Origin of the sequence: Pseudomonas sp. B3G-3 (genome assembly GCF_028640915.1) — a bacterium.
Lineage (GTDB): Bacteria > Pseudomonadota > Gammaproteobacteria > Pseudomonadales > Pseudomonadaceae > Aquipseudomonas > Aquipseudomonas chlororaphis_I.
On sequence record NZ_JAQZAB010000108.1, the window covers coordinates 1 to 55,940 of the forward strand.

The 55,940-nt window shown below is 59.1% G+C and carries 55 protein-coding genes (1 of these 55 running past the window's edge); 19 read left to right on the plus strand and 36 right to left on the minus strand.

The window, feature by feature from the left end; all coding sequences use genetic code 11:
* Positions 1-316 precede the first annotated feature (316 nt).
* The gene (locus PVZ80_RS17240) at positions 317-835 is read right to left on the minus strand and encodes an Hcp family type VI secretion system effector (protein ID WP_273864241.1); all 519 of its coding nucleotides are present in this window, start codon (positions 833-835) and stop codon (positions 317-319) included.
* 879 nt (positions 836-1,714) lie between these two features.
* On the opposite strand from PVZ80_RS17240, the gene fabI reads away from it, so the two are divergent.
* The 8 genes from fabI (at position 1,715) to PVZ80_RS17280 (ending at position 6,617) form a co-directional block, all read left to right on the plus strand.
* Positions 1,715-2,509 carry an enoyl-ACP reductase FabI gene (gene fabI / locus PVZ80_RS17245; protein WP_273864242.1) on the plus strand — a complete coding sequence of 265 codons (795 nt, stop codon included), beginning with the start codon at positions 1,715-1,717 and terminating at the stop codon, positions 2,507-2,509.
* A gap of 73 nt (positions 2,510-2,582) precedes the next feature.
* On the plus strand, positions 2,583-3,095 hold the full coding sequence (locus tag PVZ80_RS17250) for a hypothetical protein (protein ID WP_273864243.1): 513 nt from the start codon (positions 2,583-2,585) through the stop codon (positions 3,093-3,095).
* A 906-nt stretch (positions 3,096-4,001) separates the two neighbouring features.
* Entirely contained in the window at positions 4,002-4,421 is a 420-nt protein-coding gene (locus PVZ80_RS17255) for a response regulator (RefSeq protein ID WP_273864244.1), read from the plus strand.
* Positions 4,422-4,654: 233 nt separating this feature from the next.
* Positions 4,655-4,906: an AbrB/MazE/SpoVT family DNA-binding domain-containing protein gene (locus PVZ80_RS17260; RefSeq protein ID WP_273864245.1), complete on the plus strand. Its 252-nt coding sequence runs from the start codon at positions 4,655-4,657 to the stop codon at positions 4,904-4,906.
* Entirely contained in the window at positions 4,893-5,309 is a 417-nt protein-coding gene (locus PVZ80_RS17265) for a PIN domain-containing protein (protein ID WP_273828441.1), read from the plus strand. Before PVZ80_RS17260 ends, PVZ80_RS17265 begins: the two co-directional genes overlap by 14 nt.
* A 107-nt stretch (positions 5,310-5,416) precedes the next feature.
* Entirely contained in the window at positions 5,417-5,734 is a 318-nt protein-coding gene (locus PVZ80_RS17270; protein ID WP_273864246.1) for a type II toxin-antitoxin system PrlF family antitoxin, read from the plus strand.
* On the plus strand, positions 5,734-6,195 hold the full coding sequence (locus tag PVZ80_RS17275; RefSeq protein WP_273864247.1) for a type II toxin-antitoxin system YhaV family toxin: 462 nt from the start codon (positions 5,734-5,736) through the stop codon (positions 6,193-6,195). The genes PVZ80_RS17270 and PVZ80_RS17275 overlap by 1 nt, the downstream gene beginning before the upstream one ends.
* 29 nt (positions 6,196-6,224) lie before the next feature.
* Positions 6,225-6,617 (plus strand): DUF3742 family protein, encoded by a 393-nt coding sequence (locus PVZ80_RS17280; protein ID WP_273864248.1) that lies wholly within the window; start codon positions 6,225-6,227, stop codon positions 6,615-6,617.
* A 47-nt stretch (positions 6,618-6,664) separates the two neighbouring features.
* Here PVZ80_RS17280 and PVZ80_RS17285 read toward each other — a convergent pair whose 3' ends face one another.
* Positions 6,665-8,245 (minus strand): conjugal transfer protein TraG N-terminal domain-containing protein, encoded by a 1,581-nt coding sequence (locus PVZ80_RS17285; protein ID WP_273864249.1) that lies wholly within the window; start codon positions 8,243-8,245, stop codon positions 6,665-6,667.
* Positions 8,246-8,255: 10 nt separating this feature from the next.
* Positions 8,256-8,600 carry a hypothetical protein gene (locus tag PVZ80_RS17290; protein ID WP_273864250.1) on the minus strand — a complete coding sequence of 115 codons (345 nt, stop codon included), beginning with the start codon at positions 8,598-8,600 and terminating at the stop codon, positions 8,256-8,258.
* 141 nt (positions 8,601-8,741) lie between these two features.
* Here PVZ80_RS17290 and PVZ80_RS17295 point away from each other — a divergent pair, with 141 nt between their 5' ends.
* Positions 8,742-8,972, plus strand: a complete 231-nt coding sequence (locus PVZ80_RS17295; protein WP_273864251.1) for a hypothetical protein — start codon at positions 8,742-8,744, stop codon at positions 8,970-8,972.
* A gap of 148 nt (positions 8,973-9,120) precedes the next feature.
* Here the strand turns inward: PVZ80_RS17295 and PVZ80_RS17300 are convergent, their stop codons facing one another.
* The 15 genes from PVZ80_RS17300 to PVZ80_RS17365 form a co-directional block, all read right to left on the minus strand.
* The gene (locus tag PVZ80_RS17300) at positions 9,121-10,275 is read right to left on the minus strand and encodes a hypothetical protein (RefSeq protein ID WP_273864252.1); all 1,155 of its coding nucleotides are present in this window, start codon (positions 10,273-10,275) and stop codon (positions 9,121-9,123) included.
* 295 nt (positions 10,276-10,570) lie between these two features.
* The gene (locus PVZ80_RS17305) at positions 10,571-11,986 is read right to left on the minus strand and encodes an integrating conjugative element protein (protein ID WP_273864253.1); all 1,416 of its coding nucleotides are present in this window, start codon (positions 11,984-11,986) and stop codon (positions 10,571-10,573) included.
* 9 nt (positions 11,987-11,995) lie between these two features.
* The gene (locus PVZ80_RS17310; protein ID WP_273828446.1) at positions 11,996-12,928 is read right to left on the minus strand and encodes a TIGR03756 family integrating conjugative element protein; all 933 of its coding nucleotides are present in this window, start codon (positions 12,926-12,928) and stop codon (positions 11,996-11,998) included.
* Entirely contained in the window at positions 12,925-13,335 is a 411-nt protein-coding gene (locus tag PVZ80_RS17315; RefSeq protein WP_273828447.1) for a TIGR03757 family integrating conjugative element protein, read from the minus strand. The genes PVZ80_RS17310 and PVZ80_RS17315 overlap by 4 nt, the downstream gene beginning before the upstream one ends.
* Before the next feature lie 250 nt (positions 13,336-13,585).
* The gene (locus tag PVZ80_RS34020; RefSeq protein ID WP_353857161.1) at positions 13,586-14,212 is read right to left on the minus strand and encodes a YiiX/YebB-like N1pC/P60 family cysteine hydrolase; all 627 of its coding nucleotides are present in this window, start codon (positions 14,210-14,212) and stop codon (positions 13,586-13,588) included.
* Complete coding sequence (locus tag PVZ80_RS17320; protein WP_273864254.1) at positions 14,212-14,613, minus strand: DUF4878 domain-containing protein; 402 nt, start codon at positions 14,611-14,613, stop codon at positions 14,212-14,214. Before PVZ80_RS17320 ends, PVZ80_RS34020 begins: the two co-directional genes overlap by 1 nt.
* Positions 14,614-14,999: 386 nt before the next feature.
* Positions 15,000-15,575 carry a hypothetical protein gene (locus tag PVZ80_RS17325; protein ID WP_273864255.1) on the minus strand — a complete coding sequence of 192 codons (576 nt, stop codon included), beginning with the start codon at positions 15,573-15,575 and terminating at the stop codon, positions 15,000-15,002.
* A 23-nt stretch (positions 15,576-15,598) separates the two neighbouring features.
* Complete coding sequence (locus PVZ80_RS17330; protein ID WP_273864256.1) at positions 15,599-17,995, minus strand: fimbria/pilus outer membrane usher protein; 2,397 nt, start codon at positions 17,993-17,995, stop codon at positions 15,599-15,601.
* A gap of 167 nt (positions 17,996-18,162) precedes the next feature.
* The gene (locus tag PVZ80_RS17335) at positions 18,163-18,906 is read right to left on the minus strand and encodes a fimbria/pilus chaperone family protein (RefSeq protein WP_273828451.1); all 744 of its coding nucleotides are present in this window, start codon (positions 18,904-18,906) and stop codon (positions 18,163-18,165) included.
* 212 nt (positions 18,907-19,118) lie between these two features.
* Complete coding sequence (locus PVZ80_RS17340) at positions 19,119-19,766, minus strand: DUF1120 domain-containing protein (protein ID WP_273864257.1); 648 nt, start codon at positions 19,764-19,766, stop codon at positions 19,119-19,121.
* A 24-nt stretch (positions 19,767-19,790) separates the two neighbouring features.
* Complete coding sequence (locus PVZ80_RS17345; protein WP_273864258.1) at positions 19,791-20,423, minus strand: DUF1120 domain-containing protein; 633 nt, start codon at positions 20,421-20,423, stop codon at positions 19,791-19,793.
* Positions 20,424-20,474: 51 nt separating this feature from the next.
* Complete coding sequence (locus PVZ80_RS17350) at positions 20,475-21,074, minus strand: DUF1120 domain-containing protein (protein ID WP_273864259.1); 600 nt, start codon at positions 21,072-21,074, stop codon at positions 20,475-20,477.
* Between the two features lie 51 nt (positions 21,075-21,125).
* Positions 21,126-21,746, minus strand: a complete 621-nt coding sequence (locus PVZ80_RS17355; RefSeq protein WP_273864260.1) for a DUF1120 domain-containing protein — start codon at positions 21,744-21,746, stop codon at positions 21,126-21,128.
* 127 nt (positions 21,747-21,873) lie between these two features.
* Positions 21,874-22,512 (minus strand): DUF1120 domain-containing protein, encoded by a 639-nt coding sequence (locus PVZ80_RS17360; RefSeq protein WP_273864261.1) that lies wholly within the window; start codon positions 22,510-22,512, stop codon positions 21,874-21,876.
* Positions 22,513-23,483: 971 nt separating this feature from the next.
* Positions 23,484-25,109 carry a methyl-accepting chemotaxis protein gene (locus tag PVZ80_RS17365; RefSeq protein WP_273864262.1) on the minus strand — a complete coding sequence of 542 codons (1,626 nt, stop codon included), beginning with the start codon at positions 25,107-25,109 and terminating at the stop codon, positions 23,484-23,486.
* A 453-nt stretch (positions 25,110-25,562) separates the two neighbouring features.
* Between PVZ80_RS17365 and PVZ80_RS17370 the strand changes: the two genes are divergently transcribed.
* From PVZ80_RS17370 to PVZ80_RS17390, 5 genes are all read left to right on the plus strand, one after another.
* Positions 25,563-26,348, plus strand: a complete 786-nt coding sequence (locus PVZ80_RS17370) for a response regulator transcription factor (protein WP_273864263.1) — start codon at positions 25,563-25,565, stop codon at positions 26,346-26,348.
* A gap of 314 nt (positions 26,349-26,662) precedes the next feature.
* Complete coding sequence (locus PVZ80_RS17375) at positions 26,663-28,126, plus strand: aldehyde dehydrogenase family protein (protein WP_273828496.1); 1,464 nt, start codon at positions 26,663-26,665, stop codon at positions 28,124-28,126.
* Between the two features lie 517 nt (positions 28,127-28,643).
* The gene (locus PVZ80_RS17380; RefSeq protein ID WP_273864264.1) at positions 28,644-29,423 is read left to right on the plus strand and encodes a hypothetical protein; all 780 of its coding nucleotides are present in this window, start codon (positions 28,644-28,646) and stop codon (positions 29,421-29,423) included.
* 210 nt (positions 29,424-29,633) lie between these two features.
* Positions 29,634-29,822 (plus strand): DUF7740 domain-containing protein, encoded by a 189-nt coding sequence (locus PVZ80_RS17385; RefSeq protein ID WP_273828460.1) that lies wholly within the window; start codon positions 29,634-29,636, stop codon positions 29,820-29,822.
* Positions 29,823-30,175: 353 nt separating this feature from the next.
* A complete protein-coding gene (locus PVZ80_RS17390; protein ID WP_273828461.1) occupies positions 30,176-30,541 on the plus strand; it encodes a DUF1801 domain-containing protein in 366 nt (121 codons plus the stop codon).
* Positions 30,542-30,822: 281 nt separating this feature from the next.
* On the opposite strand, the gene PVZ80_RS17395 is transcribed toward PVZ80_RS17390, so the two are convergent.
* The 4 genes from PVZ80_RS17395 to PVZ80_RS17410 all read right to left on the minus strand — a co-directional run bounded on the left by PVZ80_RS17395 (position 30,823) and on the right by PVZ80_RS17410 (position 36,750).
* The gene (locus tag PVZ80_RS17395; RefSeq protein WP_273864265.1) at positions 30,823-31,455 is read right to left on the minus strand and encodes a LysE family translocator; all 633 of its coding nucleotides are present in this window, start codon (positions 31,453-31,455) and stop codon (positions 30,823-30,825) included.
* Between the two features lie 621 nt (positions 31,456-32,076).
* On the minus strand, positions 32,077-32,814 hold the full coding sequence (locus PVZ80_RS17400) for a DsbA family protein (protein WP_273864266.1): 738 nt from the start codon (positions 32,812-32,814) through the stop codon (positions 32,077-32,079).
* Between the two features lie 15 nt (positions 32,815-32,829).
* Complete coding sequence (locus PVZ80_RS17405; protein ID WP_273864297.1) at positions 32,830-35,694, minus strand: conjugative transfer ATPase; 2,865 nt, start codon at positions 35,692-35,694, stop codon at positions 32,830-32,832.
* A gap of 342 nt (positions 35,695-36,036) precedes the next feature.
* Positions 36,037-36,750, minus strand: coding sequence for an acid phosphatase (locus PVZ80_RS17410; protein ID WP_273864267.1), 714 nt, complete (start codon positions 36,748-36,750; stop codon positions 36,037-36,039).
* Positions 36,751-36,979: 229 nt separating this feature from the next.
* Here PVZ80_RS17410 and PVZ80_RS17415 point away from each other — a divergent pair, with 229 nt between their 5' ends.
* Positions 36,980-38,338, plus strand: coding sequence for an OprD family outer membrane porin (locus PVZ80_RS17415; RefSeq protein ID WP_273864268.1), 1,359 nt, complete (start codon positions 36,980-36,982; stop codon positions 38,336-38,338).
* 178 nt (positions 38,339-38,516) lie between these two features.
* On the opposite strand, the gene PVZ80_RS17420 is transcribed toward PVZ80_RS17415, so the two are convergent.
* The 3 genes from PVZ80_RS17420 to PVZ80_RS17430 all read right to left on the minus strand — a co-directional run bounded on the left by PVZ80_RS17420 (position 38,517) and on the right by PVZ80_RS17430 (position 42,866).
* The gene (locus PVZ80_RS17420; protein ID WP_273864269.1) at positions 38,517-39,701 is read right to left on the minus strand and encodes an MFS transporter; all 1,185 of its coding nucleotides are present in this window, start codon (positions 39,699-39,701) and stop codon (positions 38,517-38,519) included.
* Between the two features lie 194 nt (positions 39,702-39,895).
* The gene (locus PVZ80_RS17425; protein ID WP_273828471.1) at positions 39,896-40,801 is read right to left on the minus strand and encodes a LysR family transcriptional regulator; all 906 of its coding nucleotides are present in this window, start codon (positions 40,799-40,801) and stop codon (positions 39,896-39,898) included.
* A 169-nt stretch (positions 40,802-40,970) separates the two neighbouring features.
* The gene (locus PVZ80_RS17430) at positions 40,971-42,866 is read right to left on the minus strand and encodes an ATP-binding protein (protein ID WP_337960729.1); all 1,896 of its coding nucleotides are present in this window, start codon (positions 42,864-42,866) and stop codon (positions 40,971-40,973) included.
* A 603-nt stretch (positions 42,867-43,469) separates the two neighbouring features.
* On the opposite strand from PVZ80_RS17430, the gene PVZ80_RS17435 reads away from it, so the two are divergent.
* Positions 43,470-43,787, plus strand: coding sequence for a helix-turn-helix domain-containing protein (locus PVZ80_RS17435; protein WP_273864270.1), 318 nt, complete (start codon positions 43,470-43,472; stop codon positions 43,785-43,787).
* Positions 43,780-45,066 (plus strand): type II toxin-antitoxin system HipA family toxin, encoded by a 1,287-nt coding sequence (locus tag PVZ80_RS17440; protein WP_273864271.1) that lies wholly within the window; start codon positions 43,780-43,782, stop codon positions 45,064-45,066. Before PVZ80_RS17435 ends, PVZ80_RS17440 begins: the two co-directional genes overlap by 8 nt.
* Positions 45,067-45,085: 19 nt before the next feature.
* Here PVZ80_RS17440 and PVZ80_RS17445 read toward each other — a convergent pair whose 3' ends face one another.
* From PVZ80_RS17445 to PVZ80_RS17490, 10 genes are all read right to left on the minus strand, one after another.
* Entirely contained in the window at positions 45,086-45,526 is a 441-nt protein-coding gene (locus PVZ80_RS17445) for a TIGR03751 family conjugal transfer lipoprotein (RefSeq protein ID WP_273864272.1), read from the minus strand.
* Complete coding sequence (locus PVZ80_RS17450) at positions 45,507-46,961, minus strand: TIGR03752 family integrating conjugative element protein (RefSeq protein WP_273864273.1); 1,455 nt, start codon at positions 46,959-46,961, stop codon at positions 45,507-45,509. The genes PVZ80_RS17445 and PVZ80_RS17450 overlap by 20 nt, the downstream gene beginning before the upstream one ends.
* The gene (locus PVZ80_RS17455; RefSeq protein WP_273864274.1) at positions 46,951-47,832 is read right to left on the minus strand and encodes a TIGR03749 family integrating conjugative element protein; all 882 of its coding nucleotides are present in this window, start codon (positions 47,830-47,832) and stop codon (positions 46,951-46,953) included. The genes PVZ80_RS17450 and PVZ80_RS17455 overlap by 11 nt, the downstream gene beginning before the upstream one ends.
* Positions 47,829-48,512, minus strand: coding sequence for a PFL_4703 family integrating conjugative element protein (locus tag PVZ80_RS17460; RefSeq protein WP_273828477.1), 684 nt, complete (start codon positions 48,510-48,512; stop codon positions 47,829-47,831). The genes PVZ80_RS17455 and PVZ80_RS17460 overlap by 4 nt, the downstream gene beginning before the upstream one ends.
* Entirely contained in the window at positions 48,509-48,898 is a 390-nt protein-coding gene (locus tag PVZ80_RS17465) for a TIGR03750 family conjugal transfer protein (protein WP_273828478.1), read from the minus strand. The genes PVZ80_RS17460 and PVZ80_RS17465 overlap by 4 nt, the downstream gene beginning before the upstream one ends.
* Complete coding sequence (locus tag PVZ80_RS17470) at positions 48,898-49,260, minus strand: TIGR03745 family integrating conjugative element membrane protein (protein WP_273864275.1); 363 nt, start codon at positions 49,258-49,260, stop codon at positions 48,898-48,900. The genes PVZ80_RS17465 and PVZ80_RS17470 overlap by 1 nt, the downstream gene beginning before the upstream one ends.
* 19 nt (positions 49,261-49,279) lie before the next feature.
* Positions 49,280-49,513, minus strand: a complete 234-nt coding sequence (locus PVZ80_RS17475) for a TIGR03758 family integrating conjugative element protein (protein WP_273828499.1) — start codon at positions 49,511-49,513, stop codon at positions 49,280-49,282.
* Positions 49,513-49,857 (minus strand): integrative conjugative element protein, RAQPRD family, encoded by a 345-nt coding sequence (locus PVZ80_RS17480; RefSeq protein WP_273864276.1) that lies wholly within the window; start codon positions 49,855-49,857, stop codon positions 49,513-49,515. Before PVZ80_RS17480 ends, PVZ80_RS17475 begins: the two co-directional genes overlap by 1 nt.
* A 402-nt stretch (positions 49,858-50,259) precedes the next feature.
* The gene (locus tag PVZ80_RS17485) at positions 50,260-50,697 is read right to left on the minus strand and encodes a hypothetical protein (RefSeq protein ID WP_273864277.1); all 438 of its coding nucleotides are present in this window, start codon (positions 50,695-50,697) and stop codon (positions 50,260-50,262) included.
* A gap of 267 nt (positions 50,698-50,964) precedes the next feature.
* Positions 50,965-51,792 carry an alpha/beta hydrolase gene (locus tag PVZ80_RS17490; RefSeq protein ID WP_273864278.1) on the minus strand — a complete coding sequence of 276 codons (828 nt, stop codon included), beginning with the start codon at positions 51,790-51,792 and terminating at the stop codon, positions 50,965-50,967.
* Between the two features lie 315 nt (positions 51,793-52,107).
* Here PVZ80_RS17490 and PVZ80_RS17495 point away from each other — a divergent pair, with 315 nt between their 5' ends.
* Together PVZ80_RS17495 and estP are read left to right on the plus strand one after the other, a co-directional pair.
* Positions 52,108-53,118: a helix-turn-helix transcriptional regulator gene (locus PVZ80_RS17495; protein ID WP_273864279.1), complete on the plus strand. Its 1,011-nt coding sequence runs from the start codon at positions 52,108-52,110 to the stop codon at positions 53,116-53,118.
* 450 nt (positions 53,119-53,568) lie between these two features.
* On the plus strand, positions 53,569-55,479 hold the full coding sequence (gene estP, locus PVZ80_RS17500; protein ID WP_273864280.1) for an esterase EstP: 1,911 nt from the start codon (positions 53,569-53,571) through the stop codon (positions 55,477-55,479).
* 61 nt (positions 55,480-55,540) lie between these two features.
* On the opposite strand, the gene PVZ80_RS17505 is transcribed toward estP, so the two are convergent.
* On the minus strand, positions 55,541-55,940 hold the 3' portion of the coding sequence (locus PVZ80_RS17505; RefSeq protein WP_273828485.1) for a LysR family transcriptional regulator. Its footprint extends 518 nt past the window's final position; the window shows 400 of its 918 coding nt (coding positions 519-918); its start codon lies beyond the right edge, outside the window; its stop codon occupies positions 55,541-55,543.

Sequence of the window (55,940 nt, forward strand, 5' to 3'; positions counted from 1 at the left end):
TTGCCGACGGCGAAGGTAAAGCGCAGATCGGATTGGGCCGGCATGGCGTGCTCCCTGCAGCACCGGATTCGCTCCGGTACGCCTGTTCTTCGATTAAGGGGCGGTGTGCTGCAGCCTTCAGTATGAATTCGACGACCTGCAGGAAGCGCCTAAGGAATCCTCCATCGTGCATGGAGGGGTGGTAGAAAAGAAATCAGAAGAATCCCAAAATTCCCAAGAAATCCCGATATTGTGATAGGTCGCTGTCGGACAGCACCTCAGTCACATTGGACTTGGGAAAGTAGCCACCGCCGCAATGCGGCGGTGGCTCGGAAGCTTAGGCTTCCTGCGGCTTGCGCCAGTCGTCGGAGGCTTCGGTACCAGCGATGACATGGGTCCAGGTAATCTTGCGGTATGCCATGGCCACCTTGACCGACTGGGTGTACTCAGCCTTGCTCGGGTCCTGAGCGTGAGGCAGAGCAGTGTTGATGTTGACGATGGTGGCGTCTTCGAGCTTGGTGGTGAAGAAGTGTTCCTGCTTGCCTTCGGTGGAGGTGCGGTACCACTTCACTTCCACTTCCGGCAGCATTTCGCCTGTAGCGAGGGCTTGGTACAACAACGGAGTAGCCTTGTTCAGCGCGGCAGTGAAGATGAACGCCTTGTGCACGCGCTGGCCGGACGGCTGGCCGCTCTGCGGGTCGGTAGGAGTGGCGATCAGGTGTTCGATTTCCTGGACCAGGATCTGGTCCTCATGACCTTCTTGATAGACGTTGCCGACCGAGTCGGCGCTGAAGGCGCCTTGGGTGATATTGCCCTGAGTCTTACCCTTGATGCTGATATAAGCCGGAGTAGGCATGGATGACTTCCTTCATTGCGTTGGCGAAGAGGTCCTCTTGACCTCATGGATGTGTCATCGGTGATGACTACCGCCATATCGCAAGTGCTGTGCCAGATTTTCCTAGTATCAATAAAATTCAATTAAAACAAATGCTTGTGCTTAATTTTCCATCCCTGCTCTCGAAAAGAGGAGGCAAAAGCCCCGCGTATTGATTTTTTTGTGAGGCCATCGGGCCAGTTTTGGCTCGATGGCTAATAACTAGCTGAAATCTATATCTAATTTTCGAGTCATCGTTGTCTTGGTCGAGTCAATGTTGGCTCGCTACGGGCTGCACTGCAGTTGGCACTTCCCCTTTTTGGACCGCACCCAATTGCGGTGGGCAGGGGCCTCTGCACACTAGCTCCGTGGAAGTGCTTGATCTTTCAAGATGCAGCACTATGGGTCGCGCGCCTCGCCGCGCAAGCTGGTGTCCTTCGGTCCAGTCATCGTCACACTGCATGATGTCTGTCGAAGTTCGAAAACAGCAGATGATGGCTGGAAGATATTCAACTTCCAAAGCCACGCTGGTTGATCGAGAGCTGGTCTCGGCGTTCAGTAGCACGAGTACGATTCTTCGCCAGGGAAGAGTTAGTTCCGATCTCCACCCTCCGAGCTTCCGTAGTAGCGACGCTACCTAGTTTCTCTTCGACAAGAGTCGGATCCGTATTTAAGGAGGAATCCGGCCGTCAATCGGATAGATCTCGTGTACTGGGCGCCTTTCCGCAGGCAGTCTCTCTGAATCGCAAGCGATGAGCCGCCAGTTGATCAAGCACGGCCCGGTGGTGGAGCGGGGTGTTGCTGGAAGCCGTCTTCTGGCTCCGGCAAGCGCCGAGTAACCTGAATCAGGAGTAGCAACAGATGGGCTTTCTCGCTGGGAAACGTGTTCTGATCGTCGGTGTCGCCAGCAAGCTGTCGATCGCCTCCGGTATCGCCGCCGCCATGCACCGTGAAGGCGCCGAGCTGGCCTTCACGTATCAGAATGAAAAACTCAAGGGCCGGGTCGAGGAGTTCGCCGCCGGCTGGGGTTCCAGCGCCGAGCTGTGTTTCCCCTGCGACGTGGCCAGTGACAAGCAGATCGCTCAGGTGTTCAGCGAGCTAGGCAAGAAATGGGATGGCCTGGACTGCATCGTCCACTCCGTGGGGTTCGCCCCCGGCGACCAGCTCGAAGGCGACTTCACCGACGCCACCACCCGCGAGGGCTTTCGCATTGCCCACGACATCAGCGTCTACAGCCTCGTGGCCCTGGCCAAGGCTGGCCGGGAGATGATGAAGGGCCGCAACGGCAGCCTGCTGACCCTGTCCTACCTGGGCGCCGAGCGCACCATGCCCAACTACAACGTGATGGGCATGGCCAAGGCCTCGCTGGAAGCCGGCGTGCGCTACCTGGCCAGCTCCCTGGGCCCGGAGGGCACCCGGGTCAACGCCGTTTCCGCCGGCCCGATCCGCACCCTGGCGGCCTCGGGGATCAAGAACTTCCGCAAGATGCTGGCGGCCAACGAGGCGCAAACCCCGCTGCGGCGCAATGTCACCATCGAAGAAGTCGGCAATGCCGGCGCCTTCCTCTGCTCGGACCTGGCCTCGGGAATCAGTGGCGAGATCATGTACGTCGACGGCGGCTTCAACACCACCGCCATGGGCAATCTCGACGAATGACGGCTGGTTGTGGCGAGGGTCCGCACGCCCTCGTCATAGCGGCGCTAAGAGATGCCACATAGGGAGAGCCGAAATGGAACATAACGAGCCGATGTCTTCGGGGAAGGCACAACGTCCGCGGGATGAACGTCTCCAAGTCGAGGCGATTCTGCCGGACGGGACACCTAGCGAGATCCCCGACAGCGGTATCGTTTGTACGTGGCCGAACGGAGATAGCGTCCTCATATCAAAGTCCTTCTCACCGGATGAGGCCGGGGCTGAAAGTTTCGATGGCGGCGTCATTTGCGAGTGGCCGAACGGCGTGCAAGTCGCCCTTTCGAATTCGGGCGAGGTCAGCGCACAGTTCTGGCTCCGGCAGGTGCAAATTGCTAACTTGGGCAATGTCGTGTCCCATATCATTGAGCAGAAGCTCAACATGATCTCGCATACCGTGCGTTTCATCGGTGGCGGGATTCTGGAGTACACGCATTTATCTGATGGGAGCGGCCTGTCGCTCATCGGCACACGTATCTCGCTTCGCTATGGAGTCGAAGGTGTCGTCACCGTGCTCGGCACTCTTTCAGATGCGGACTTGCCATCCGACTAACTCTTCATTGCTTCAACGACCGGTGCCCGAACGTCAGCACAGCGCTTCGGTATGTACCCGCATTCGCCGACGCTATAGCGGCCAGGCACGGTCAACTCACAAGGAACCGAAATGCAAGAGATTGTCCGCCAGGGTGACATGACAGACCACGGTGGAGTGGTCACGTAGGGCCTCAGCAATCAGACCTAAACAGTCGAAGTATTGCGGGCGTCGGCCACATGGTTGCCTGCCCTAAATGCAAGGATCAGTTGGCGCCTGCCGCAAAGCGAGGCGAAGTTCCCCCACATTGGCGTGCGCCCTATTTCAAGATGCAGCACTATGGGCCCCGTGCCTCGCTGCGCAAGCTGGTGTTCTTCGGTCCGGCCATCGTCAGGGCTGACCGTTTAGGAGAATGATGGGGCGTGCTCCCTGGCCTTGCGCGATTTCACATGATCGAAGCCAGGCTAGACGACATAACGCAGAATGGCCGCTTCTGGGCCAGTACAGGCCCTGGCGTCACCGCGGCTCAAGTGCGTCGCGTGCCGAGTGCACATCTCTTACGCCATGGCTCTACTGCCAGTCTGGGCGCCAGGCAATCCAGGCAAGAAGCCCTACGTAAGCCGGGTGCTTGGTGCGCGGATGTATCTGGCGGATCGTAGAGACACATCCAGGCATGTATTGGGATGCATCTTATGGCTGCATGGGCACAGAGAGGCGCAGCATCTGCAGTGGAAATATACAGGCCATTTCTCCTGCCGCCCTGGAGACTTCAGGTGGTGCCGTAGCCCAAGAAAGCGTTGGCCCAGCCGGGGCTTTCAGTATGCCAAAAGGCGTTGCGAGGCACTGGAGACCTCCGTAGCGGTAGCAACGCGCCTTGTCGAGATGGCGGCGCGATCGGGTTCTGGCTCTATTGCAGGAGCGCTAGACATGCAAAATAAAGCACTGAGGATCTTGGTTGCCGACGAGCAGCACTTTCATAGCATGAAGATCGAAAGGGACCTGAACCTTCTCGGCTACTACAGGGTGGCTCCGGTTCAGAGCCTGCGGGACCTATTGCAACTTGTTGAATACGGCGATGTTCCCATCGACGTGCTCATCGTCAATGCCGCCCTTGGCATACAAGATCACTTCGATCTGATTTCGCTTTGCCGGTATGCCACGCAAATCAGGCACGCTTTGGTCTACGGTCAGGACCTGCCTGCAGGGTTCTCCTGTTCAGCGCCAGCAGGAAGAAAGGTGCGGGCCAATCCGACCTGTCTACCCGATGCCGCATCCCTTCGTGCGCTGATGGCCCAGGTTGATCCATGGAACCGGCATCTAAGGCGTGAGACGGCATCCGTACATTGAGTTTGAGGAGCGCCGCACACCTCTCCGACCACCAGACCTCGCTCCGAGAGGGCCCGGTATTGCACTGATTGCAAATGAATGGGCGGAGCGGGGCATTTGGCCCGTCCGTGAGACAGGATTGATCTGAAAGTTGCTGCGATCATTCTCTTGGAGCTCTTCGGGCGTCAGCCTCGGTTGCTACCGAAGTTCAAAAACATACACTTCGCTTGCGTGTATCCAGAACGGGAATTGCCGTGCAAGTAGAAAAGTTAGGGAAGCGTCTTGCGGTTCGACTGCCAACGAACGTTGTAGAGGCACTTGAGCTGCACGAGGGCGACGACATCGAAATCGTCGTCGATACGCCGCGTAAGTCGGCAGTGCGCAAGAAGCCTAAAGCTGTCGAACTCCGCGATCGTCTACTCCGCTTCGAGCGTCTACGCCGCTTCCGCGGCAAGCTGCCTGCCGATTTCAAATTCAACCGGGACCAGGCCAATGGGCGGGGATAAGGCAGGCCAACCCAAGATCTTTGTCGACAGCAATGTCGTACTCAATCTGCTGTCCGCAGATGACGCGAAGGCGGATCGCTCTGAAGCGCTCTTGGGCAAACGGCCCACGATCAGCGTGCAGGTGCTCAACGAAGTGGCCAGCGTCTGCCAACACCAGTTGAAGATGAGCTGGCGCGAAGTGGGACAGTTTCTTGATGACGTGACAGCCCTCTGCCACGTCACCTCGATGACCTTGGAAGCGCACTCGCTGGCGCAGAAGTTCGCCGAGCGTTACGGTCTGGCGTTTCGCGACGCCTGCATCGTTGCAACGGCTACGATCGAGGGGTGTGGGTCTCTGTACACCCAGGATATGAACGGGTACATCCAGGACGTCAGCCTGGCCCTGAAGGACCCGTTCGTGTGAGGCTCTCCGGCGATTTGAGCGCCAGGCAGAGTGATGTATGGGGTCATCTTGACGAGGTAAGGAATATTCCTTACCATTCTCTATGAGCTAAGTAGAGGAGAACCGCCATGCACGACATTCACGAAGTCGCCACCCTGACCGCCAAGGGACAGCTGACCCTGCCGAAGCCGATTCGACAGGCACTGGGCGTCAGCGTGGGGGGCAAAGTGGCGTTCGACCTACGTGATGGAGAAGTCGTCGTCACCCGAGCTGATGCTGCGCATGAAGACCCGGCCATTGGCGCCTTCCTGCGCTTGCTGGAGATGGACATTCGCGCTGGGCGGCATATTCAGGCATTGCCTGAAGACTTGGCTCAGGCAATGCTCGCCAATGCCGGGCATGCTGTCGCCCTAGAACAAGACATCGACGGCGACGTCGCACTCTGATGCAACGTCATGGCTGGACCTTATTGTTCCATGAGTGTGTGGTCGAGCAACTGAGAAGTTTGCAGACGGCAGCTTTGCGAGCAGAGCAAAATGATCCGGCGGGGTTCGAGAGCAACGCCAACGTCAAGCTGTTCCGTGCGTTGAGCCAGTTGATTGTGGACGTTGTACCTGGTGATCCTGCGCGCGATGATTTTCGACAGAGCAATACGCTGGGTTCTGCCTATCGCCATTGGCGACGCGCAAAGATTGGACGCCGGTTTCGGTTGTTCTTTCGCTACGATTCAAACGCGAAAGTCATTGTGTTTGCCTGGGTCAATGATGAGCAGACACTGCGCTCAGCAGGAAGCAAATCTGATCCGTACGTTGTGTTCGAAAAAATGCTGGGGCGCGGCCACCCGCCAGACGAGTGGGCATCCTTGATTGCCGCCAGTCGCGCGGAATGGGCCCCCAACGAAACATAGCCAGCGCAAGAGCGCGGGAGGTTTCAGTGATGAGCAGTGCGAAGAAAATGACGACCGCGGAGCGTGCCGGCCATGCTGTAGGTCGGTGGCTGAAGTCCGTTGTGCGCCTGGAGTCCTCTGTTGTTCACAAGTTTGTGGCTATCGGCGTACCGCGCTGGCTGGCACTCGCACTGAAGTGGACGCTGCGCCTCGCGCTTGCTGCTGCCCTGCTGTACATCGCGTTCGTACCGGCTGTCTTCATTTTGCTCATCGTCCTTTTTCTGATGCGCAGTAGTGGAACTGAAGCCCCGGACGATGAGGAATGGAACCAAATGGTTGACATTGATTTCGCCCTTAAACAAGAACAACAGCGGCTAGAAGATATAGAAATAGCGGAGGCGTCGCGTCGAGGCAACGACCATTCAGAGTGGTGGCAGCCTTGAATAGCCAACATTCTCAGTAGGTCGTGAGGATTCGCATCGATATTCTCCTAGTCCTTCTTCTTTTCAGGTTTCGGATTGAGCATTGCATTGACGTTATTGCTGACTTGTCGTCCCGTAATTGTCTCGACCATCTGGCCTCCTTTTGCGCCAGCAGACTTGGCATCGTGCGTGGCATCCGAAAGCCCTTGAACGAAGTTCCCCGCCCGAATCCCGGCCCAAGCAAGCGCCATTACCCAGAAGCTCGGTAGGACCAGGAACATCGTGGCCATCACGAAGTTCAGCAGCATGTCGCCGAAGGCGTTGTCCAATCCGAAGAACGGATTGAAATTCGTGTGCGGCCGGTCAACACCAAATCCCTTCTCTCCGTACAGCGCGTCGAGGATAGTGCTGTCGACCCAGCGTGCGAGCTGGTACCAGAAGTCCACGAAACACATCGAAAACTGCACCACGCTTACTGTGACTACGGCCTTGAGGTCGAAGGTGCTGAACACAAGCACGAACGGGATGCAGATCACCAACGCGGCCTTGAGAAACGACAAAGCCATCGGCAGAGCCTGACGCACGACGTCCATCGCTGGGAAGAACCCGAGCGAGCCCACTGCCAGCCCCACATCCCCCGTGAGGCGGGTCGCCGCATTGGGCAAGGTCATGCCGACCTGGCCGCCATAGTCCGTATAGACGTGGCCCCGATTGACGACCTGCTTCTGCGGCGACGCAATGGCCCGAATCAGTGCATCGTCTGCCTGTTCCTGAGTGATGAAGCTGGCCCACTTGCGAAGGCGTGTCAGCAGATCTGGACTGACCTGCTCCAGTAGACGTGTCCGCAGTCCCTTGCCTGCGTCGTTCCACCATTGTTGACATGTCGGATAGCCGCCACCACTGGGAACCTGCGCCAACCCGGCATCGCGGGTAGCGTTGTACGGCCAAGCCGTGCGAGGTGTGTGTGAGTGGTAGGTATCGTAGTAGCCTGGGGTGTTCAAAAACCGGCGTGAGCCAATCCAGGTGACGTCATACATCTGAGCTTCGTTCAGCACCGGGCGGTTCATGAACAGCTTGGCCCTGGCCGGGCCATAGCATTCGTTTGAAAAATCTGCGACTTCCTGTGCTAACACCGGATCCGCAATACGCGTGCTGTCGATGTCCATGCGCATCTGCCGCAGGTCTACCCCGCATGGGATCGCAGCCACTGCGGCGCCGGTGACGGCTTTGGACACCGAGTGTATGAAGAACCACCAGAGAGGGACCTTCGCGCTTTGGTTGTTCAGCGTCGTGAACGACAGGCTCCAGCCGGTATCTTGTGGCTGGGGAACCTGCACCTGGCACTGCTTGGAGCGCGTGGTATCGAACTTGACGGTATCAATACTCACGTCGATGACCGGTATACCTGCAAACATCAGGACCGCGACCGCAACCCAGACCCGGTTTTCAATGCGTGCCGCGGAGAGCATCCCCTTGTTCCCCTCATCGGCGCCCTCACCCCGGGCGCGAAGCCACTCCTGCAGGACGATGGCAAGGAAGGGGATGGCAATCAGGCTGGTGGCCACCAGGGTGTTCCAGATGCCGTTGTGCACGATCCAACTGACCAGAGTCAGGTAGTACTCAAGGTAATCGTTTGTGTAGAGCGTCATGCTGATCCCCTTACGACAGATTGATCCACTGGCTGAGTTCGATCAGCAACGCTATAGGCAGCGCAATTGTCTCCATGAAGCGCACGCGCAAGCGGCTCTCAGGATCACGCTGGAGCAGGCGCCGGCGAGCCCATAGCCAGCCGGCTGCAGTCGCGGCATACAGGAACAATCGCCATACGAAGAAATGCAGCTTGTGGTCGTCCAGCCAGCTGCTCCAGCCGACAATCCCTCCGTTCAGGTAGATGCCAATGATGTTCGCCGTAAACGCGAGAAGGATCAGAAGCGCTGCCCACAGTGCAACCGCACGGATCAGGCGTTTGGGTAGCGTCTTAGAGGGACGGGGAGAAATCGGCATGGTGTACTCCAAAGCTTGCCCTTTCTGAACCATGGGCACTGGCGGGGGCTGGGCGACTGTTGGAGTTCATCGCGTGGGGCGGCGGAGTGCGAGCGGAAAACCGATTTCCGTAACAACCTGATTGTTCGAAGTGAGCCTGTGATGCGCCATGCGCCAACCGGTCCGTATGCCGGCAGTGCCATTGGCGCGCGTCCAGATCAACTGCGTATTTGGCACCGCGCCTTGGCCGATGAGGCGGGGTGGTGGCTTGCCGCCGTCCTGACGGAACGCCTGGGTGAAGCGGCCGCCGCCGCGGCCGTTCCCAGCGACGACGCTACCATCGGTGCTCAAGGCGCGGATATGCAAGCTACGCAGAGCTGGCAGTTCCTCTAAGTGACTGTTGAAGCACCAGTTATTCCATGCGTCATCAGCAGCATCAGCCTGACAATTCCCGGCATGGCGACAGAGCGTTGTGCTGGCGCGAAGAATGTACTGCGGCCGGCCGTTGGGGAGTGAAAGCTGGCTGTGACTAGTGGATCGTTCATGGCCAGTTGCCACCGCAATACGGGGCTGAAGACACGCGAGTCCGCCCCAGAGGCTGTGCCGCGACGATTCGCCAGGCGACGCTTTCCAGCAAGGAGTTGTCGCTATATCTACCGAACAGGGTGCGGCCGTCTCGGCTGGTCAATAGACCTTCCAGACGCGCAGAACGTGGATAGTCGACGCCCAGCGCGTCGAGCCAGTCTGTCAGACGGCAAGGGCCGTTGGCCCGCGTCCAGATCATCCGGGTGCTGGGCCAGCCTCCTTCGCCAAGGATGACATCGCCATCGGCGCTGACCCAGTCTATGCGCATGGGGTCTCCCTCTAGCGCATAGGCGTCCGGATAGCGCAGATCCAGCTCGCGCACTTCAGCTAGGGGCAGCAGACGGGCCCGCCAGTCGGAGCCCAGGGCTAGCGGAATCAACGGCGCCTGTACAAGAGCGCCGTCCTCCCAATGGACTATGACGGGTCTGCCTGCCCTAACGCCTGTGTCAGCCGAGCTTGTCCTGCCTGCGCCGTACAGCGTGCGCCCGTCGGTGCTGAAGTATGTCGGCTCCGCGCTGCGGGTTCCGACGGGAAGCGGCAGCAGCTTATAGCCGTCCTTGGCCGTCCACAGGAAAGGAGTGCTTTTCTCTGGCTCGTCAACCAGGTCCCCACGTGTACTCGCGTATCCGGCGATCGCGGAGCCATCGTCGTTGATGGCGGAAGCGCCATGCGGCTGGTCTTCGGGCGTGATGGCAAGCAGGGTGCCATCAGCCAGCCAACGGTATACCCGGTCGGAGCTGCTGTGCAGAGTTTCCACCAGAACAGCCCGACCGTCAGCGCTGATCGCACTGACAGTGGTATCACATTGCCCAGGAGCTGGCTTCAATCGCTGGACGGGACCTTTTCCATCCCAACGGAAGGCTTGGCTGTACACGCCCATACGGATGCCGTCGCCAGCGACGACAGTTCCATCGGCGCTGGCTGCGGTGATACGCAGTCCTTGCAATTCAGGGAGCACCTCGAACCTAGCATTAGGAGATGACGCGGAATCCGCAATCGCCGGGGAGCCGATCAGGGTGAACAAGAGCAGCGCCGCATTCAGCACATGGTACGGACTGCGGTGCTTCCAACGAGGCTTGTTGTATCGTGATGCTGAGGTGCGGATGCGCATGGATGGCCTTTCGGTGAAAAGCTAACCATGATAGAAAGCCTGCTCCCTTCGGGGAGTGGGATGTTTCTCAAATTATGGAAGATGCTTCTCAAAGTGAGTCCCCCATGCTGACGGTACCTGGAAATAGCGAATGGGTTTTTCCTAGGGGTGCGGCACACAAGCCAATCGGTTCGCAGATGCCGCGCTCAACAAGGCGTCTACGGTTGCATTGCAAGGGCACGACACACCCAAGGGCGTGAGCCAAGCCAAGCGTGGTCAAATGAACTTGCCGGGCAGAGTCTCTGACAACCGAGCATCAACGCTTACTATCAGTCGATTTCTCGATCTCCCTCACGCGATCACGCACGGTGTCGCCTTCGTAGACTCCTCGTGAGCCTGCGGCGCGCATGCCGTGGCGCTGGATGATCATCATCGGTGAGTTGGCTGCCAGCGTGCGACGCAGCTCCAGTTCGGTCTTGAGGTTGTTGATCTCCTGGGCCAATGCGGTGCTCTCCTGGTCCACCGCCTGGATTGCCAGGTCGTTGGCAGAGATGTTGGGTTCTTTTTTGCCTGCGAGCAGCGTGCGCTGCAGAAGCAATGCCTTCTCCAAGACGCTGGTCAGTGCCACTTCCGAGGCCAGGCGTTGCCCCAGAAGGTCCTGGTCGGGCTCATCGCGCAAGGCCTCGATGACCCCGCGGGTGATCTGCAGCGACGCACTGCCGGCGGCGTCCAGGTTCGCAGGTGTCGTGGGCTTGGAGCCACTGACCAGCGCCTGTAGCGCTTTGACCTTTGTCTCGTATTCTTCCTGGATCATCGGGGTGAGACCGACGCCAGGGGTGGTTTGCGTCTTTGTGCAGTTCTCGCAAGTACGCTGCTCACGCTCGCCCAGCACCCGGGTCGCCCAAGTCGCCGCCGCTTGCGGAGAACTCCATGTCTGGCAAGTCTGCCGATTGCCGCAGGCATTGGCGCTGATCGATGACGTTTCGTTCGCCCCACGGCTGCTGAGCAGGTTGTAGCCGGCCTTGGTCACATCACCGACAACCCTGATCGGGCTCTGCCCACTGCCCCCGGCGTTGCCACCGCCAACCCATGGCACCCCGTTGTTGCCACGCGATTTCTCTGCCTTCTCGACGGCGGAGACGGCATCCGCATTCCCGGAACGTACGGTTTCCTTGAGTGCCATGCCTTCAGAAAGACGGTCCCAGCCCAGTTGGCCGCCCGCGACGTCGGCCATGCGCTCGGTCATGGCCCTGCAGGTCAGCTTGGAGCGATCGAAATCCAAACGCGCTTGAAGCACACCATTTGTGAGCAAGTTATACAGCCCGGGATCCGCACGCTGGATAATCAGCGCGGGCAGCGATGCCACCGCGCTAGTGGCGTTCTGGATCACGCTGGACATGATGGTTTGAAAGCCATTGGTGATGCCGTTGAGCTGGTTCTGTAGCGTGGTGGTGAGGCTCATGTCGCCGCAAATCAGGTTGCTGTTCCAGCCCAGCCCGACGCCAATGCTCTGCATGTTGCCTGCGCTGCTCATCGACACTGCGCGGCCACCGCCAATGCTGTAGAGCACATCGTCACCGATGACGCGTCCGGAGCTGCTGATCGTGCCATCACCGATTTGTGTCTGCGCCCATGCTGAAACGCAGAGAAGAGCCAGCGGGACGACCCACGCTGTCCGTAGCCTGGGGACGCGCGCGGCAGTACGTGAAACGGCGTCTTTGCGAGTCTTCATCTGGGGCCTCTACTGGAAATCGGTGCTACCAAGGAACTTCTGACCCCGGCGTTTGCAGCAGCTGTATGGGCGCCACAACGCCCAGGCGTAGTCGCCCCGTTGTGCCTGGGTCAGCGAGTTGGAGTTCGGAAACACGGCGCAGCTGTTGGACATGCGCGGCGTGAGTTCCTGCCACTTGCCCGTTGCGGCATCGCTCTCTTTGAGTGCCCCAGCCGGCCAGTAGCCGTCTTTCTTCGAGGCCAGCAGCGGCTGGTACACGTGCAGTTGTCCCCGCCGCGTCACCACGTCGCCAGCCCGTTGCGCAATGACCGCGCTCGCCTTGTGGTCGTCCACCTGGTGCAGCAAGCCCCCGCGGGGGTAGACGTTGCCCCAGAGATTTGCGCTCAAACGCCCGCCGATTTCACGCATTCCCGGCACCAGCGATTCGGGGTAGACCAGTTCTGGCACGTTGTAGCGCCAGGCCACGGTATCGAGCGTACTCAACAGGTACGGCATGAAGGGGGTCCCTGCACCTTGGCAGGTGTAGCCCGACGATGCGGCGAACTTGCCGAATATCGCCCCGGCCGGATGGCCGATGACGTCAGCATTGCGGAACTTTGCGAGATTGTTCTCACTGCCTTGGTTGGTTGTGCCATCACCGCCGCCTTGAGCGGTCGAGTTTGATGCGCTGAGCAAGCGCACCTCAGTCCAAGGGTTCTCGCCGGTGTTGGCGTAGCTTGAGACCACCGCATCAGGGATGTAATGGCGAACTTTGACGGACGTCCGCACCCGACATCCGTAGCCGCACTGCAACCAGTAGCAAACCCCGACCACCCGGTAATCCAGGCAGTTCGGTGAAAGCGAGGAGGTGGAGATGGACACGGTATCGAGCGCAAATGCACCGCCTGCGGCCCCTAAGAGCAACGAGCCAGCAAGCGCGCGCATACGGCGAGAGGCAATCATGGGTGGTCCTTCCTGTAGCGGGCAATTCGAGCCAGCGCGAGCGTCACGTCCGGCTCGCCGTAGATCACGTAGCGGTGATCCACCACCACGGCTGGGATCTTGACCACGCCAAGGCTCCAAGCCTCAGTCACCCCTTGATAGGCTGCGGCCAGCCGGCGTTGTAGCGCTGCACCGCCTTGTTCCAGTCGGTGCTGGACAAGGCGGGCGGCTTGCTCAGGATCGGCAGGAAGTTCTGTGGCCAGCTCGTTCTCCAGACGTTCGCCGAGGTCCACAGCAACCACTTCGACACCCGAGGGGACGCTGCGCACCGGGTGAGCACGGTCGGTGAAGACGTGGATATCCGCCGCTATCGCCGGCCAAGCGATACACGCCAGTACAGCGGTGGGCAGGAGGAGGGGCAGATTCATGAAGCAAGGCCTGAAGTGGGGGCAGGCCTTCAGTCCACTGCAGATAGAACCGGCGCTCCACAAGGAATCCGCTGCCGCAGAATTCCCTATTGTTCGCTTCTGTGTCCGCTAAGGTGTGGGGTCGGGACGGCATGCGGCTATCCGACCACACACTCGGCCTCAGACGCAGATCGCGGTCAAAAGTCGCAGCCGGTGAAGGCCTTCCTCCAGGTGTTCTCTGGAGGTGGTGCGGCCCCACCATCTATCAGCACTATCGGTCGAGTACCTCGCGTGGCTCCGTGGATGCAGGTCCCTGGCGACGCGGATCTGCTCCGACATGGTGAATTTTCGGCGACGCAAGCAAAGCACTGGGCAGAAGATAGCTGCCCGGCAGCATCGGCAGCTCTATGTGAGTGAATTGCACTTGGAGGTCGACCCCTGCAGAGCGCCACGCGTCCCAGACCAATTCAGTGCAATAGGTGCCTGCCGGATCCGCGATGCGAAAGGGGCGGCCCAACATCTTCCGTGCCGCACGCAGAGAGTCCGCGCGTTGCTGCTTGCTCGCCTCCACGTGGAAGATCCCGTACTGCTTCGATCGACTGGTGTCTAGGAAGAAGTCCAGCGTATCCAACACGACTCCGTCAGGCCTTCCCTGGACCTCTGACGGAGTAGCATGAAGAACCTGCCAGTTGCCGGAGGATCCGACCAATATGCCAACGTGGGTGAAGGCGCCATGGTCGACAGCCATCACTGCCGCGCTGACTACTTCAGTTCCCTCCCGAAAGATCAGGTCCCCGGCCATGGCATTAGGCGGCAGGCTCGGCGCACCAACGGCATATCCGGCTTGAGCAGAGAGTAGGAGGGCAAAGGTGCGCTTCCAACCTGGCCACTGAGCCATCACCTCAGGAGGAGTTTCCAGCTCCCGTCCTCTTTAACCAATTGGTGAATCTTGGTCAGCACCTTGCCGTTCTTGAACGTCAGTTTCACTTGCACTGCAGCAGTGCTACCGCTCTCATTGATCTGTGAATCGAGCACTTCGAGCGTATCCAGTCCATCATTGGCCTGAATTCGGCTTTGCATTTCACCAACGATCATCTGCAATTTGCCCTTGGCTTCGATCATCTTGGCAGCAGGCACATCCGTGAAGGACACCAGTTTGCTTGCGGTCCCCACGTCACCTTTGACGACTGCGCGGTAAAAGGCGTCGATGGTGGCGTCCGGCTTTCCTCCGGAGCAGGCACTGATAAGCAGTGCAGCGATGGCAAGGAAGAACGTGGAACGGAGGCGTGAGCGAAGCATAGGAAGTCCTCGACAAAAGGGATAAATAACGGGCGAGTAGCCAGAGGCACTTGCTCTAGAACAAGTGCCTCCGGCCTTGGGTTCTATTTCAAGACGCCTTCCATGCGGGCAGAAACTGGCCCTGGGCTCTACGAGGTCATCTCCTATCAAGGGTTGCTTCAACGGGGGCCTGCCGCGCATGAAGTACCGGTGCGCAATGGCAACGACTATCTTTGAGCCCTACAGAAAGCGGCAGGCTAAATGTGCCATCAACTGAACTGCCAACACACGTAAGAACAATCTCTTTTTTGGGTAAGAACTCGCGACGCGAGTCTTGGTCAACAACTATCCCGCCCATCAACCGCAGCTCTCCGTTGATATGCTGTTCTAGACCGACCAGGCCTGTGTCAGAACGCAACGAGCTCCAGTTGATAGCTGCTGGACCACGTAGACTCGCTGTTGACCACGGCGATAACATCGCCAGGGACGGCAGGATCCAACTCAAGCATCAGGGACAATCGGCTGCCGATTGCCGGCAAACCTTGCTCCATCACCACAATGCCTCGGCCCGGCTGCAGGCCGGACCTTGTAGATGGCTCTGACGGTGCCTGACCGGTCTGCTCCACGTTACTCAGGGACAACGATTTTCCATCCAGCGTGGCCTGCTCGGCCACCACGGAAAGAGCCCCTTGTTCTCCGAAACGGAAGGCGCGATCGTTCTGGGGCTCACCGCGCAAGAACAGGGCGATACGCACCGGCGTGCTGCACACCACATTCACCGATACCAGACGCTTTCCCAGCGCATGGCCGCCGAAGGTTGTTGGCTGGCTAAGAATGCTCTGACGATGCTGCGGACCGTAGTCCACCAGTGCAGGTACGGCGTGCACCTGGCAGTTGTCCGCAGCGGCCGACGCCCCGCTCAGGCTCATACCCAGGCATAGCGCCCAGGCAGGCCTGTGGGCGAGTCTCAAGTATTGCTTCATAAGGGACCTCACGGATATCTGTCTCATCGGAGCACGCAACGAGCATCAGCGCTTTCGAATAAAGTGTCGGTGCTCGCTTGCTCCAACAGAGAAAACTGGAGCACGCATTGCCGCCCATCTGGCAAGGCCACCGACAGTTCCCCGTTCTCGTTGCCATTGCTCAGGAACACCTGACCCTGCTCCAGCACAGTGCCTACGTACTGCTGGCTGGCGTCGAGCACATAGGCGCCGGCCGGTAGCGGCCGGCCTTCGGAATCGCGCGCATTGAGCAGCACGCGGCGCACGCGGGTAAGCTCGAAGTCAATCTGGCTCACTGAGCCACGTCCAGGGTCGACCTGGCGAAAGCCGTTGCTGATATCGATGTTGCGAGGCAAGGTCTTGGTCATCACCTCGACGCGGTTGCTGCTGTACGCAGAGAGCTGCGGCACCACGGCACGTCCCCAAGGATCGGTCCACACCGGCCCTTGCGGAGTGCTGATTTTCACGCTCGGCACGCCTGCTGCTGACACGATCCCAAAGGTATCCTGCACCGGATATGGCGACAATGTCAGTCCCTGGGAATGCACCACTAGGCCACCCGAGGCGCCACCGTAGTAGGCGCGGGCTTTGTTCCCGGTATCGGAGTAGCCAAGATTCACCCGAGCAACGCGCGGCGTAGCGGCCAATTGGCCAGACAGCGCATTGTTTCCGTCACGCGTATTGCGTTCTGCGCTCACCGAGTAGTTCAGGTTATCGCTCACCTGCTCGTTGTAATTGGCACCGAATCTCGTGTAGCCACTTGCATTGCTGGCAAAGGTGCGCACGCTTCGTTTTCCGAAGGGGATGCTCAACGACAGGTAGTAGGTATTGGTCGGTCTGTTGTAGGCGCCGTAACCGTACCGATCGCGGCTCTTCTGGCGGGCACTGAGATCACGCTCGACGTTGAACGACACAGTGCCGAATTCAAAGTTCTTGCCCCAGGAGAAGTTCAGCCTCTGAGTACGGTTGCCGTCCTGCTGGCTCGAAAGGGAGTAGCCCAGGGAGAGTCCTCCCATTCTTGCATCGGACCAAGCCATTGCAGCGGTGTGCTGGCTCCGATAGCGCGAGGCGGTGTAACGTGAACCCGCAATATCCTGAGTGAAATCGTCCAGCGTGCGATAACCGTTGCTCTGGTAGGCACTGCTCAAGCTCATGCTCAGGTTCTCACGCAGCCCCCCAACGATTCCGGAGACCTCGATCTGCGTGCCCGTCTTCGCGCTTTGAAGCGAAGCACGCGAGGCGCGCTGCAGCAGCTTGAGCCCGCTCAACCGCGACAACCGCATGTCCACGCCCCAACTACCTGCCTGGTAGCCGGGCGCATACAGCGCGCCAGCGCTGACGCTGCTGGACCTGCGCAGCGTCCAGCTGCCGCTGGCGCTCGCGACCCACGGATCGCGGGCCTTGGTGCCATTGAGGTTGCGGCTCTTGCCCAGCGCGAAGGCGTAGCCGGGCCTCTGCCCGAGCGAACCCGCGTTGATGGAGCCGGCTGGCACCATGAAGTGCCGCTGCGCGCCGCCAGATTCGGTCACGGTCACGTCCAGGTTGCTGCTGTAGTTGAGCAGCGGCAGGTCTGTAAGCGCAAAAGGTCCGGCGGGCACTACGGTGGAGTAGATCAACGCGCCTGCCTGGCGCACTTCCACCCGTGCTTGCGACTGCGCTACGCCCTCGACCATGACGATGTTGTGCTGCCTTTCGCTCAGCGCGGACTCGGGAAACACCTGGACTCCGGTCAGCGGCGCACCGGTCAATGCCGAATTGGCAATGTTGATCTGTCCGCCCTGGACCGTCGCACCCGATTTGGGCCAGGTCTTCTGACCGTACGCATAGAGGTGGCGGTTGCGGAACCCGGACTTGCCCTGACGCTGAGCATAGGAACGGCTACGCATGATCCAGTCGCCGGCGTTTACCCCCAGCTCGGAGTTGAGTGTGAAGAAATTCGAACCCGTCATGCCGCGCGCCTGGTTGCGCATGGCCATCAGATCGTAGTTGTACAGCACCGCCTTACCGCCGCGGCTGAACCCGGAAAAGTCCGTGACAGCCAAGCGCTGGGCCACAGTGGGCACGATCAAGCGCACCTCTTCCCGACCAGGCTTAAGCGTGATGTGGGTGCCTGGGAACGCCTTTACAAAGTCGTAGCAGGATTCAGACGCAGGCGTTTGCGCTACGGCGTACTTCGCTTCGGGCACCACTAAGCCGGCAGCGTCCAGGAAGCCCTGGTCAAAGCACAGCGTGCCATCTGCGGTAAACCGCGTATTGATGCGTCCCCGCCTAATGTCGTTCACATATACGATGACCCGATTGCGGCCAGGCTGAAACCGGGGTGCGTCGCGAAAGTAGTCAGCGATATGCGGGTCCAGGCCCCGGCGTTGCAGAATGTCCGTATCGAACTCTGCATTTTCCACCTGAGTTGCCGACAGACCACCCAGTGGTACTCCCTCCTGGGCCTGCGCCGTGGGCCACGCTTGACTAGCTCCCGCCAGTAGCAGCAGCGAAGAAGCGGCCGCCCGGCGCCGCCGCACTCGTGGTTGACCGCGGCACCTCGCGCGATGAGCCTCGTTGACAGCAAACATCACTGCTGGGCCGTTTTGGCAAGCGGGGCGTCGTAGGTGTCGACTTCATAGCCATAGGCTGTGGCAGGCGAGATTCTTACACCTGTCGTCGCACGCATGCCGCCGCCCGGCGGCAAGGCGACTTCCACCGACGTGTTGGGCAAGATATAGGTCTTGCCCAGGTCGATTGTCGTCTTGCTAGGCAGAAGCTGCACGCCTTGAGCCAAGCGCACCACGTAGGCGCTGTCGTTGCGCACGTTCAGCTTTCCGTCCGCAACCGTCCACTGCAGTAGCGTCCAGGGTGTCGCATGCCGTTCGAGCTTCGCAGGGTGCACGATCAGAGGCAGATTCTGGCGGATCGTCATGCTAATGCGCGCCTTGCCGTCCGGCCCCTTGGGCGGGATGCCCTCGAAGGTCACTCGCTTGAGGCGTTGCACCCGGAGCGGGTCCTTGCTCTGCAACAAGAAGCGCACCAGCTGCGAATCTTGAGCCTCCACGCGGCTGACCGGAGGCACCGCCACCACCAGCAACTCCTGATCTTCCGGCAGGTTCTGGATGGCCGTGTGTAGAAGCAACGGAATCGACTCGGTGTTCTTCACGTTCATGGTGGCTTCGCCATCCGCCTCGTTGATGATCACGACCGAGGACTCGGGCAAGACACCCGAAGCCTGCGCGGGGACCGAAAAATGCAGGCACGTCAGCACACCTGCCGTAGCGGCGCATTGCGCCAACACGCGCCAACGCGGCAAGGTAGGACGTGCCATGGGGGATAGACGACGGGGAAAGCGATGGGCAGAAGTAGTCACGATCGGTAGGGTCAAATCAAGAATTGGCAAACAAATGGGCGTGAGTTCTCCCTTGCGGTGCGCTCGGGCGCGCCGCGAAACGCTCGGGTAAATCTCAGTGTTTTGGGGCTATTGCGCTGGGCCCAGCGGCGGACACCGGCCGGTCGGGCTACTCGTGCCGGTATCAGGCTTCATAGGTAGCGCAGTTCAAGGGTGGCGGAACCGTCAAGCGCTACTTCGCTATGAGTATCCAACGTGTTCGACACCGCGACATCTCCAGTTACCTTGATCTCGAGCGTCTCGAATGCCTGCGGCAAGGTATGCCCCGATTCGGCCCAGGACACGTCTACGCTGTCATCTGCCCACTCGACTCCCCAGAAGGCCTGTTCCCGCCACGAGGTGTCATCGTCCCAGCGATACAACAGCGCAATACCCCTGCCGTCACCGACTGCCGCAGAGGCGTTTAGCCTGAACCAGCCCGCCTTTTTGCCATTGCCGAAGCCCAAGCCAAAGGTGAAGGGGTTGTCCGCCGAACTGCGGCGGTTGTCGAGCGCCCGCAGGGACACCCTGGTCTGCATCGGGCATGCAACGGTCAACTGCTCATCGATAGCGGCGATGCGGTGGTAGAGGTTCGCTCCGATCATCAGTAGCGGGCCTTCGGCCACCTGTTTGAAGGTGAGCGTTCCCAGATCGGTGATGCCTCCGTTGCGCAGCGTCAGGCTGCAGGCACCAACGGGTTGGATTTGGCCGCGGACGTTCAGATCAGCGGCCCAAACGTCACCTGCGCCTGCCAAAGCAAAAGCGAGTAAAGACGGAACGAGGAATTGCTTCAAGTGCATGATGGCCCGTGTGGATTGGCGGAATTAGAGGTAGACCAGTTCCATCGTGGCGGAGCCATCAATGTTGATTTCCTGGCTCAGATCGAGCCCGGAAACCGGGATGTGTATCGCGAACTCCAAGTTTCCTGCAACGACTTGAAAGGCTTGAGGCAGATCATTTCCTTCCTGCGTCCAGGTGGTTAGCCAGTTGGGCGCCAGGTTTTTCGTGAATAAGCCAGGAGTCATGCCCCAATCATCCCCCGGGTTCTTTTGAAATAGTTGCTGTGCCCAGCTTCCGTCAATCTTGACCTGGCGCGGCATCCAACGATACGCCCCGAACTTCTTTCCGCTGAACGTAGTGCCCAAACCGTAGGCGGCATCCCAGATCTCACTGGTAGCAGTGCCCTCCCGATTATCGATCGCCCGCAGCGCCACCGTTGTTGGCATCGGGCAATTGATGGAAAACGATATCGGCCGGTAAATGTTGTTCAACCAATTCGCTTCATCCCGCAGATCCTTGCGGGATATCGTTCCCAGGTCGATAGTGCCCGCATTGCCCAACATCAGATTGCAAGCCCCGACAGGCTTGATTTGGCCGCTAACGCTCAAATCGGCGGCAGAGGCAACTTTCACGGCGAAGGCTAGTAAAGCGAGGGCGAGTAGAGGCTTGAGGTTCATAAGTGCTCAGTCAAGTCAGATGGTGTGCATTCAGCGGTATGCGGGTTCGCGCTACAGGTAGACCAGTTCCATCGTGGCGGAGCCGTCAAGGTCGATTTGCTGGCTCAGATCCAGGTCACTAAGAGGGGGCAAATGGATGGTGAGTTGCAACTCGGTGCTGACCGTCGTGAAGGCCTGTGGGAGTGCGCCTTCTTCTGCCCAAGCGCCCAGCTCCGACGGATAAATTGGATCGGCTGCTACGGTCGAGCCGTTGTGTCGCCAGCTGATGCCATCCCAACTTTTCAACTGGAATAGCGGCTTTCCATCACCAAACCGGTGGAACGGGTAGATCGCGAATCGGCCTGAACTGCCTTGAATACCCAACCCGAAGTCGCCATACACGGACTCACGATTGTCTATCGACTTGACCCCCACTTTAGTTGCGGCTTTACACTCGACTAGCAACTGCAACTTGCGCACGAAGAACGTCTCATCAGTGGCGTGCAAGTCGTTGCGTGAAAGCTCTCCGAGGTCGATTTGACCGCGGTCGCTGAGCGTGAGATTGCATGCGCTGGCAGGCTTGATTTGGCCGCTAACGCTCAAATCGGCGGCAGAGGCAACTTTCATGGCGGAGGCTAGTAGAGCGAGGGCGAGTAGAGGCTTGAGGTTCATAAGTGCTCAGTCAAGTCAGATGGTGTGCATTCGGCGGTATGCGAGCTTGCGCTACAGGTAGACCAGCTCCAGTGTGGCGGAGCCGTCGAGAACAACCTCCCGGCTCAGATCGAGGTCACGGGGAGCAGCCAGCTTGATGTAGAACGACAACTCGCTGCTGATCGTCTTGAACGCTTGCGGGAGTGCGCTACCTTCTTCCGCCCACGCGTTCAAGGAGGATGGATACATCGGGGGGTCAGAGACCTCCCAGTTGCCGTCACGCCCACTTACCAAGCGGTCTAGTGGTTTTCCGTCGCCGAAGTGAGAGTTCGGGTAGAACCAGAACCTGCTCTGGCTTCCTGGAATGCCCAACCCGTAGTGGGAATAGCCCCACAAACCCACGTCGGAGGATTCACGATTGTCTATCGCCTTGATTGCCGTCTTGGTCGGGGTTTGGCATTGGATAGTCAACGTCATCAAGCCCGGATGAATGATGAGGGTTTCATCGTTGGCCCGTAAATCCTGGCGCGATAGCGTGCCAAGGTCGATCTGCCCGTTGTTACCCAGCGATAGGTTGCAAGCGCTGCTAGGATTGATTCGGCCGCTGACGCTCAGATCGACGGCGGACGCTTGGTCTGTTGCTACGGCGGTGGATGCGAGCAAGAGGAGCGTGAGCAGGGGCTTGAAATTCATGGGGAGCTCGGTTGATATCGAATATGGGGGGCATACGTGGACGCTCATGCAAGCCGTTCTGGAAACAGGCAGGAGCCATGCGAAATCCCGCACGGGACGATCACAGTGCCCTGCCTTCCGTCCTGGTTTACAAGTAGCTCAGCTCGATGGTGGCGGAACCGTCCAGATCGACGCCGCCATTGGCCAGATCCAGCGCCGACAGCTTGTTAATCGTCGGGGTCACCGTCAGATCGGCCGTCAGGTTCTTGTACGCCTCCGGCGCTAAGCTTCCCGAGCTAGCGAAGGCCATGCGCGAGGTACCGTTGGCGGTAAAGCCCGCACTGTCGATGCTCCACGAATTGCTGTTGTTGGGATCAGCCAGCACATCAAGCGTGTTGCCTTCACTGATGGCACGAGTCAGCGCCAGCTTGTAGTAGCCCGGATCGCCACCGGGATGCTTGCCCAAGCCGAACTCGTAGGCGTCACCCTTGCCGCCCGCTGCCGACCCCATGCGGTTGTCCGTTGCCTTCACCGCGACTTTGGCGGCCGCGTTGCACGTGACAGTCAGGGTCTGCGTCTTGGCTTCGAGTGTGGTCGTCGAATCCTTGCTCAGCTTGTCCGCGCCGATATTGCCGAAGTCATACACCCCACCACCGCCGATCACCAGTTGGCAAGCGTCAGGCAAGATTTTGCCAATGACCTTGATTTCCGCGCTTTGCGCATTCGCCTGTCCGTGAGCCAGAACGGCGCCAGCGACCAGACCAAAAACAGCCAGTTGTTTCTTCATCGCGATACCCCAAAAATGAGTTGGGTGTTCATGATGACCAGCACAATTGGATGCGTAACCAACAGAATTGCAAAACAATTTGTAGACTGTCGTTTTCGAATTGTTTTGCAACTACTTCGATACAGAATGCAAACAGACAGCGTCCGTTCGCCCCAGAATTTACGTTCTGACATGTCCTGAGCTAGGAAGCGCTGGCATAGCAGTGCGAATGAGCCGTCCTCTTGCTCGCGCCCACCTGCCACGAGAACTGGCGATGTACACAGCTGAACCAGCCGTGCACATCGCCTCCTCGGACTATCTTGTTAGCAGATTTCGAACCCGCCGCTCGCACGCAAGAACCTCGCAAATTCCCTCACGTTCTCCAAGTCGAAAGGGTAGTGGGTTGCGAAGTTCAAGACCCGGCCCGAGCTGTCGCAACCATTGCTAGGCAAGGTTCCCGGCCCGGTCTGCGGTGGCTCGGCGCGCTTGCCCGTAGCGCCGCAGATGGTGCACGGCTCCATGGGAAGCGCCTCGAGGTGCGCTCGGTACTTGTCGGTATAGCTCTGGGTCTCCCCAGCTTCGATGGCTTTCTCCAGGCGCTCGGCAAGTTCCAGTGCGTCGACCTGGTCGAGACCCCAGCCATCGTTGGAATGGCCAAGATTGTCATCGGGGATGAGGTCCGGTGCGATACCTATTGCAGGAGCAGTGTCGAATCAGTCGCTTCGGTAGGATCCTGCTTCGTGGAGCGGTCCGATTGCCCCGATTCTCCTCTGGCCGCAACGCGATGTCCCCGCCAGTAAGCTCTCATTGGATTCGCTCGCCCGGATATGAAGTCCGTCTTTGCTGCACGGCCAGTACGGCCGGGAGCGATCGTAGCCTGGGGCGAAGGTCCGCCAAGGAGTGGCTTCGTGGGAAATGGACGGCCCCATCAATCACAGAGCCAACGAGTTCATGATTCGACCTAGCTACTCGGCGGCAAGCAGTCCGGTGTTTCAGACCACAAAGCGGGAGACCATGCCGTTGAGATCGTTCGCCAATTGAGACAGCTCGTGACTTGCAGCAGCCGTCTGACTGGCTCCGTCAGAAGTCTGCAGCGATATGTCGCGTATGTTGACGAGGTTGCGATCCACTTCTCGGGCGACCTGAGCTTGCTCCTCGGATGCGCTGGCGATCACCAAAGTGCGCTCATTGATCTGGCTGACTCGTTCGGCTATTTCGTTCAGCGCGACACCGGCAGCCTCGGCTATTTCCTGCATATCCCGTGCTCGGATGCTGGTGCTACTCATGGCATCTACCGCCTCGCCAGTCCCTCCTTGAATATTGACAATCATGAGCTCGATCTCCTGCGTAGATACCTGGGTGCGGTGGGCAAGAGCCCGGACCTCATCTGCGACCACAGCAAATCCACGGCCCAGATCTCCCGCGCGAGCAGCTTCGATTGCCGCATTCAGCGCCAGCAGATTGGTCTGTTCGGCGATCCCTCGAATGACATCCAGCACCTTGGAAATATCCAGCGCTTTTTGGGCTAGCCCACTCACGAGTTCGGAAGTGTTCTCCACCTCTGTGCCCATCATTCGAATCGCTTGTACCGTGTCCAGTACCCGCTCTCGACCTTGCTTTGCTGCCTGTTCGGATGCGGAAGAGGCATCAGAGGTCGAGCTGGCGTTGCGAGCTACCTCTTCCACCGCACTTGTCATCTCGTTGACGGCGGTCGCGGCCATCTGAATCTCATCGTTCTGTTGGGTGAGGGCTCGGTTGCTTTGCTCCGTTACCGCTGTCAGTTCCACAGCGGCAGATGCCAGTTGGGTTGCTGAGCCGACGATCTGTTGGATGGTCTGGCGTAACTGCTCTTGCATGCGTTGTAGGGCCTGCAATAGTTTGGCCGGCTCGTCTCGCCCCTGGGTATCGATATGGGTGGTCAGATTGCCAGAGGCTATGACTTCGGCAATCCTGACAGCCTGGTTGAGTGGCAGGGTAATGCTGCGAGTGAGGAGCCAGGCCAAAACGACAGTGCCGAGGCCGGCTGCTACCAGAACACCGATGACAGCTTTGACTGCGGTAGCGTACTGGCTATCGGAGCGTTCATTCGCTTCGTTGGCGCCTTGAGAGTTGAAGTCGATCAGTTTTTGGAGAGACTCCCGCGTTGCATGATACTGGTCGAACAACTCGGTCCGGGTGAGCTGGCGTATTTCTGCCACTGGACGATCCGCTGCCGACCGCAGAAGGGCATTCTGAGCATCCAGCATGATCTTCCGGGTTGCCAGGTAGTTATCGAACAGGACCTGCTCGTCATGGCCACTCACCAGTTTTCGATACTCTGCTTCTGTCTCCAGCAGTTCCTTTTCCAGGGCCATCAACCGTTGTTCGAATGAGGCCCTATTGCTTGGGTCTGATATCAGAACACCTGAAAGCAGAAGTTGGCGGGACTCTGCAAGCAACGTATTCATGTGCCCGGTTTCTCGGACACTTGGAAGCCAATTATCGCTGATCATTGAAGATGCTTCATTGATCGATTCCATCCGGTTGAGCGAAAAAATTCCTGTGAAAACGAGCAGGAAAGTGATCACCGCAAAGCTGAGACCCGCACGGGTCGCGATATGCAAATTGCGAAAAGACATGACATAAATCTCCCGAGGGCAATGATTGGAGTTGGGTTGGGAGATCTATCGGCTAATGCTGCGAGAGAATTAGGGGGCAGTCATAGCATTATGGAGTGTCATTAGGAGAAAGGCGTCTAGAACAAGCAAGTGAGGCGGCATAAAAAATTCAAACGTTAAAGATTGGGATTCATCCATATACCCTCTTGGAGGTATATAAATGCAAATTATCTAACAGTTTTGTTATCTTTGAGCTGAGTGACCGCGGCAGCGCATTGGTTCATCATGCTCGAGGTTGAGGAAGAGCTCTCTTCCGGGGACGTGGGCTAACTCTAAATATTAGCCATTTTTAATCTCCACTTCGCTACCATATTCGTCTGATTGTCCAGATTGCCCATAGGTGATATTTATAAAAAGGCATCACTTCAGAAAACAAAAAGACAATGAGCGGTCGGTCAAGATAGGTAGATGACAATGCGTAGACAAGATGCAGCCTGGACACGACAGGTAGTTGAGGTGCTGAAGCAGCCTTGCGGAAGTATGCAACTTCAATCTCTGACTAAGTGGTTGCAGTGCTTAAGCGTTGTGGACCATTTTGTATTGTTTGTTTATGACGGAGACCAGAAACCACTACTGCTATTCCACACATTATCTGAGGGATTGAAGAGGATTTTCATTGAATGGTATAAGCAGGGCCCCTATCTGCAGAACCCCTTTTTCCTTGCTTGCCGAAACAACCCAGGCAATGGCGTGTGCTGCCTGCGTGACATGACGTCCGATGGATTCCAAGATAGTGACTACTTCAAGAACTATTACAGCTACTTGGGATTGAATGATGAGCTTGGCTTCTTCATCAATCTGCAGCCGAAATGCACGGCGGTGTTCTCCTTGATGAGGCGGCTGGGAGGAGGCTTTCGAAGTGATGAAATCACTCTATTAAACAATGCCCTACCCGTTGTGGATGCCGTGGTGCAGTCAGCCTGGCATGAGCATCGGAGAAGCGGGGGAACGTCCGCACCCGATAATGACAAGAAGGTAAACGAGACATTCGAAAGTTTTGGCCGCGGCCTGATAACCCGGCGAGAACGCGAGGTCGCAAGGCTGTTATTAAGAGGGCACTCAAGCCTTGCGATATCCCAGTTGCTTAAAATTAGCAACGGGACCGTCAAGGTACATCGCAGAAACTTATATGAGAAGCTCGGCGTCAGAAGCCAGTCTGATCTGCTTGGCTTGTTCATACGCTGCCTGGAATCCAACTAGGCTTGCGGCGAGGAAGCCTGATGGCCCTCTATCCCAGTGAATTCAAGCCTACCCATATTAAGATAGGCCAACGAATTCAATATCCTTAGAACTACCCTCAAAGGTATATTTTCAGCACCTTAGTACAACTGTTAGCGTGTTGTCGGTTCGTTCATTCTCGGGCTGCCTTGAGGGCTGTCTCCGCTGAAGATGGAGGCAGCCCCACAAAAGAAGCCATTTCACTTGTTCGACGGGGATATGCCAGGTCCTTTAACTCGAAATACAGCGCTCTGGAGGCGGAGTGCAGACTTGAATACTCGATTCTTGAGGGTCATATCGTGGACAATCTATTTATAAACGGATGCTGGGTTCGACCGACGCATGGAGGGAAGATTGTCAGCATTGATCCGGCAACAGAGACGGTCATTCAGAGCGTTGGCTCCGCTACTGAGGACGATATTGATCTCGCTGTTCGTGCGGCAAGAAGTGCATTCTCCGGCGATTGGGGAAACCTTAGTGGGTACGAGCGCGCTTATTTCTTGAATAGCTTGGCCGATGACTTGGAGCAGCACAGAGAGGAGTTGTCCGTGCTCGAGGTTCGCGATAACGGCAAGCCTCTTTCGGAAGCTCAGCGGGATGTTTCCGATGCAGTAAGTTGCTTTCGATATTATGCCGTGCTGGCGCGTGAGTTGGATGAGTTGCAAGATGAACCGAATCCGCTTTCGAACACGAGTTTCGAATGTCGTGTCCGCCATGAAGCAATCGGAGTGGTGGGGTTGATTCTTCCTTGGAACAATCCCTTGTTGAGCGCTGCCAAAAAGGTAGCGCCGGCCTTGGCCGCGGGCGCTGCTTGTGTTCTTAAACCTTCTGAACTCACCCCATTGACAGCACTCCAGCTAGGCGCCGCTGCAGAGAGGGTTGGCTTGCCAGGGGGCGCACTGAACATCGTTCCTGGTTGTGGCAAGGAAGCTGGACATGCTTTGGGCCAACATCCTGGTGTGGACAAGGTGGTGTTTTCGGGCAGTGTTCCGACAGGTGCCAAAGTCATGTCCGCCGCAGTCTCGGGGATCAAGAACGTCAGCCTTGAGTTGGGAGGAAAATCCGCATTTATCGTATTCGATGATGCAGATATCGAGGCTGCGGTTGAATGGGTCATGTGCGGGATTTTCTGGAACCAGGGGCAGATTTACAGCGCTACATCACGTCTTCTGGTGCAAAGGGAGATTGCCCCGAGATTGCTTGAGCGTCTAGTCGAGGCCGCCCGCTCAATAAAGGTCGGCTCAGGATTGGAGCCAGGGGTGCAAATGGGGCCTTTGGTTGGAGCTGAGCAGTACAGAAAAGTGATGAGCCTGATTTCTCATGGTGTGGATGAGGCCACTTTGGTAAGCGGAGGTGGGCGCCCCTCAAGTCTTTGCTGCGGCTATTTCGTCGAACCCACAATCTTCGACGAGCCAGACGCTGACAGTTTTATCTGGACTGAGGATATCTTCGGGCCCGTACTGTGCGTAAAGCGTTTCAACACTGAGCTCCAAGCCGTCTCGTATGCCAATGACCGCCGATATGGCTTTGCCGCCGCAGTCATGTCCGCGGATACCGAGCGTGCTGCGCGGGTGGCCAACGCATTGAGAGCAGGGATCGTCTGGATTAATTGCTCCCAACCTACGTTCATCGAGGCCCCGAGTGGCGGGGTTCGCCATAGCGGTGGCAGGCGTGCTTTGGGATGGAATGGGCTTGCCGACTACCTGGAGGTCAAACAGGTCACTCGTTACGTCAGCAGCATGCCGTGGCGCTGGTACTAGCCCTCAACACCAGTGCACATTGAGGAGGTGGTGATGTGCCGTGATCTATCAACACTGCGGCGGACCATCAGTCTTCACCTCGATTGAAGAGATGCCCTACGGAAGATGCAGTGTATTTCTGTTCTTCAGAAAGGAGCGCGCTGACCGGGTAGACGCAGGAAATATTGAGGGGGATTCAGAACATGAGAATCGGTATAGCCAGCAACCTGTTTGTCCTAGCCTTAGTTCCAACGAGCACGGCCACGCTACCGTCTGGGGTGTCCGATTCGCTTCCCAATATCAGGCCGTGCACTTATCAGCAAATGCTGTTTGGCAGCAGAGACAGTCATGAGGCCTATGTGGAATTAGAGGAGTGTGCTGGCTTGCCTGGGAGGGGTTCACTCAGTAGCGAGATGAAATGCGTCCTCCATACGTTGTCGTCCCACGAACGTTGAAGATCAAGTCGTCGCATCGAGAGTCAGCTACGATGTTTCACTCTCATGTAACAATAGATAAATTCCGTCGATAAGGTCTAAACATGCACGACTTCCTCATGAGCTTGTGGGAGCTAATCGCTGATCTACCCGTGAGTCTTGGCTGGGCTGTCATTGGCGGATTCGTGACAGCCATCGTCGGCGCACTGGTGAGTCTGTGGAACACCCGGAGGACACTTGCCGTACAGCGCTTGGCAAACACCCGTTCGGTCTCCACCTTTATTGCCGACAAGCGTCAAAAGTGGATTGATGATCTACGCTCGGATATCGCCAAGTATCTGTCACTTTCACTTGAGACTGCGGAGGCGTGGAAGCAGCTCTACTGGAAGTGTGGCGATAGGCACGACAGATATTGGGGCCAGGATCCCCAAGCAGTAGTTGACGAATGTGAGGCGCTGCGCATCGTGTTTCTGAAAGACAATACGACACGGGCCAGTGAGCATCATCAGCTCTACATGCGGGTCGTACTGCGTCTGAACGACGACGAGAAGCTACACCAAGCGTTGACGATCTCGTTGCGACAGCTGCGCACGAACATGGACGATCTCGCAGTAGCAGCTCTTCGAGGGAACTACGCGAACCAGCCACTGTTTGAGGCTATCCAGGCGACGCTAAATGACGCCGAATTTTTTACGAAAGCCATCCTCAAAGAAGAGTGGCAACGCCTGAAGCGCGAGGTGGCAGAGCCCAATCGGCTCATTAAAGATATTCTAAATATCAAAGTGCCAAGCAATGCAGCATTGCGAGACTCGCAAAGCTCGGCGCCCGGTGTTGCCTCCGCTCTGTCGAGCGAAACGCCCTCTTCGGTCAAGGCATCCGCCTGAACCAAACGACTCCCGGAACCTTGTCCCACCGCCGAACTGGCCTTGGGGTTTTCGGTGGCGACTAGACATTCGCCCCGGGACACAGCCTTCCATACCGATCAAGATCTGCCGGGCAGGCCGTTGCCATCTAGGCGTTGGCTCCTTGATGATTCACGCTTCGCCATGTTTCACTTAAGGAAAGTTCTCGCGGCACTATTTCAGGTTCCTCACATGACACTGTCACACGCCACGCTTGTGCTCCTTTTGGTCGCAAGAATTCATGGAACTGATGCGGCTGTTAGGGCGGCAGCCAAGCGGTGTGCGACACGTCTCCCCCGAAGTAAGCGCGACGTCATGTTCAAAATCGTCGACAGCCGAAGTCCCTTGGCTCTGGTCGATTATTTGGCCAACGAACTGTAGATGCCCACAAACTTACTTGGACAGTGATCTCGTCCACATTGTCCAGCTCACCGGATGCTGCGCGGGCACTAGATTCCAGTCCAACGCTGAAAGCAGCACATTGTCATCGGCAGCGCCTTCGAGCTTGATCGACCGACCGGCTTCTCAGTCAAGCAGTCGCATGGCCGGCGTACCGGTGATCCCCTCGGCGATGGAGGAGAGTTACCTCGAGTTCTGAGAGAGTTCTGAAATTCTGAGCAGCGCTGTCTGGATCGTGGCGTCAGGTGCTAACGTAGAACGTCGCAGCTATCCGGTCGGGCGCCATGATCGAGTAGTGCCCCCCAAGGAGAGGGTGAACAAGGGAGAAAGTCGCGATGTTGAGTAGTAGCAATGAGGCCGTCGAAGCGCTGCTGGCAGATCTGGCCCTGACCCGTATGACCATGTTGGAGATTGTCCAGCTAGTGCGCGTTACGGTGAAGGGGACGGCCGGCACGTTTTCTGAAACGGTCAAGTATGGCGGCATCATGTTCTCCCGGGTGAAGCCCTTCTGTGGCGTGTTTGCGTATCAGGAGCATGTTGCCGTTGAGTTTGCTCAAGGATTCGCTTTCACAGATCCGCATGGAGTTCTCGAGGGTGGTGGAAAGTATCGCCGCCACATCAAGTTGCGCAGCGTAGCCGACGTGTGCAAGAAGCACCTCGAGCATTATGTGAGTCAAGCCGTCTGCACAGACGTCATGTAGCTGCGATTTCCGCCCACCAGCGCCCCGATGGCTTCGTGCAGCGAGGTCGCTCCCTTCAGATACCCGGCTGAAGGATCGCTATTTGGGGAGATGTACTCGGGCAGAAGGTCCAGCGCAATGCCCCACTTGTCGCGGCTTCGTTGGCAACCGCGACATCCGCAGGGGTGAAATCTTCGAAGCCGACGGCTTCCGGGCCTGTCAGCACGACAGCAACTGCGCATAGAAAGATGAAGATGACTCACCTTTTCCAATAGCCAGGCTGAGTGGGAGAAAGATGAGGTCTAGCTGATGGTGCTGCGTCGATACAGGCTCAACGCTACGCCCAGCCCTGCGAGAAGACCGGCGCATCCTCGGTTCAACCAGCGCATGGCTTTCCCGGAGAGAATCCGCATCGCATGATGGCCGCCTAACGCGTACACACTCATCAGTGCGATGTCTATCACTGCTGTCACCAGTGCCAAGGTGGCGTACTGATTCGCGATATCCCCTTCAGGATGAATGAACTGAGGAAGAAATGCCGAGAAGAACAGCAGTCCCTTAGGGTTGGAAAGAGCAACGAACAATGAACGTAAAAAAGCAGATCGACCGGAGAGAGGAACACTTGTTGGCGTGTTGGTCTGAATCCGCCCAACAGGTGCTCGCCACAGGAGCCAGGCCAGATACAGCAGGTACGCTGCACCGGCCCATTTGACCAGAGTGAAAAGCTGTTCCGAGGCGAGCAAGAGTGCGCCAAGGCCGCAGCCCACTGCGCCGATCAGGATCAGATCGGACAACGCTGCCCCGGCGATTCCGCAGACCGCTATCCGCTTGCCACCTTGGGCTCCATTGTTCAGTGCGAGCAGCATAGTTGGGCCGGGAATGACCGTAACGGCTGACACTGCTAGCACAAACAGAGAGAGTGTTGCGAGGTCCATTGTTGGCTCCTTCATGACTAGGGTCGAGAATGACGACGGCTGTGATCCTTACCAGGCCAACAATTCCGGTGCGTCAGATACCTAAAGCATACGGCTTTCAGTGTCAGTGATCGTCGATCAATGTAGCACTCTGGGTAATTGGATCGAATCGCCGTGTCGGCGTTTGGCAAGTAGGCATGCATATTCCGTTGGAGCCGCTCTCCTTTGAGGACGGATTCATTGAAATGAAGGATTGCGTCGGCGCGTGTTTCGTCACCCATTAGCTTCTGAACATGGGGCAAGCCAAGTTGAGTTGGCTACGGTGCCGACAGTTTCCCCTGACTTCTGCTCAAGCGACAATCGAGAGTACCGTTCCTTACCTTCGAAGCGCGCCAACGCAGCATGTGTACTGCCAATCGATCAATGGCAGCATACTGACTCGTGCTCTGTGCAGTGCGGCTTAGCCCATTGCCGCCAGTAGTTGAGATCGAATACGCGCCACTCCCACGTTGACTGATGAGATGATCAGCTTCTACTGGGCTCGCAGGATGGTGCTCGACTCTCGCGACGGAGAGAAATAGTAGAGATATGCTTGGGGGCCAAGAAAAGCGTGGTAGTTCCGAGGGCAGGATCAGTAGTTGGCTACCTGGTCGTGTCGCTGACATCCTCGACGGGCATTCGGAGTGGAGTGCTCTCTTCGTCGTTCACAATAGGGACACTGGATAGCCAGTCCAGGGCGGAGAGCAACACGTCATCATCGACTGCGCCCTCTAGTTTGAGCGTGCGCCCGGTCTCTCCGTCGAGTAGTCGCAGAGTGGGTGTGGCGGTGATGCCCGCAGCAGTGGCTTCTTCGGTCTGGGTGCGTACGATTGCTGCTGCTTGCTCGCTTTTCATACACGCCTGCGTTGCAGTGCTGAGGCCGGGCGGGGAGCTCGATTCCGCCACGCCCTGGCCGTTTCCCCGCGTGTGTCCGTAGATCCATTCGACTGCTTCCCAGAACATCGGCGCGCCTCCGGTCTCCGCAAAACACTCGGCCAGTTGGGCCTCCCTTGAAGCTGCCGGCTCATGAGCGGCCAACGGCAGGTGGTGCCATTGCAAGGCCACATCGGGATTCGACTTGACCCAGCGCATCAGCTGCGGGATGTAGGCCTGGCAGTACGGGCACTCGAAGTCGGCGTAGACCACCAGGGTGAACCGGGCTGTACTGCTGCCATACAGCCATGGAGGGCCAGAGATGGCGGTAGTGGGTGGAGCGGGGGAGCTGTCCTGTTGAGGGCTGTTGCTCAGCAGAACAGCCCCACCTACGGCCGCGAGCAGTGTAAAGCTCAGCATGGCGAGCAATCCCCGCCGACGACGAGGAATGAACAGATATCGGGGCATTTGGATGGCTCCCTGTCAGATGTTCAGCGCCAGGGGAGCGATCCCCCGAGTCTGATCGATCGCCTCCGCGACCCTGAACGCGGCATCCAGTTCGCTGATGCCGTGCTCCTGCATCAGCCGGAACCGCTCGGCCTTCTCTTCCGGCTCGGTCATGGCCATTGCCAGGTACAAGCTCGGGGGCACTGCACGAAAGAGCACTTCCATCGATTTCGACAGGATCACACCTTCCGTGAACTTCCCTGCCTCCTTGCGGGCGCTGAGCATCAGCGCCTTCTGCGAAGCATTCAGCTCGCGGAAGCGCGCGATTTTCTCCACCTCGTCCGGCGGCATGCTTAGGCAGATCCACCACTCGATCATGTTCAACATAGGTTCCGCGGCCTTCGGAAGGTCGTCCAGGTTCTGTGTGGCAAGCCAGAACCAGGCACCGAGCTTGCGCCACATCTTTGTGATTTTCACGATGTAGGGGGCGAGCAGCGGGTTCTTGGTGATGATGTGTCCTTCGTCCGTGACGTTAATGATCGGTCGGCCCAAGAACTGATCGCGCTCGGCGATGTTGTTCACCGTGTTGATCAGCGAGATGTAGGCAATGGACAGTTGCGCGCTGTAGCCCTCGCGAGCGAAAGTGGCCAGGTCGACAATGGTGATGTCCGCCTCGGGCCAGGGCGTGCCGTCACGGTCAAACATCTCGCCATCCACCCCCTGGGTGAACATGTCCATGGCGTCGGCCATTTCCAGCAGGCGCGTGCGCCGGGACTCAGGCAGCGAGGCATCGCGGCCGCGTTCGCGCAGGGCGTCGCGCACGTCGCGGGTGAGCACGGTGCGTTTGTCGGCCACGCATCGCCTGGCTGCCTCGATGATGCACTGGCGGATCAGGCTACGGTCGGCGCGGGTCATTCGCGCTTCTTCACGGTCCTCACCACCGGTGATCATCAGGCGCGCAGTGATCTCAAGCTCACCCAGTACGTCGCGCTGCTCGTCGCCTTCGGCCTCTACGGTCGGCTCATCCTCTTCTTCGTCCATGGCGTCGGCATCCAGTGTCTGGACCTTGCTCGGGGTGTCCACCAAGCGCCAGGCGTCCGCAAAGGGCGCAAGGCTGACCCCGGAACCTGGCGACAGCTTCACCCTGTGAACGGTGAGACCCAGGCGCGCGGCGAAATCGCCGTAGAGCCCGAAGCTGTTGCCGGCCTCGACAATGAACAACCTCGGCCGGTAGACCGCGGTGACTTGGTTGAGCAGGTTGTTGAGAGTGGCGGATTTGCCCGAGCCGGTCGGGCCGAACAGGAACAGATGGGCGTTCATCTGTCGATCCAGGCGGTTCAGCGGATCGAAGGTGATGGTGCCGCCGCCGCGGTTGAACATTGTGATGCCGGGGTGGCCGGTGCCCTGACTGCGCCCCCAGACCGGGGCCAAGTTGGCCGCGTGTTGGGCAAACATCAGTTGGGTGTACCACTGGCGTTTGTCTTTGGCCGGGTCGAACATGGCGGGGAGCCAGCGCAGGTAGCTGTCCAGCGGGGCTACTTCATCTTCTTCACGCACTGGTTGCAGCCCGGCGTTGAGCATCACGTTTGCCAACTGCAGACCGCGTGCGTCGAGCTCGTCCAGATCGCGCCCGCGCAGGTAGAACGCCAGCGCGCCGCGGTAGAGCTTGTGCGAGCTGCCGATGATGCTGCGCGCCTCGTGCACGTCCTGGCGTGTCTGCTCCGAGGCCAGCGTCTCTCCGACCGCTTTCTTGCTCAGGTGGTTCAGGTGGGCCTCAAGCACATCCTGCGGCGTTGCGACCAGCGTGAGACACATCACAGTGTCCTCCGGCATTTGGTCGAACAGGGCGTTGACCGCATCGCCTTTGCGCGTCTCCCCCGTGATGTGTCCGATACCTGGCGGCATGCGCAGCCTGTCCACGGTCATGACCCGGTGCGGCATGTCGTCGAAACGCCATACGCCGTTCTCGACGTCCGAGCGTGGCTGGTCAAAGAACAGGCGCTGCGCGAAATCGGTGCCGCTGGCGAGCTCAAGCTCACCGGGCTCGGTCGTATCGGGATAGGCGGTCAGCGCATAGAAGCGTTCGCGGTCATCCGCCGTCGGGCCCAGCACCGTGGGGTTGGGGTTGAACCAGCGCAGCAGCCAGTCGTGCACATGGGCCGCCGTCATGCGCTGCGTGCGCACGCCAGCGTTGGCCAGCCCGCCGAGCAGCCGATCGCAGATCACCGTCAGTGCGTGTTCGGGGGATTGCCCGCGCCGCGCCGTGGTCGCAGGTGAGCGACGGTAGACCACCATCCGTACGCGGCGTTGCTGGCCGCGCCACGGCAGGCGCGTGACCGTGCTGTCCTCGAACAATCCCCCCGGCGCGGCCACGGCACGCAGGTGATGCGCGAAGAAGCGTTCGTAGAAGGTGCTGAAGTCCGAGGCCTGCGCGCGTGGCTGGATATAGCCGTGCAGCGTGTTCAGGTAGCTGTCCCAACTGGTTTCGTCCTGCGCATAGATCTGTACGACCCAGGGGTTGTCGTCGAGCTCATCAAAGGAGTCTTGCAGCGCGTTCTCCAGGCTGTCGCGCACCTGAGAGAGCCAGTGCAGCTCGCGACCCTCTGTACCCACCGGTGTGAGCTCGAAGAAGGCTGCGACCGAGGCGCCATCCTCCAGTAGCAGACTCTGCGACTGCGCCAGGTATTCCACCCAGGGCAGCATATCGACGAAAGATGGGGCAACGTCGTAGAGGGCCTGTTCGTCGGCCAGGGTGGGGCCCTTGGGCCGCAGGTAGGTGGGACTGCCTGGTTCTTGAATGCCCGCAGCGGTCAAAGCCTGGACATGCCGGCTCCAGGCATTGGCCGGCGCCGACTCTGAAGGATGTACTGTCGGCTTTTGATCGCGTTTGGGCCAGGCCATCATTGCGACCTCCGATGGAGGTCCGCGTATTCACTGCTTAGGCAATGGTACGGAAGGCGAGTATTCACGATGGCGATACCAGGGAAGGTAAGTTTCGCTAAGTGTCGTGAAGTGGCCTGCCGCCGGCCGCCAACAATCCGAATCTGAAGATCCCCGGATTGTCGGGAGAACAACTCTGTAGATAGAGGAACCCGATGCGAAAGGTTTGTGGGGGTGCCCCGGGGATGCAGTGAATGAAGTGCGATCTAGGCGCGACCAGAGGCTCCTGCGTGGCAGCGAGCGCTATTTTTGGCCTGAGCGAGGTTCCTTGCTGAGCGCGCCTAGTCCTCTCGTGTCTTCCTATCACTGCGTAAGCATGATTGCTTTGCGGACCTCCAGCCGAACTGCTGCAAAATCGGCGGCTACCCGGGGGTCGGCCAGCAAGGCGCCAACCAGCGCTGCAGCAGCGACCTGTCCACCTTGCAGGTCACTCGGGTAGTGCACGCCGGCAAGGACGCGGCTGTCTGCGTGGGCCCTGGCCCGGGCAAACAGTTGGTCATGCTTTTCGGGCACGGCGATGCTGAGTAGGGTCGCATTCAAGTAGCTGTCCATGGCATGGCCGCTTGGGTAGGAATCGCCCTCCGGGGGCGGCAGGACTGGTTTGACAGCAGGCTCCAACTCATAGGGGCGCGGTCTCGCAAAGTGCTTTTTCGCCGGCATCAGCACCTGGACAAGGTTCTCTTGCACACGCTGGAAAAACTGCCGCGTCAGAGGCAATTGCTCCTTGTCGAAGGCTTCGCCAAAGATGTCTCGGGCGAAGGGAAAGATGTTGTCTTCCCATTGATCATGCGCCTGTACCCGGGTCGTCTGCTCCTGGGTACGGTTCTTCTGCACATCGAGGACCGCCTTGAGGTCGGCGCGGGCCACGGCAGAGTCCGCCCTTGGCGGTGGCGGGAGGTAGTCCGCCAGTTGCAGCGGCTCCTTCAGCACATATGGCGTGATGGCGGTATCGGCGTGTACCACCAACGCCGGCAGCAGGAACAGGCCCAACAGCAGCGAACGGGGGAACATATTCATAGACAGTCTTCCTCTCAGTCGAGTCATGGACCTTCAGGCCCGCCCAATGACTGCCCTTCGCAGCCACTGGACACACTGTCCGTTTTCCTCGCCGGGCAATCTTGTCTACGCCTGCCAGGGTCATGCCGACCTGGCAGACAAACACAAGCGGGCGGAAATCGAATCTCGATACTGAGTCCTCGGCACATCGTCGAACTAGCGTTCAGCCAACACAGAGGGCTCTAATAAAATGAATAACCTCAAACATGTGTTTCGCGTCGGAGTCTTAGCGGGCAGCCTGTCTGATCTTGCGTTTGCAGCCCCACAGGAAGGAGGGTTCCTGGAAGACAGTGAAGTGTCGTTGAAAACACGTACCTACTATTTCAATCGCGACTACCGCGACCAAAGCAACAATGCCGGCCGCAATCGGGGCAAGCCCAGAGATGCGCGCAACGGATACCGCGAAGAGCTTACTCAGGGCCTGACCGGCTGGCTTGTGTCCGGCTACACGCAAGGCACCGTCGGCTTCGGTCTGGACGCCCACGCGATGATGGGGCTGCAACTGGACAGTGGCGGTGGTCGCACGGGAACGGGCAACTTGCCCGTGGGTGGCGACGGCCACCCGGACTCGCACTATGGCAAGTTCGGCGGCGCGCTGAAAATGCGAGCCGGCGGGACGCAGCTTAAATACGGCCAAATGACCACCTCGGCCCCGGTGTTCGCAGCCGTCAGCAATCGCACCTTGATCGGCATGGCCTATGGGATGCACATCGGGAGCGTCATTACGGATGACCTCCGGGTAGAAGGCGGACACTTCACGGCAGCCGCTGGCCCGAGTGAATCCAAGGCACATGGCAAGATCACAACCGTGTACGGCAAGCTCGGGAAGCGCTCGGCCGAAGTCGATTCGGTCGACTACCTGGGCGGAGTCTGGAAGGCTACTGGTGGCCTCTCTTTGAGCGCCTACAGTTCGCGGTTCGACGACGTTTGGCGCCAGTACTACCTGGGGGCGAGCTACAAGCTGCCCTTAACGCCCAAAGAAGCGCTGCGCGTAGATGTGAATGCATATCGGACCCTGGACACCGGGTCGCGTGACTTTGGAGGAATCAACAACGTTGCCGCATCCCTGGCCCTGGCCTATGACCGCGATTTCCACAGCGTAACCGCAGCCTTCCAGCACGTGCGTGGGGACCAGCCCTTCGACTACATGGCGTTCGGCGATGGACGCTCCAGCGCGTCCATCGCCCTGGCCAACTCCGTGGGCTACTCGGACTTCAACGGGCCCGGCGAACGCTCCTGGCAATTGCGCTACGATCTTGACCTCACAGGCGTTGGCTTCAATGGACTCAGCCTCTATGGCCTGCATGCTCGGGGCTATGGCAGTGATGGGAGCAAGACAGCCGCCAGCAGCATCTACACGGGCTTATATGGCCGGGACGGGCGACACTGGGAAACCGACCTGGGTCTTGCCTACCGCATCAAAGATGGCCCATTGGCCGGGTTGTCATTGCGCACATCGCAAGCGTGGCACCGTGGTAATCATGACTACCTGGACCGCGACGTCGATGAAACACGGTTGACCATCGACTACCCACTGGCGAGTTTGTAACGACCTTTCGGTCATCAACCAGGCCATGCGCTGATTCCTCGGTCTCGAGCAACCGCTCCATCCGTACTGACAAGCTGATGGGGCGGTTGTTTACCTGTCAGACGTATCTGTCATCTATAGCAGTGAGGCCGATAGGATCCAGCAGAACTTGGCCTTGACGACTAATCTATTCACAATCTCAGTTGAACCCGCTCTTCGACGCGCTCCATACCGTAACGAGAGCAACCATCAGAAGCGGAATCGTAGCCATAGGCAAAGCGTCAAGCCCAACAGACAGGAGCACGCCTCCAAGGATGCCACCACCGGCAATTGAGAGGTTCCAAGCAACCACAGTCATGGACTGGGCGACATCGATATCCGCCCCTGCCGTATGAGCTGTCGCAGTCTGAAAGAGGGTTGCCGAACCGCCATAGCCAAGCCCCCATGCAGCAACGCCGACATAGATAACTGGCGCTAGATCTATCCCAACCGCGAGGCCAATTGCAGCGAAAACGAATAGTGTGATGCTGGCTAGAGTTAGTTGCCGCAAACGCCTATCCACTTGGCTGCCGACGAATCCGATACTGGCCAGCGACGCAAGGCCAAAAACCAGCAACACGCCACTCAGATCATCAGTAAGTCCGGACGGAACCACCATTGGCGCAATGTAGGTGTACAGGATGTTATGAGCGAGGACGAATGTGAAGAGAGTTAGAAGTATCGGCCTCATGCCGGGGAGTACGAAGACCCGACGCAGGGTGAGCTTCGTCCTGGCATCCTGCCCAGGCAAGTTTGGCATGCGCCAGCGAATCCAGATCAAAAGCAGGACACTTGCAGCGGACATCAGAACAAAAACAGCCCGCCAACCCAGCAGTTGCCCGAGGAATGTGCTTGCGGGCAGGCCAAGGGACAATGCGATGGGCGTTCCAACCATTGCTACTGCGATGGCGCGCCCTTTGAGTTCAGGAGCGACCATCCGGGCGGCATAGCCTGTGATGATACTCCATAGCAACCCAGCACTCATACCAGCGAGGAAGCGGACTATGAGCGTCAGCGCGTAGTTGTCGGAAATTGCCGTGATCAGGTTGATCACCGCAAAGAGCGCGATTGTGAGCATCAGCAAAGGGCGTCGATCCCAAGCACGTGTGGCGATGCTCAAAGGTATGGCTGCGATGAGAGAGCCTATGGCGTATGCGGTTACCAGTTGCCCCGCCATGGCCTCCGAGATTCCAAGGTCTGCACTTATCGGCAGGAGAAGGCCAGCCGGTAGCGTTTCCGTAAGGATCGTGACGAAGCATGATGCGGCTAGCGCAAGCAGCGCCAAGAGCGGCAGGCGATCGGCCCCTTTTTCTTCGACGGGTACTGCACTGATTTCTTCAGTCATGACGCTCTTGATTACCTTTGAATTTGGACGATTGTCGCCCACCGTCGAACCAGCAGATGGCGGGCGCGTCTACGTCGTATAGGCTAACTGGATTCGAAACTCCCGCGCGTTTACCGCCAGGAATCTCAAGGTTTCTCAGGAGTTGATGATGCCGAGTTGGGAGTAGAGGGTGAGGTTGTCTTCCATATGGAGCGTCAATCCGCCCCCCCTGCGGTATCGAGGTGGCTGAGTGCACATGCCATGAAATCGATGAATGTGCGAATCTTTGGAGCTAGAAATCTTCGATTCTTATAGGCAGCGTAAAGCGGTGAAGAGAACGGAACGTAGCCCGGTATGGCCATTTCCAGCTTCCCCTGTTCCAAGTCTGCTTCGACCAGCCAGCGCGGCAGATAGGCCAGTCCGAAACCCGACTGAGCAAGTTGGAGAATCAACGTGGTGTCATTCGAGCGTATGACCCGCCCCCTAACAACTGCATCGGCTTCCTGGTCTTTGTTGATATCCGCACCCTCGACCTCTGTAAGAACCGGTAGAATGAAGTTGTGGATCCCCAGCTCCTTCGGAGAGGATGGACGTCCAGACTTGGCAAAGTAAGACGGTGTGCCGACTAAGACAAATTCCAGAGTAGCTATTGGTCGCACGATTAGCGTTGGTGACGGCTTGTCAGTGACACGAAGAGCCAGATCGTAGCGTCCGGACACTAGATCATGCTTCGCGTTGTCCAGGAGAAGCTCCAGCTTTACCTTCGGATAGGCGTGTTGATACTCCACGAGAATACGTGCGAACTCAGGATTGGAGAACCATTGGGGAGCAGTCACCCGCAGCGTTCCGCTTGGGCTTCCGTTGTGGTGCCCCAGTAGCGCCTCGGCATCGTCAAGTATGTCGAGCGCTTCGCGACAGCTGTTGTAGTAGAGTCTTCCGGATTCGGTCAGGCTAATGCTTCGACTGGTCCGATTGAGAAGCCTTGTTTGCTGAGTTGCCTCCAAATGAGCAACGTGTTTGCTGATCATGGCAGTTGAAATCGCGAGCCGCTTTGCTGCACCACTGAAGGAATTCAGCTCAACGATCTCGCGGAATACCTTTAGGCTCGTTAGGGTATCCATGCCAGTGCTCCAGTGCGGTTCGAGGGGTAAAGTATCGACCTATTGTGCTTGCAGCAGTGTCGAACACAGCAAGAACAGGAGCTTTCCTCGGGTCATTTCAGATAGGAACGACATATTCCGTGAAATGGTGGGCAGGGTCATGGCGTTGACTATCAATGCCAGAGCGTTGTCATCGACCTGTCCCCTCGTCAACAGCGGGAGGTCCGGGTGCGTCGAAACGCGCATTGTTTTTGTCGATGAATGCCTCATCCTCGGCGAGATTTGGTTCAAGAGCGACTGGAAGCGTACGTGCGTCGTCGATTACTGGCTCTAGTCCGCGCTGTACCCGGCTAATGCCTGCGCGGTCTATCAGGAAGCGTTCGCGCCACGCTTCACCACGAGCACGTTTTCCCTCGTTCTCCATGCTGGTGGTGTACCGCATCAGCCATAGGTGCATGTACCACTGGCGCTGTTCGGCGTACTTGATGGTGAGGTCGTGGAAACGCTGGTAGAACGCTTCGTCATGGCCACAATCAAGACTATCGCCCTCGTGTGCGATCTCGTGTTCAACGAGAGAGAAGATACGGGTGACGGTTGTGAGCGGGTGGGATTTGAGGTGCTGCACCACGTTGGTGTTGATTGCGATGTAGCTATGCCCGTCAGTCCATGCTTCGGCACTGGTCGACTGGCCCAGGAAGACCTGCAGCGCTTTCCCGCCCCGCACGGTCGGGCCGCGAAAGCGATTGCCCCCGGTGCAGACGGCGACATAGTGCGGGAGTACGCCGCGTAGGGCCATCCAGGCGCGCCGTGTTTCCTTGTCCAGCGCATCACGCTCGCTCACGAGCGCGGTGTGCTCGACGTAGGCGGCGCTCAGCGTCGCGAACGCGATCAGCTCGGGCAGATAGAGCCTGCCGAGCCCCCAGAACCGGGTGTGGTTCTTGGCGACGTCGTCGCGAAGATTGGCATGGATGCGATCGATGCACTCCAGCAGATCGCCTGCGTTGTAGCAACCGAAGCGCTCAAGGGTCTTGGGGTGGACGATGACGGCAATACCGTCGCGCGCAATGGCCTCACCTTTGGGCACATCGAAGCCGTCTTCCACCACCGAAAACGCCCCGACCGGTTGCTTACCCTGGCTGGAGCGGCACCTGCGCAAAAAGTTCTCCAAGGAGATGTGACGCTTTCCCGGGAGAATGGTGATGACCTCTTCAGTGGTGTAGATATTCGCGATGAGGGGATCGCCAGCCAGCAGTGCGCGAGCAGACTTCTCGCGCCGGGCCTCGGTCTTGCGGTGGTTGCCCAGGCGTGAGTTGATGGCATCGGCCATCTGCCTGAACTGCCTGGCGATGGCCTTCCAGACCGGGCAGGTCTTGCGCAGGATCTCGGTACGGGACACGTTGAGGCTGATCGCCTGCTTCGACACGATGAGGCCACCGGCGCCCCAGAGGTGGCCGGGGTCGTGGCGAACAAGCACGCCCTGGTTGTAGATCGAGACGGCTCCGTCTTCCTTCACGCGGTACCAGGCGAAATCGTCTTCCGCATCCCATTTCTCGTCGTGAGGATCCCGGGTAATCAGGCGGCCGTTCAACTCCACGCGGATCGGGGTGTAGCGAACCAGGTCGCGGATCTCTTGCAGGACCGACATCAGCTCCGAATCGCTGAGCTCGTCATACCAACAGCCGGCAATGGCGCAGCCCAAGCAAGAGTCTGACAGCTCGTCGAGATCATAGTTGTAGCCCATGGCCCGCGTATCGACTGTCATTTTCCAGGCGCTGGAGCGCCAGACCGTACTGGCATGCGCCATGATCTGGCCGCGGCCGAGCCGGAACCGGCCGTATGTCGAGTCGCCTTCTGCATGTGGCGTGCCGAAGCGACCAAAGTAGCGAACGACATCCTCGCGAGTGGCAAATCCCTTGCCATCGTCGCTGCATTCGAAACCGGCTTTGCTGAGGGTAAGCCGTACGGCCTTCGCGTGGGCATCGACCGAGTTCATCAGGAGCTCGATGAGGGCCTTACCGATGGAGCCCGCTTGGCTGTATACGATGTGGTGGATGATCTGCGGGTCCAGCTCGAACGGAAGCAGCATTTAACCTCCTCGTTTCTCTTCAGGTCCCATCTCGGCCTTGATTGCCTCTACGCTGCATCAGGCGGCAGCGTGCAACCAGCCAGCGGGAGTGCGTCAGTAGCCTTCCAAGCACTCACCCGGCCGGGCGGTGCGCGGCGCAGTGCTGGCGAGCATCAAGCAGCCGGCGTTCTGCCTGGCCGCCGGCAACACTTCCGCGGCTTCCCGGTCCCATACATCGAGCATCGTGCTGCTGTGCGGAAGCAGGGCCTGAGGTGGCTCAGTCCAGGTGCCGGTGGGCTCTGGTGTCTGGCCGGGCCCAGCAGGGAGGCTGATTGTCACGATCGCGATACCGGTGGTGGATGTTGGTATCGCCCAGTCTCGTCGGCAGGCCTGTGCCGTGCCCCCAACAATGTGTTTCTGGACTGCCCCGGATAGTCCGGAGCAGCCTGGGAGGGTTCGATGGCCTCGCCCTGGGGGCTGATCAAATAACTCCCGTATGCTGTGGCTGTTCAGCCATATCCGCCGATAAATCACAGAATGTGGGAATTAGGCGACTTGAACGGAAGTCGGGTTAATTCTATAATTCTGTGTACTAACTGGCATAGAAGGGGGCATAGGCACACTATGCTGGATTTAAGCTTTAGCAAACCGAGTGAAGTCGTCAAGCGGCTCTGCGAGCGCTTGCGCACAGAGCGTTTGGCTCTGGGCATGACCCAGGCCGATCTGGCCGGGCGTGCCGGCATCGGGGCCAACACCGTGTCGAACCTGGAAGCCGGGCGCAATGTTGGTTTCGAAGCCGTGGTCCGGGTGGCGATGGCGCTCGGCCGCGTCAAGGAGCTCGAAGGTCTGTTCCTGCCAAAGCTGGACAGCATCGAGGACATTCTGCGCTACGAGAAGACCTCAAAGCGCCTCCGTACCAAGAAGAGGCCCAGCAATGCTTGAGCAGGTGAATGTCTTCTACGAGGGCTGGGGAGAACGATGGCTTTGGGGCACGCTGGTCTCCACGACCGCCCTCACCGGTCGCCCACTGATCGTGTTCGAGTACAGCAACCAGGCCAGGCAAAAGGGCCTGGAGCTGTCGTCGTACAAGCTGCCGCTGGAGGGTACCCAGTTGCGGCGAGATTTCCCAGACCATCAGTTGCAACTGCCGGGACCCGTCTATGACTCCTTGCCCGATGGGTGGGGCATGCTGCTGATGGACCGTATGTTTAGGCGCCGTGGGCTCACCACGGCGCGGATTGGCGCCCTGGAGCGGTTGGCCTATATCGGTAGCAACGCGATGGGGGCCATGACGTTTGAACCCGTCGCACCCGAAGGCGAAGCGCCGGATGTCCATATCCCGCTGGAACAACTTGCTGCTGAAGTGCAGGAGGTGCTCCATGGCGAGGGTGGTGAGTTCCTGCAGACGTTGCTGCTGGTTGGCGGCTCGCCCCAAGGTGCAAGACCCAAGGCTCTGGTCTATCGCGACCCGCAATCCGGCGGGTTCACCACGGCCGTCGTGCCAGGCTTCGAAGCCTGGCTGGTCAAGTTCCCAGCCAAAGAGGAGCACCCCGAGGTGTGCGCCATCGAGATGGTCTACGCGGAATGCCTGCGCAGGTGCGCCATCGAGACTCCGGACACGCAGTACTTCAGTTTGCCCAATGGCCTGGCAGCGTTCGCCAGCAGACGCTTTGATCGCCATGATGGACAGCGCGTGCCCATGCAGAGCCTCGCCGCCTTTACGGGGGCCAACTACCGGACGCCGGGGACGCTGGATTACTTCAGTTTCATGCGGGCAACACAGATGTGCACGAACGACGTGCGAGAAATGGCGGTGGCCTTCGAGCGCGCCGTCTTCAACGTTGCCTTCAACAATCGAGACGATCACCCCAAGAACTTCTCCTACATCATGGCGCCCGATGGTCAGTGGAGACTGGCGCCGGCCTACGATGTGACCTTCTGCGAGGGGCCGCAGGGATACCACCAAATGGACGTGATGGGAGAGGCGGTATCGATTTCCCGCGTGGAGATGCTTCGGCTTGCCGAGGAAGCCGAAGTGCCCCAGGACGTTGCGGGGAGGCGAATCGATGACATTTGCGAAGTGGCCAGCCAGTTCACAGACATCGCCGATCACATGTATCCGCGGCTTATTACTCGAGATACGTTGCGCATGATCCAACACCGCATCGACGCGAACGTGGCGCTACTGCGGCAGGGGCACAGGGCGCGCGGTCGCCGGTGAAGATGAGCCGGCGAACGGTTCAGTAGTCATCCAGCCGTTCGCCCGGTAGCGCGTACTGCACACGCTGGTACAGCGGGAACACCGTGGAGTACCCGGGGACCGGCACCGGATCAGTCCCGGCCAGGTGCGGGAACACATACATGACAAGGTCCGGGTTCGGCAGCCGGTGGAATTGGCGGTAGATTTCGTTCTGCGCTGTGCGGGTATAGGTGCTGCCGTCGATTGCCGCGGAACCTTCTGCGGGCAGTGGACGGCGCAGTTGCTGGCGAGCATCCAGCAGACGCCGTTGTGCCTGGCCACCGGTGGCGCTGCCGCCGGTCTCCTGGTCCCACACATCGAGCATCGTGTTGCTGCTGTGTGGGAGCAGCGATTCTTTGTTCGTAGCGCAGCCAGCCACCAGCAACAATGCCACCAGTAGTCCCAGGTGTTTACCCAAGCGCTTAGTCCAGATCGGGTGCATGCGAACCTCCTGCGCGGTAGTCGACCCGGCGGCCTTTGGGGTCGTAGTCGATGTTGATCGGGCGCTCCAGGTGCACGGCGACCCGGGCACCGGGCTGCACGTACACTGCAGCGAAGGCCTGACCATATAGTTTGTTGACCCACTCGGACATGCCTTGCACGCCACTGGCGAGGATGCGGCCCATGGCCTCGTTGCCCGAAATCCCCACGGTGCCCAACTGGCCGTCGCTGCCGGCGACCATGGCGACGTTGCCGTTGTCGGATTTGATGAGCGATGCAGCACCAGCACCGGCGGCGGTGATCAGTGCTTGAGTACCCAGATATTGCTGCGCGTTGCTACGGCGTTCGCCACTGACACAAGGGATCCCGTACGGATCGCTGATCCAGCCCAGGCTGCCATCGGTATTCACGCCGCTGGCGCCCTCGCTATTGCCACTGCTGCTGTTGTCATCCTGGTCGTTGCGGTCGGTGCTCGGGACGGTGCGTACCGTTCCGTCCCTGAATACAAATGTCATCGTGCGGATGTTCCCCCGCACGCACGAGAGCGTCCAGTCGCCAGACGCCGTACCGCTGACAACCGCACCCACCACATCAGGCAGGTCGATGCCATTGGCAGTGAGGTTGTCCGGACCGATCAGCACCTTGAACGGGAATGGGTCATTGACTGTCCCATCCACCGGCACTCGGCCGATCAGCGCGGTCATGGCGATCGAGCCCATCAGCGTCGAATTCGACGGCAACGTATAGACAGGCTTGAGCCTGCTTGCTTTGTCCAGGTCGCGATCCCGGTGGCGAATGGTCTCGCCTGGCTGTTCCAGCACCGTCTGGCCGGGTCCGAAACTGGTCGGGAAGCTCGCAGCTTTAGCGCCAGGGCCGCGTCCAGCCGTACCTTCTGTCGGGCGGGCATCCTCGGGCTCGATCCAGCGCATACCGCCACTGAAGCCCTTGCCGTCGCCGGTCTCCAGGCCCAGGCCGACCGGCAGGTCCGTCTGGCTGCTAACGCCGGCACTCAGGCCGTCCATGCGCCGCTGCAATTCCTGCAAGATGCCCGCAGTCTGGGTCTTCTCGCCCTCGATCGCCGAGCGCTCGTCCTGCAGGCGTTGGCGCTCCGTATCGAGCGCGCCCTGGATCCGTTGCTCGATCGTGGCCTCGCGCGCCCGCAGGCGTTCGTTCTCTTCCTTCTGCTGCTTGTTGTCTCCCAGTGCGCCCTGCAGTTCCGTCCGTAGCTGCTTGACCTGGCCGACTAGGGTGGCGACGGTGTCGCGCGGAGTATCACCTTCAATACCGAGAGCCTTCATCTCTTCCTGCGTCAGTCGCGGCCCGCTCTCGGTCGCATCGTCGGCCTGGCCACGCCCGCTGAACAGCTTCACGCCCACGACCAGCACCAGCAGCACGAGAGGGAGGACCAGCCACTTCAAGAGGCGGTTACTTTTCATGACCACCTCCTGCATCAGGCGTCGGCAGGTTCAGCGATGCGTCAAACTTGCTGATCGCGGGCAGCAGCGACTCTGCGAGACCATGGCCACGCGTCACGAGGTACACGACTGTCGTGTCGCTGGGCTGCCCGATGGGCCCCAGGTCAGGGTGCTGGAAGGTTGCCGCGACAAAGTCACCCTGCAGCGTGCGCGGGTCGAGTGCCAATGTGCTGGGCGAGGTATTGCGTAGACGCACGGCGGTCACCCAGAAGTCCTCCAGGCGCCAGGCCGCCAGCGCACGGGCATGCACTGGCAGTGACGGCAGCAGTGACCCGAGCGGCAGGTCGCGGCGCAGGTTGACCCGGCCAATGCTGTTCACGGGCTCGACGGTGCGTAGTGGGGCGAACAGGTTCTGCGCAGCGTAGCGGGTCAGCACCACTGGGACGGGTGTTTCCCGTGCGATCTGCTGGGCTGTTTCGTTCTCCTCGCGGTCTTCGCCACGGGCGGCAGTGTCGGCGTTTCCATAGCGTTTTGACGTGTTGTCACCCTCTACGATGCGCACAGGCTCCAACGCAGCCTGATCCTTGCGTGGCTCCGTCGCAGCGATGTCCAAAAGGATCAGTGCGCCGGTGTCGGCGTCTTGCAGCTGCAGGCGTGAGGGCTCGATGACCTCATTCGCCCGCAGATAGATGGCGCCGCCGGCACTCTGCACGCGCAGCTTGCCGCTCAGTTCCGCGGGCACGCCGACGCGCACATTGCGGTCGATGAACACCACGCGCTCCTGGTCCACCAGCAGCGGAACGGCTAGTGGCATGCGCTCCCAGCGCAAAATCTCGACCGCCTGCGCTGAGAGCGGCAGACTGATGGCAAGCAGGATGAGCAGACGCGTCATGGCGTGGCTCCTTCAATGATCATCGCCTTGGAGGGGGCAGCCTCTGATGTCGCAGCGATGGAAATGCGCTGTGGCGGCTGGCTGTAGCAGTCCAGCGCCAGGCCGAACGGATTGCGTTCAGGGTCCTGGTCAGAGCGAACCACTTTCAGTGAGTAGCGCACCAGCGCCCGTTTGACCGGCTCTGAGCCGTAGTACTCGTCAGCGTTGAGGTCGAGCGTGACGATCCAGTCCTTGTCTGAAAGCACCTTTACACGCAGGTTCGGGTCGTCACCGTAGCCTCGGCCGGGGATTTCATAGACGCCGCGCACCCGCTGACGCAGCTCTCCGGCCACGCGCCGGGATTCGAAATCCTGCTGCAGATAGGCCCGGCAAGCAGGCGTCAGATACCCCGACAGTGCGTGGAGGTTGCGCGGGTAGTCCTCCTCGCCGTTGGTGGGCCAGCGGTGCAGTTGCTGGAAGATGTAGTAAGTGAACGCGTAAACACTTTCAGGCGGTACTTCCCACCATTTTCGGGTGCTGCCAGAGCGCAGGTCCGGAGGCACGTGGATGGTCAGGTCCCGCGGAGCGCTCCACCAGCCGCCGCTTACTACCAGCAGCAGCACGAACAGTGCGCCGACGCCGATGCGCAGCGTCTTCACGTGCGCTGACAGGTGGGCCACTTCGTTCTTGAAACGGCTCATGGCTTGCCCCTGTGCGTGCTCCAGCAGCCGGAGCGCGTGATCAGCAACTGACCACCCAGACGGCCCGCCAGAGCCGGGTAGCCCTGAGCGAGGCGCCACAGCAACTGACGGTGTAGCCAGGTCTCAGGCCTGCCGCGCTTGAGCCGCCGCAGGACACCGCCTCCGATGAACACCCCGGCGGCGACGCCGCCCACGATCAGGGTGGGCACCATGGCGATGCTGCCAACCAACCAGGCCAGCGGAACACCCGCCAGCAGGCCGGCCACGCCGGACAGGCCCGCGCAGATCCACAGTTCGTCCGCAGTCAATCCCCTCACGACCACTGGCTGGCGATTCAACCGATGCGGAAGAAACGCCACGGTGCCGTCCTGCCCCTGGCTGCCCATCACAGCACACCCGTACCCTGGGTCAGGAGCCAGATACCAACGACCAGCAGCATCGCACCCACCGCCACGGAGAGACCAAACTGCCCCCACGTGGCGCGCCCGGTATGAATTTCCGAGTAGCGGGTGTAGGCGTGGTAGCAGACGCCCAGGAACATCGCTGCCACCACGATCAAGGCCACCAGCATCACGATGTCATAGCCGTAGTTCTGTAGGGTTTGCAGGATGCCCTTGCCCTCACCGCGTGACGGCGCATCCATCTTCGGCAGACCAGAAGAAAGGGCATCAAAGGCCAACAGTGGTGTGCCCGCGAGAGCGGTCAAAGCGGCCGCGCGAGATGATGTGAATGAGTGCTTGAACTTCATATCAGATGCCTTTGTTGAACTACCGGAGAAGGAGGTACCCGAGCACGAGGTACACCGCGAGAAAGCGCACGATCACGGCGAGGAACTGGCGTTGATTGAGGCGCTGCTCAGACCAGCCTACGTAGGCGGTGCGCATGGCCCATACGCCCCAGAGCAACAGAGTTGCGAACAGCAGTCCGAGCAGCAGGGTCGAAAGCACGCCAGGGTCGATACCGCCGTTGGCCTTGAATGCAGCGTTTTGAGCAGCGGTCATCATGGTGCCCCCTTGTCCCTAGACTCCCGGCGGTAGTCACCCCGCAATTCGACAGGGTCGCGTGGTTGCGCACGGGTCGGCGCCAGGTACTCCTGGATGCCGTCTCGAATGCGGTGCAGGTCTTCGCGCAGACGGGTGTAGTCGAAGTGGTAGCGGCGGCCGGTCGGTGTGTACCCCTTAGCGGCCAACGCTGCACTGTGATCAACCTGGCGCTCCAGGCCATCGAACTGGCGCATCAGTACGGCCAGTTCAGCTCGCAACTCAGCCTCACCGGCAGTCGCCAGCGGCGACAGGCAGCCCAGCACAAGCGCAAATAGCCAACGATGGCGGCGGGGGAGATGCATGTTCGCGATTCCAGGTTGAGGGGAATGGCGAAAGAGTCGTGCGGATCGGTTCCCGGCGCCGTAATCAATCGGAACGCCGGCGTATCCGGATTGTTTGGTAAGGGCAGCCTTCGATGAGGCAAGGACTACTACGGGGGCTGCTTGTACTGAGCGCGGCTCAAAAAAAAGCCCGCTGGGGACGGGCTAAGGGATTTGCTTTCACCAGGATTTGGACGTCTCCAGGAAGCGAGCAGGTGCGGAGAGTCTGCGAATGGGAGCAACACCAGCGGACTCAATGCCCCACCCCCAAGCCATCGTCAGCTCAGCGAGCCAGTCGTGCTCAGATCGAATCGGCAGCAGCCAGTCCGAGAGAAGATTGCTGCTACGGTGATCCGATGCGCCGGAGGTCCATGGCACCACGAGTTAGCGGATGCTGCGAATGTTGCCTTTGTTGCCTTTAACGGTTACGGAGACCTTTTTGAAGACGAAGTAGTTCTCTTCGCTTACTTCATAGCGAGGAGCAACGATCAGGTCTGCCCCGGAAGACTTGACGGCCTTGAATGCCGCGGCGGATTTGACCGAACTAACCGGATCCAGGCCCAGGCCACCCAGAGCACCACTGCTTTCACCGCCGTATGCCACACCGTCGGCAAACTGGCTATCGCCACCGAACTGCAGGAAGCCAAACAGGATGTTGACCGACGACTGTCCCGAGATTGCTTCGCCCACCGCGACGTCAGCCTTCAAGTCGGCCTTGACCTGGCTGTCGATTGGTGACGACGGCTGGCTGATGTTGTAGCTGGTGCAACCAGAGGCTGCGACAAGAGTCGACAATGCGAGGAGTTTGAGAATCGCTTTCACATGTACTTCCTTCTGCTTGTATGTAGATGCATCACCGCTGGATGCATTGCCCCAAAAATAGGGACGAGCAAAATACCGATGGCCATTCAAAATTGAGATGAGATCAATCCTGATAATCAAAGGAAGTATCCGAAGATGAATTTGAGTTCATCAGTTGCCACGCTCTTTGACCCTTCGTCGTGGCCGACTGGCCTGGAGAGAAACTTGCCCGCCGGTGATGGACCTACACTCATCGTCGTGCGCCAGTGCAGCCCATGGTGTGCGGTATCAACGTCCGGCGATTCTCACAAGCGCTTTTGCGAGGCTGCCGTCTTGTAAAGCGAGTGTCTCGAGTATCGAAAAGTGCGTGCAGCCTGGTACGTGGACCAACTCGACTGTCTCGCCGACGGCCGCACATGCGCCCGCATACTCATCCGAATGACGCACGAGTTCCGGTAGTTCCGCATCACCAACGGCGACTGCCATGGGCACACCCTTATCGATATGCCTGATTGGACTGAATGCATCGATCTCCCACCTCGACAGCTTTAGTTTGTCGTTGAGCCATGACAAGCTGATAGGTTCCAGGTCGACAAGGGCACTGATTGGCAGCGCACTCGTCACGACCGGATGCCCGCGATACAAGGCAGTAAGGTGGCCTCCGGCCGAGTGACCGCTCAGCACGAGCGCCCGCTTTCCTATCCCGAGCGCATCGTGATCGGCCGCAAGATGATCAAGCAGGCGACCGGTTTCACCGACAATCTGCGTCATCGACGCGTCAGGTGCCAGTGTGTACTCAGCGAGTACAACGTTGAACCCGTTTGCGAGTGGGCCGCTTGCGATGAAAGCGAAATCTTCTTTCGTACAGTTCTGCCAATAGCCGCCGTGGATGAATACGAACGTTGGCGCATCAGGCTGCCCACATTCGATCCAGTCATAGCGCTCACGGGAGCTGTCGCCGTAAGAAAGGTCACGACGGCACGACTCGCGCTCGTAGAGTTTCGCGCTGCGCATCTGAAAGTCGGCCAGTACAGCTGGAAAATCAGGGATGGCTGCGACGTTGTTGTAAGCAGCGTCGAGCGCTGCGCGGTTCATGCCGCGATATAGCGTTGTCATGTTCATGTCCTCATAGGTTCGCTTTTTGAGTGCGAGGGCTGAATAAGCCCTGGCCCTTTGCCGCGAATCGTCTGGCTGGTACTGGAAGAGCGGATATCCCACAATTGGAACGCGCGGGAAGCAGAGTCGGTATGATGCTCTTGGAGTGACGTCCGGCCCGGGCATTCAGTTGCGCTGCGAGACCAGGCGTTGCACCCACCCCCATCATTCCCGGAACATTTGTGGGTGGCTATCGCAGTTGCGCCGCTGATATCGAATGAGCGCCATTTTTCGTTTTCCGTGAAAAAGGCCTCCCGCACTACCAGGAGACCCGAGATGAACGACTGGCGCTCCCGCCTGAATCCTCCGACATTGCAGTTCCCGCCGCTCTTTCCCGGTAGCGACATTCCGCGTAGCGCGCTGCTGTTTCAGTCCGACGATCTTGAGCTGGCCCGGATGAAGATTGGCCGCGTCTATCGCCCGTATCGATTTACGGCCAGCGAGCGCCGAACGATGCCTGTCACCATGTTCAAATTGGACGGTGATGGCATGGCACTGACATGGTTCGCGTATGGGACCGATATCTCTATCCGGCCTGAGATTTGCGGTGACTTTGCACTCGTTCTTACCACCCTGGCGGGTCATTCGGAAGCCCGCAGCGGGCCGGTCTATCATGTAGGCAGGGCCGGGTCGACGGTGTTGGTTGCGTCGGATGCGCGATCGGAATTCCGCTACAGCGCGGAGAACGTTCAACTGGGCGTGCGAGTCGATGCACGCCGAATCGCGGACATCTGGCGCAGCATCGCGAGGCGTGAACCGCCTTTGGCAGTGCCAGTGCCAGCGCTGTTTGATGCGGCGCGGCGCGACCGCTGGCTTGCCTCGGTTCAGTTGGTCAGGCAGCTACTCGACCCTGACACACCGGCAGCGCTCAGAGCGATGCAGCTCCCGCGGGCAGAAGAGATCCTGTTGATGAGCCTGGTCGGCGAACAACTGACTGACGCGGTGCCGGCAGAGCGCGGCCTTGCAGCCGCCTGCGTGAGACGCGCCGTTGCGTTCATCGAGGAACACGCGGAACGACCGCTGACGCTGACCGACATCGCGGAGGCATCGCATTGCAGCGTTCGTACCCTTCACCGTGCATTCCAGCAATGGCGAGATGTTGGCGTCATGCGCTATCTGAAGGATGTGCGTCTGGGGCGCGTCAGAATGGCATTGCAGGATCCTGACGAAATGTCGTCAATCACCGAGATCGCAACGCGCTGGGGATTTTCCCATCTCGGGCAGTTCGCCACGGACTATCGGAAGATGTTCATGGAGCGACCTTCCGACACCCGGGTAAAACGCTAGCCTTCACTCGTTACGGCGCCCGCTGCGTGGCGCAGGATCGCCAACAGATGCAACGTTGACAACAAGCCATAGTCCGCACTGCTTCCCTCCACGGACACGCCTGCTTGGACGCACCGCATGATGCCGCCAGAGAGGTATGCCGGCGGATCGTTATTGAATTGCACTATTCAGCCCGGCCCCACTAGCACTTGAAGGTCCTGGCTGCTTTTCGTCTGACGCATTTCTATCAGAACAATCTGAATTTCGATCCCCTTGCGTTTTGCGAGATCGGGATCAGGCATCCTATTTTTGCATTTCTCTTGCCGGGCACAGTCTTGGAAAGCGAGCGCGCCTGCACTTTGTGGAGCGCAGTGGTCAGCAAGCAGGTGACGTAGCCTGTGGCTACATCCGGGAAGAGAGAGCCGTTGACACTACCGTTTCACTCCCTACAACAAGAAGACGGACTTGTTCATGATCAAGAAGACGTTGTTTGCACCGCTCGCCAGCAGCCTTCTATCTTTGGCCTGCGCTCAAGCGATCGCATCTCCTTCTCCCTACTCGAGCTTTGTCGTCTTCGGCGACAGCCTCAGCGATGCCGGGCAATTCGCCGATCCCGGCGGTCCCGCAGGAGCCACCCTACGCGCGACCAACCGCACCGGCCCGGTCTACCTGGATGGCAGCGGGGAAGTCTATTCCGCCAACGCAACCCAATTGCTCGGCGCCAAGCTGGGCTTCTCCGAAGACCAGCTCGCCGCCTCGACCTCGTCCACACGCGCCAGAGAAGGTCAGCCTGACGGCAACAACTGGGCCGTCGGCGGCTATCGCACCGATCAGATCCTCGATTCGATTACCGGTACCTCGGTCGCAGGCGACCGTAGTCGCCCCGGCTATCTGCCGGCCAACAACTTCCGAGCCGACCCGAAAGCCCTGTACTACCTGACGGGAGGCGGCAACGACTTCCTCCAGGGCCGGATCACCAATCTCGACCAGGCCAACGCTGCGGCAGGCCGCTTGGTGGGCAGTTTGCAAGCCCTACAACACGCCGGCGCCCGCTACATCATGGTCTGGCTGCTGCCGGATATCGGCCTGACCCCGGCGATCTATGGTAGCCCGCTGCAAGCTTTCACCTCCCAGCTCAGTGCCCAGTTCAACACCGAGCTGGTCCGACAGTTGCGAGCAGTCGATGCCCAGGTCATTCCGCTCAACATCCCCGTGCTCTTGAAGGAAACCTTCGTCAATCCGGCACAGTTCGGCCTGGCCACCGATCAGAACCTCATCGCTACCTGCTTCAGCGGCAGGGGCTGCACGGAAAATGCTCGATATGGCATTCACAGCGCCACTCCAGACCCGAGCAAGTTGATCTACAACGACGCGATCCACCCCACCGAAGCCGGGCAACGACTGATCGCCGATTACGCATACTCCTTGCTGGCGGCGCCTTGGGAAATAACTCTGCTCCCGGAAATGGCGCACGGTACCCTGCGCGCGCACCAGGATGAGTTGCGCAGCCAATGGCAGGCCGACTGGGAGAACTGGCAGGACGTGGGCCAATGGCGGGCGATTGTCGCCGCAGGTGGCCAGCACCAGGACTTCGACAGCCAGCGCAGCGGGGCCAGTGCCGATGGTAGTGGTTTCAACCTGAATATCGGTGGCAGCTACCGGCTCGACGAGTCCTGGCGAGTGGGTGTATTGGCCGGTGCCTATCGGCAGAAACTCGAAGCGGGTAGCAACGATTCGGACTACAAGCTCAACACCTACCTGGGCACCGCTTTCGTTCAGTACCAGCAAAATCGCTGGTGGGCGGATGCTGCTGCCACCGCCGGGCACCTGGACTACGACAACCTCAAGCGCAAGTTCGACTTGGGCGTCAACGAACGCGTGGAAAAAGGCGACACCGGTGGCGACGTCCTGGCCTTCAGCGCGCGCCTGGGCTACGACATCGCGCAGCAGGCCAGCAGCCCCTGGCACCTGTCGCCGTTCATCAGCGCCGACTACGCGCGGGTCAAGGTCGATCGCTACTCCGAGGACGGAAACGACTCTACCGCCCTGACGTTCGATGATCAGAAGCGCGCTTCGCGGCGACTGGGCGTCGGCCTGCAGGGCAAGTATCAGCTTACCCAGAAAACACAGGTGTTCGGCGAAATCGCCCACGAACAGGAATACGAGGACGATGCCCAGAAGCTCACCATGGCCCTCAACAGCCTGCCGGATAACCGCTACACCCTGGAAGGCTATACCCCGCGGACCAACCTCAACCGCCTGAACCTCGGGGTCAGCCACAAGTTCGCCCAGGACCTGGCCTTACGCGCCAGCTACAACATCCGCAAGGACGATGACTTCACCCAACAAGGTATCAACATCGGGGTCAGCCTCGACTTCTAGAGTACGGAAAATTGAAATTGCTACTCCCGTGAGGAGCCAGTGCTTTTCGCGCGCTAGAAAACTACGGACGCCAGCCGGATCCCGGGGTTTCAGTGAACAACTCCAGGGCTTGTTCGCGCAGGGCGTTCGCTAGCGGTGAATTGCAACGGGCACGTGGCTGGGCCAGAACGATATGCTGCAGCGGCAATGGTTCGGCTATCGGACGGATCGCTAGCGGTTGCCCATCGTAGCTGTGGTCGCCAAAAGGTCTGCTGTAGGCCACGGCTACACCAAAGCCATTGGCCACCAACGCACGCTGGAGCTCGAAGGAATGGGCCCTGCTGATGTTCTGGGGCTGCAGTCCATGGAAGCGAAAGAGATCCAGAAAATGCTGAGAGCTGTAGGCCTGTTCGGTCAGCACCAAGGGATGTTCGCACAGGTCCTTCAGGCTGACTTCGGTTTGACCGGCCAACGGATGTCCG

Excerpts from the sequence above, each read along its gene's own strand:
- PVZ80_RS17240 (WP_273864241.1), bottom strand. The coding sequence starts at position 835 with ATGCCTACTCCGGCTTATATCAGCATCAAGGGTAAGACTCAGGGCAAT.
- fabI (WP_273864242.1), top strand. The coding sequence starts at position 1,715 with ATGGGCTTTCTCGCTGGGAAACGTGTTCTGATCGTCGGTGTCGCCAGC.
- PVZ80_RS17250 (WP_273864243.1), top strand. The coding sequence starts at position 2,583 with ATGGAACATAACGAGCCGATGTCTTCGGGGAAGGCACAACGTCCGCGG.
- PVZ80_RS17255 (WP_273864244.1), top strand. The coding sequence starts at position 4,002 with ATGCAAAATAAAGCACTGAGGATCTTGGTTGCCGACGAGCAGCACTTT.
- PVZ80_RS17265 (WP_273828441.1), top strand. The coding sequence starts at position 4,893 with ATGGGCGGGGATAAGGCAGGCCAACCCAAGATCTTTGTCGACAGCAAT.
- PVZ80_RS17270 (WP_273864246.1), top strand. The coding sequence starts at position 5,417 with ATGCACGACATTCACGAAGTCGCCACCCTGACCGCCAAGGGACAGCTG.
- PVZ80_RS17275 (WP_273864247.1), top strand. The coding sequence starts at position 5,734 with ATGCAACGTCATGGCTGGACCTTATTGTTCCATGAGTGTGTGGTCGAG.
- PVZ80_RS17280 (WP_273864248.1), top strand. The coding sequence starts at position 6,225 with ATGAGCAGTGCGAAGAAAATGACGACCGCGGAGCGTGCCGGCCATGCT.
- PVZ80_RS17285 (WP_273864249.1), bottom strand. The coding sequence starts at position 8,245 with ATGACGCTCTACACAAACGATTACCTTGAGTACTACCTGACTCTGGTC.
- PVZ80_RS17290 (WP_273864250.1), bottom strand. The coding sequence starts at position 8,600 with ATGCCGATTTCTCCCCGTCCCTCTAAGACGCTACCCAAACGCCTGATC.
- PVZ80_RS17295 (WP_273864251.1), top strand. The coding sequence starts at position 8,742 with ATGCGCCATGCGCCAACCGGTCCGTATGCCGGCAGTGCCATTGGCGCG.
- PVZ80_RS17300 (WP_273864252.1), bottom strand. The coding sequence starts at position 10,275 with ATGCGCATCCGCACCTCAGCATCACGATACAACAAGCCTCGTTGGAAG.
- PVZ80_RS17305 (WP_273864253.1), bottom strand. The coding sequence starts at position 11,986 with ATGAAGACTCGCAAAGACGCCGTTTCACGTACTGCCGCGCGCGTCCCC.
- PVZ80_RS17310 (WP_273828446.1), bottom strand. The coding sequence starts at position 12,928 with ATGATTGCCTCTCGCCGTATGCGCGCGCTTGCTGGCTCGTTGCTCTTA.
- PVZ80_RS17315 (WP_273828447.1), bottom strand. The coding sequence starts at position 13,335 with ATGAATCTGCCCCTCCTCCTGCCCACCGCTGTACTGGCGTGTATCGCT.
- PVZ80_RS34020 (WP_353857161.1), bottom strand. The coding sequence starts at position 14,212 with ATGGCTCAGTGGCCAGGTTGGAAGCGCACCTTTGCCCTCCTACTCTCT.
- PVZ80_RS17320 (WP_273864254.1), bottom strand. The coding sequence starts at position 14,613 with ATGCTTCGCTCACGCCTCCGTTCCACGTTCTTCCTTGCCATCGCTGCA.
- PVZ80_RS17325 (WP_273864255.1), bottom strand. The coding sequence starts at position 15,575 with ATGAAGCAATACTTGAGACTCGCCCACAGGCCTGCCTGGGCGCTATGC.
- PVZ80_RS17335 (WP_273828451.1), bottom strand. The coding sequence starts at position 18,906 with ATGGCACGTCCTACCTTGCCGCGTTGGCGCGTGTTGGCGCAATGCGCC.
- PVZ80_RS17340 (WP_273864257.1), bottom strand. The coding sequence starts at position 19,766 with ATGCACTTGAAGCAATTCCTCGTTCCGTCTTTACTCGCTTTTGCTTTG.
- PVZ80_RS17345 (WP_273864258.1), bottom strand. The coding sequence starts at position 20,423 with ATGAACCTCAAGCCTCTACTCGCCCTCGCTTTACTAGCCTTCGCCGTG.
- PVZ80_RS17350 (WP_273864259.1), bottom strand. The coding sequence starts at position 21,074 with ATGAACCTCAAGCCTCTACTCGCCCTCGCTCTACTAGCCTCCGCCATG.
- PVZ80_RS17355 (WP_273864260.1), bottom strand. The coding sequence starts at position 21,746 with ATGAATTTCAAGCCCCTGCTCACGCTCCTCTTGCTCGCATCCACCGCC.
- PVZ80_RS17360 (WP_273864261.1), bottom strand. The coding sequence starts at position 22,512 with ATGAAGAAACAACTGGCTGTTTTTGGTCTGGTCGCTGGCGCCGTTCTG.
- PVZ80_RS17365 (WP_273864262.1), bottom strand. The coding sequence starts at position 25,109 with ATGTCTTTTCGCAATTTGCATATCGCGACCCGTGCGGGTCTCAGCTTT.
- PVZ80_RS17370 (WP_273864263.1), top strand. The coding sequence starts at position 25,563 with ATGCGTAGACAAGATGCAGCCTGGACACGACAGGTAGTTGAGGTGCTG.
- PVZ80_RS17380 (WP_273864264.1), top strand. The coding sequence starts at position 28,644 with ATGCACGACTTCCTCATGAGCTTGTGGGAGCTAATCGCTGATCTACCC.
- PVZ80_RS17385 (WP_273828460.1), top strand. The coding sequence starts at position 29,634 with ATGACACTGTCACACGCCACGCTTGTGCTCCTTTTGGTCGCAAGAATT.
- PVZ80_RS17390 (WP_273828461.1), top strand. The coding sequence starts at position 30,176 with ATGTTGAGTAGTAGCAATGAGGCCGTCGAAGCGCTGCTGGCAGATCTG.
- PVZ80_RS17395 (WP_273864265.1), bottom strand. The coding sequence starts at position 31,455 with ATGGACCTCGCAACACTCTCTCTGTTTGTGCTAGCAGTGTCAGCCGTT.
- PVZ80_RS17400 (WP_273864266.1), bottom strand. The coding sequence starts at position 32,814 with ATGCCCCGATATCTGTTCATTCCTCGTCGTCGGCGGGGATTGCTCGCC.
- PVZ80_RS17405 (WP_273864297.1), bottom strand. The coding sequence starts at position 35,694 with ATGGCCTGGCCCAAACGCGATCAAAAGCCGACAGTACATCCTTCAGAG.
- PVZ80_RS17410 (WP_273864267.1), bottom strand. The coding sequence starts at position 36,750 with ATGAATATGTTCCCCCGTTCGCTGCTGTTGGGCCTGTTCCTGCTGCCG.
- PVZ80_RS17415 (WP_273864268.1), top strand. The coding sequence starts at position 36,980 with ATGAATAACCTCAAACATGTGTTTCGCGTCGGAGTCTTAGCGGGCAGC.
- PVZ80_RS17420 (WP_273864269.1), bottom strand. The coding sequence starts at position 39,701 with ATGACTGAAGAAATCAGTGCAGTACCCGTCGAAGAAAAAGGGGCCGAT.
- PVZ80_RS17425 (WP_273828471.1), bottom strand. The coding sequence starts at position 40,801 with ATGGATACCCTAACGAGCCTAAAGGTATTCCGCGAGATCGTTGAGCTG.
- PVZ80_RS17430 (WP_337960729.1), bottom strand. The coding sequence starts at position 42,866 with ATGCTGCTTCCGTTCGAGCTGGACCCGCAGATCATCCACCACATCGTA.
- PVZ80_RS17435 (WP_273864270.1), top strand. The coding sequence starts at position 43,470 with ATGCTGGATTTAAGCTTTAGCAAACCGAGTGAAGTCGTCAAGCGGCTC.
- PVZ80_RS17440 (WP_273864271.1), top strand. The coding sequence starts at position 43,780 with ATGCTTGAGCAGGTGAATGTCTTCTACGAGGGCTGGGGAGAACGATGG.
- PVZ80_RS17445 (WP_273864272.1), bottom strand. The coding sequence starts at position 45,526 with ATGCACCCGATCTGGACTAAGCGCTTGGGTAAACACCTGGGACTACTG.
- PVZ80_RS17450 (WP_273864273.1), bottom strand. The coding sequence starts at position 46,961 with ATGAAAAGTAACCGCCTCTTGAAGTGGCTGGTCCTCCCTCTCGTGCTG.
- PVZ80_RS17455 (WP_273864274.1), bottom strand. The coding sequence starts at position 47,832 with ATGACGCGTCTGCTCATCCTGCTTGCCATCAGTCTGCCGCTCTCAGCG.
- PVZ80_RS17460 (WP_273828477.1), bottom strand. The coding sequence starts at position 48,512 with ATGAGCCGTTTCAAGAACGAAGTGGCCCACCTGTCAGCGCACGTGAAG.
- PVZ80_RS17465 (WP_273828478.1), bottom strand. The coding sequence starts at position 48,898 with ATGGGCAGCCAGGGGCAGGACGGCACCGTGGCGTTTCTTCCGCATCGG.
- PVZ80_RS17470 (WP_273864275.1), bottom strand. The coding sequence starts at position 49,260 with ATGAAGTTCAAGCACTCATTCACATCATCTCGCGCGGCCGCTTTGACC.
- PVZ80_RS17475 (WP_273828499.1), bottom strand. The coding sequence starts at position 49,513 with ATGACCGCTGCTCAAAACGCTGCATTCAAGGCCAACGGCGGTATCGAC.
- PVZ80_RS17480 (WP_273864276.1), bottom strand. The coding sequence starts at position 49,857 with ATGCATCTCCCCCGCCGCCATCGTTGGCTATTTGCGCTTGTGCTGGGC.
- PVZ80_RS17490 (WP_273864278.1), bottom strand. The coding sequence starts at position 51,792 with ATGACAACGCTATATCGCGGCATGAACCGCGCAGCGCTCGACGCTGCT.
- PVZ80_RS17495 (WP_273864279.1), top strand. The coding sequence starts at position 52,108 with ATGAACGACTGGCGCTCCCGCCTGAATCCTCCGACATTGCAGTTCCCG.
- estP (WP_273864280.1), top strand. The coding sequence starts at position 53,569 with ATGATCAAGAAGACGTTGTTTGCACCGCTCGCCAGCAGCCTTCTATCT.